The organism is Leptotrichia sp. OH3620_COT-345, from assembly GCF_003932895.1.
Taxonomy (GTDB): Bacteria; Fusobacteriota; Fusobacteriia; order Fusobacteriales; family Leptotrichiaceae; genus Pseudoleptotrichia.
In genome coordinates this window covers 1-53,051 of sequence record NZ_RQYW01000016.1, presented here as the reverse complement: position 1 = coordinate 53,051, position 53,051 = coordinate 1, and the positions used below count along the sequence as shown (strand labels likewise).

The 53,051-nt window shown below is 29.5% G+C and carries 45 protein-coding genes and 1 CRISPR repeat array; of the genes, 4 read left to right on the top strand and 41 right to left on the bottom strand.

Going from position 1 to position 53,051, the window contains the following annotated elements:
- The 24 genes from EII29_RS09260 to EII29_RS09145 all read right to left on the bottom strand — a co-directional run.
- Positions 1–5,576, bottom strand: a 5,576-nt coding sequence (locus tag EII29_RS09260; protein ID WP_125237247.1) for a hemagglutinin repeat-containing protein, incomplete at its 3' end; no start/stop codon positions are given.
- 315 nt (positions 5,577–5,891) lie between these two features.
- Complete coding sequence (locus tag EII29_RS09255; RefSeq protein WP_125237246.1) at positions 5,892–7,691, bottom strand: ShlB/FhaC/HecB family hemolysin secretion/activation protein; 1,800 nt, start codon at positions 7,689–7,691, stop codon at positions 5,892–5,894.
- Positions 7,692–8,163: 472 nt separating this feature from the next.
- Complete coding sequence (trmB, locus tag EII29_RS09250) at positions 8,164–8,892, bottom strand: tRNA (guanosine(46)-N7)-methyltransferase TrmB (RefSeq protein ID WP_125237245.1); 729 nt, start codon at positions 8,890–8,892, stop codon at positions 8,164–8,166.
- Between the two features lie 33 nt (positions 8,893–8,925).
- Positions 8,926–10,140: a 3-deoxy-D-manno-octulosonic acid transferase gene (locus EII29_RS09245; protein WP_233573302.1), complete on the bottom strand. Its 1,215-nt coding sequence runs from the start codon at positions 10,138–10,140 to the stop codon at positions 8,926–8,928.
- A 473-nt stretch (positions 10,141–10,613) separates the two neighbouring features.
- Positions 10,614–10,889, bottom strand: a complete 276-nt coding sequence (locus tag EII29_RS09240; RefSeq protein WP_125237243.1) for an HU family DNA-binding protein — start codon at positions 10,887–10,889, stop codon at positions 10,614–10,616.
- Positions 10,890–11,062: 173 nt separating this feature from the next.
- The gene (gene cmk / locus EII29_RS09235; protein WP_125237242.1) at positions 11,063–11,716 is read right to left on the bottom strand and encodes a (d)CMP kinase; all 654 of its coding nucleotides are present in this window, start codon (positions 11,714–11,716) and stop codon (positions 11,063–11,065) included.
- Entirely contained in the window at positions 11,713–12,648 is a 936-nt protein-coding gene (gene prmA, locus EII29_RS09230; RefSeq protein WP_125237241.1) for a 50S ribosomal protein L11 methyltransferase, read from the bottom strand. The genes cmk and prmA overlap by 4 nt, the downstream gene beginning before the upstream one ends.
- A gap of 1 nt (position 12,649) precedes the next feature.
- Entirely contained in the window at positions 12,650–13,429 is a 780-nt protein-coding gene (locus EII29_RS09225; RefSeq protein ID WP_125237240.1) for a TIGR00282 family metallophosphoesterase, read from the bottom strand.
- 52 nt (positions 13,430–13,481) lie between these two features.
- On the bottom strand, positions 13,482–15,056 hold the full coding sequence (gene rny, locus EII29_RS09220) for a ribonuclease Y (RefSeq protein ID WP_125237239.1): 1,575 nt from the start codon (positions 15,054–15,056) through the stop codon (positions 13,482–13,484).
- Positions 15,057–15,068: 12 nt separating this feature from the next.
- Positions 15,069–15,458: a hypothetical protein gene (locus EII29_RS09215; RefSeq protein ID WP_125237238.1), complete on the bottom strand. Its 390-nt coding sequence runs from the start codon at positions 15,456–15,458 to the stop codon at positions 15,069–15,071.
- 98 nt (positions 15,459–15,556) lie between these two features.
- Complete coding sequence (locus EII29_RS09210; protein WP_125237237.1) at positions 15,557–16,408, bottom strand: lysophospholipid acyltransferase family protein; 852 nt, start codon at positions 16,406–16,408, stop codon at positions 15,557–15,559.
- A 95-nt stretch (positions 16,409–16,503) separates the two neighbouring features.
- On the bottom strand, positions 16,504–16,767 hold the full coding sequence (gene rpsO, locus EII29_RS09205) for a 30S ribosomal protein S15 (protein WP_125237236.1): 264 nt from the start codon (positions 16,765–16,767) through the stop codon (positions 16,504–16,506).
- A gap of 136 nt (positions 16,768–16,903) precedes the next feature.
- The gene (locus EII29_RS09200; protein ID WP_125237235.1) at positions 16,904–17,392 is read right to left on the bottom strand and encodes a TlpA disulfide reductase family protein; all 489 of its coding nucleotides are present in this window, start codon (positions 17,390–17,392) and stop codon (positions 16,904–16,906) included.
- A 72-nt stretch (positions 17,393–17,464) separates the two neighbouring features.
- Positions 17,465–18,862: a tetratricopeptide repeat protein gene (locus tag EII29_RS09195; RefSeq protein ID WP_125237234.1), complete on the bottom strand. Its 1,398-nt coding sequence runs from the start codon at positions 18,860–18,862 to the stop codon at positions 17,465–17,467.
- A gap of 38 nt (positions 18,863–18,900) precedes the next feature.
- Complete coding sequence (gene metG, locus EII29_RS09190; protein WP_125237233.1) at positions 18,901–20,802, bottom strand: methionine--tRNA ligase; 1,902 nt, start codon at positions 20,800–20,802, stop codon at positions 18,901–18,903.
- A 35-nt stretch (positions 20,803–20,837) separates the two neighbouring features.
- On the bottom strand, positions 20,838–21,482 hold the full coding sequence (locus EII29_RS09185; RefSeq protein ID WP_125237232.1) for a lysophospholipid acyltransferase family protein: 645 nt from the start codon (positions 21,480–21,482) through the stop codon (positions 20,838–20,840).
- 42 nt (positions 21,483–21,524) lie between these two features.
- Positions 21,525–22,097: a TetR/AcrR family transcriptional regulator gene (locus EII29_RS09180; protein ID WP_125237231.1), complete on the bottom strand. Its 573-nt coding sequence runs from the start codon at positions 22,095–22,097 to the stop codon at positions 21,525–21,527.
- A 33-nt stretch (positions 22,098–22,130) separates the two neighbouring features.
- Positions 22,131–22,607, bottom strand: a complete 477-nt coding sequence (locus EII29_RS09175) for a dihydrofolate reductase (RefSeq protein WP_125237230.1) — start codon at positions 22,605–22,607, stop codon at positions 22,131–22,133.
- 33 nt (positions 22,608–22,640) lie between these two features.
- Positions 22,641–23,510 carry a thymidylate synthase gene (gene thyA / locus EII29_RS09170; protein WP_125237229.1) on the bottom strand — a complete coding sequence of 290 codons (870 nt, stop codon included), beginning with the start codon at positions 23,508–23,510 and terminating at the stop codon, positions 22,641–22,643.
- Between the two features lie 129 nt (positions 23,511–23,639).
- The gene (locus EII29_RS09165; RefSeq protein WP_125237228.1) at positions 23,640–24,101 is read right to left on the bottom strand and encodes a tRNA (cytidine(34)-2'-O)-methyltransferase; all 462 of its coding nucleotides are present in this window, start codon (positions 24,099–24,101) and stop codon (positions 23,640–23,642) included.
- 30 nt (positions 24,102–24,131) lie between these two features.
- Positions 24,132–24,704, bottom strand: coding sequence for a crossover junction endodeoxyribonuclease RuvC (gene ruvC, locus EII29_RS09160; protein ID WP_125237227.1), 573 nt, complete (start codon positions 24,702–24,704; stop codon positions 24,132–24,134).
- A 710-nt stretch (positions 24,705–25,414) separates the two neighbouring features.
- Positions 25,415–26,389: a tRNA pseudouridine(55) synthase TruB gene (gene truB, locus EII29_RS09155; RefSeq protein ID WP_125237226.1), complete on the bottom strand. Its 975-nt coding sequence runs from the start codon at positions 26,387–26,389 to the stop codon at positions 25,415–25,417.
- A gap of 36 nt (positions 26,390–26,425) precedes the next feature.
- Positions 26,426–27,949 (bottom strand): cardiolipin synthase, encoded by a 1,524-nt coding sequence (cls, locus tag EII29_RS09150; protein WP_125237225.1) that lies wholly within the window; start codon positions 27,947–27,949, stop codon positions 26,426–26,428.
- A 599-nt stretch (positions 27,950–28,548) separates the two neighbouring features.
- On the bottom strand, positions 28,549–28,911 hold the full coding sequence (locus EII29_RS09145; RefSeq protein ID WP_125237224.1) for a Rid family detoxifying hydrolase: 363 nt from the start codon (positions 28,909–28,911) through the stop codon (positions 28,549–28,551).
- Positions 28,912–29,133: 222 nt separating this feature from the next.
- Between EII29_RS09145 and raiA the strand changes: the two genes are divergently transcribed.
- Complete coding sequence (gene raiA, locus EII29_RS09140; RefSeq protein WP_125237223.1) at positions 29,134–29,454, top strand: ribosome-associated translation inhibitor RaiA; 321 nt, start codon at positions 29,134–29,136, stop codon at positions 29,452–29,454.
- Between the two features lie 311 nt (positions 29,455–29,765).
- Here the strand turns inward: raiA and rnmV are convergent, their stop codons facing one another.
- The 14 genes from rnmV to mreC all read right to left on the bottom strand — a co-directional run bounded on the left by rnmV (position 29,766) and on the right by mreC (position 40,632).
- Complete coding sequence (rnmV, locus tag EII29_RS09135; RefSeq protein ID WP_199726070.1) at positions 29,766–30,338, bottom strand: ribonuclease M5; 573 nt, start codon at positions 30,336–30,338, stop codon at positions 29,766–29,768.
- Positions 30,339–30,352: 14 nt separating this feature from the next.
- Complete coding sequence (locus EII29_RS09130) at positions 30,353–31,843, bottom strand: aminoacyl-histidine dipeptidase (protein ID WP_125237222.1); 1,491 nt, start codon at positions 31,841–31,843, stop codon at positions 30,353–30,355.
- A gap of 52 nt (positions 31,844–31,895) precedes the next feature.
- Entirely contained in the window at positions 31,896–32,045 is a 150-nt protein-coding gene (locus EII29_RS12715) for a hypothetical protein (RefSeq protein ID WP_199726069.1), read from the bottom strand.
- Between the two features lie 62 nt (positions 32,046–32,107).
- Positions 32,108–33,181, bottom strand: a complete 1,074-nt coding sequence (gene dinB, locus EII29_RS09125; RefSeq protein ID WP_125237221.1) for a DNA polymerase IV — start codon at positions 33,179–33,181, stop codon at positions 32,108–32,110.
- 20 nt (positions 33,182–33,201) lie between these two features.
- A complete protein-coding gene (locus tag EII29_RS09120; protein ID WP_125237220.1) occupies positions 33,202–33,885 on the bottom strand; it encodes an ABC transporter ATP-binding protein in 684 nt (227 codons plus the stop codon).
- Complete coding sequence (locus EII29_RS09115) at positions 33,878–35,041, bottom strand: ABC transporter permease (RefSeq protein ID WP_125237219.1); 1,164 nt, start codon at positions 35,039–35,041, stop codon at positions 33,878–33,880. The genes EII29_RS09120 and EII29_RS09115 overlap by 8 nt, the downstream gene beginning before the upstream one ends.
- A 9-nt stretch (positions 35,042–35,050) precedes the next feature.
- Positions 35,051–36,481 (bottom strand): serine protease, encoded by a 1,431-nt coding sequence (locus tag EII29_RS09110; protein WP_125237218.1) that lies wholly within the window; start codon positions 36,479–36,481, stop codon positions 35,051–35,053.
- A gap of 21 nt (positions 36,482–36,502) precedes the next feature.
- A complete protein-coding gene (locus EII29_RS09105) occupies positions 36,503–37,003 on the bottom strand; it encodes a hypothetical protein (protein ID WP_125237217.1) in 501 nt (166 codons plus the stop codon).
- A 76-nt stretch (positions 37,004–37,079) separates the two neighbouring features.
- The gene (locus tag EII29_RS09100) at positions 37,080–37,355 is read right to left on the bottom strand and encodes a septum formation initiator family protein (RefSeq protein WP_125237216.1); all 276 of its coding nucleotides are present in this window, start codon (positions 37,353–37,355) and stop codon (positions 37,080–37,082) included.
- A 30-nt stretch (positions 37,356–37,385) separates the two neighbouring features.
- Positions 37,386–37,850, bottom strand: coding sequence for a transcriptional regulator NrdR (nrdR, locus tag EII29_RS09095; protein WP_125237215.1), 465 nt, complete (start codon positions 37,848–37,850; stop codon positions 37,386–37,388).
- A 45-nt stretch (positions 37,851–37,895) separates the two neighbouring features.
- Positions 37,896–38,363, bottom strand: coding sequence for a PTS sugar transporter subunit IIA (locus tag EII29_RS09090; protein WP_125237214.1), 468 nt, complete (start codon positions 38,361–38,363; stop codon positions 37,896–37,898).
- Positions 38,350–39,039 (bottom strand): DNA repair protein RecO, encoded by a 690-nt coding sequence (gene recO, locus EII29_RS09085; protein WP_125237213.1) that lies wholly within the window; start codon positions 39,037–39,039, stop codon positions 38,350–38,352. Before recO ends, EII29_RS09090 begins: the two co-directional genes overlap by 14 nt.
- Positions 39,040–39,061: 22 nt before the next feature.
- Positions 39,062–39,601: a hypothetical protein gene (locus EII29_RS09080; RefSeq protein ID WP_125237212.1), complete on the bottom strand. Its 540-nt coding sequence runs from the start codon at positions 39,599–39,601 to the stop codon at positions 39,062–39,064.
- Positions 39,602–39,702: 101 nt separating this feature from the next.
- Positions 39,703–40,632, bottom strand: coding sequence for a rod shape-determining protein MreC (gene mreC / locus EII29_RS09075; RefSeq protein ID WP_125237211.1), 930 nt, complete (start codon positions 40,630–40,632; stop codon positions 39,703–39,705).
- Positions 40,633–40,946: 314 nt separating this feature from the next.
- Here mreC and EII29_RS09070 point away from each other — a divergent pair, with 314 nt between their 5' ends.
- Positions 40,947–42,935, top strand: coding sequence for a translation factor GTPase family protein (locus EII29_RS09070; RefSeq protein ID WP_125237210.1), 1,989 nt, complete (start codon positions 40,947–40,949; stop codon positions 42,933–42,935).
- 184 nt (positions 42,936–43,119) lie between these two features.
- On the opposite strand, the gene EII29_RS09065 is transcribed toward EII29_RS09070, so the two are convergent.
- On the bottom strand, positions 43,120–45,195 hold the full coding sequence (locus tag EII29_RS09065) for a M13 family metallopeptidase (protein ID WP_125237209.1): 2,076 nt from the start codon (positions 45,193–45,195) through the stop codon (positions 43,120–43,122).
- A gap of 225 nt (positions 45,196–45,420) precedes the next feature.
- Here EII29_RS09065 and EII29_RS09060 point away from each other — a divergent pair, with 225 nt between their 5' ends.
- Together EII29_RS09060 and EII29_RS09055 are read left to right on the top strand one after the other, a co-directional pair.
- The gene (locus EII29_RS09060; RefSeq protein ID WP_125237208.1) at positions 45,421–46,596 is read left to right on the top strand and encodes a hydroxymethylglutaryl-CoA synthase; all 1,176 of its coding nucleotides are present in this window, start codon (positions 45,421–45,423) and stop codon (positions 46,594–46,596) included.
- A gap of 15 nt (positions 46,597–46,611) precedes the next feature.
- Complete coding sequence (locus EII29_RS09055) at positions 46,612–47,916, top strand: hydroxymethylglutaryl-CoA reductase, degradative (RefSeq protein ID WP_125237207.1); 1,305 nt, start codon at positions 46,612–46,614, stop codon at positions 47,914–47,916.
- 80 nt (positions 47,917–47,996) lie between these two features.
- On the opposite strand, the gene EII29_RS09050 is transcribed toward EII29_RS09055, so the two are convergent.
- Both EII29_RS09050 and EII29_RS09045 read right to left on the bottom strand, forming a co-directional pair.
- Positions 47,997–49,301 (bottom strand): hypothetical protein, encoded by a 1,305-nt coding sequence (locus tag EII29_RS09050; RefSeq protein WP_125237206.1) that lies wholly within the window; start codon positions 49,299–49,301, stop codon positions 47,997–47,999.
- Positions 49,302–49,651: 350 nt separating this feature from the next.
- Complete coding sequence (locus EII29_RS09045) at positions 49,652–50,245, bottom strand: DNA-directed RNA polymerase subunit alpha C-terminal domain-containing protein (RefSeq protein ID WP_125237205.1); 594 nt, start codon at positions 50,243–50,245, stop codon at positions 49,652–49,654.
- A gap of 154 nt (positions 50,246–50,399) precedes the next feature.
- Positions 50,400–53,051: direct repeats of the CRISPR family, unit length 29 nt; unit sequence ATTTAAATACATCATATGTTTCTATTCAA.

Sequence of the window (53,051 nt, the reverse complement as noted above, 5' to 3'; positions counted from 1 at the left end):
TTCTGAACTGATACAAGCTCAAGGTTTTTTATGTTTCCTGTTACCGTTCCGCCTTCCTGATTAAAACCTTTTAACTTCATATTCTTTGTATTGTTATGTACTTCATTTACATTTAAGAAGCTTCCGTTATGATGAATAGTTTCTGTTGTATTCATATTGCTTTTATTAAATGATATACTTCCACCATTTCCCGTTGTCTGTAACTTATGTCCATAGCCTACTGTTGCTCCTGCATTTATTCCCGTACTTTTTCCGCTTGAAGAATATCTGTTATTCAGTTCCACTGCTTCTTTATTTATGTTCTCCACATTATTGTATATCATTGTTGTGTCTTCTGCATGTGTTCCTTTATAAGTTATGTTCTTTACATTATTGTATGTTATACTTGAATTTCCGTCAAGTCCCGTTATTGTTGTTACTACTGCATGTTCCGTATGAGAATTTGTTTCGTTTTTTGAAGTATTAATTCCTGCATTTATACCTATATTTGCATAAAAGTTGTTATTGGCAAGGGCAGATTTTACTCCTTCCTTTCCTACACTTCCTCTTGAATCATATCTTCCCTGTCTGTTACCCTGATTTCCTGCAAGTCCCGATATTACTCCTGTCACAATATTACCTATATTTACGGCTCCACCTATATTGTCACCGCTTTTTATCTGATTAGCAGTATCTTTTGCCTGTCTTACTCTGTCAAGAGCGGGACTCTTTACACTTGCACTGACTCCTATCCGGCTGCTCTTACTTGTAGTAGTCACATCTCTTGTGTCTTTTCTTGCTCCGTATACTACATCCCCGTTATTTATTGATATTTGACCATGCGAAAAATTGGTAGCTGTTATTTCCGCTCCCTTATTTAATACACTTCCGTCACCTATCTGTAAATTTGATTTTGCATTTATTACACTTTTTTCATCATAGGTATTTCTGTTCTTGCCATAACCTGCTGTAATACTCCCTTTTCCTATACTTCCGCTAAACCCGCTTTTCTTATCTTCCTGATAATAACTGTTATGTAGCTCCCTTGAATCCGTTGTTACTTTTCCGCCCACATAACTGTCCTGTCCTAACAGTACATTGCTCCCTATTGCCTTGACTGTTCCCGATATATGTGCATTTTTTTCTATTGCAAAAGTTGATGCCGCATTTTCTTCAGTATGGGATTTCATTGTGCTGTTCTTCTTTGTAAATGTGTTGCTGCTCGAAGCTGTTCTGTATTCATCATATTTGTTTACTGCCGATTCCACATTTACATTCTTTACTGAAAGACCCTTTCCGTCTTCCGCTATAAATGCGGAACCTGTTAAATTGATATTATTTACCGTTCCGCTCACTTTTTTTGTTACTATAGCTGAGCCTGCATTTTCTTTCGAGCTGAATGTACTGTAGTTTTTACTGTTTGTTCCAAGCTTATCATTTCCTTCAAGTTCAAGAGAAGAAGCATTTATATCTCCGCTTAGGTTCAATACCAGATTTTCTGTATTTAATATTGCCCCTGTTGAATTATAGTCTTTTCCTGAAAGATAAATTTTCTTTCCGTCTATCTCTCCTATACTCCCTACTTCTTCGTATTTTGTCCTGTCATATGCTCCCGTATTACGAACTGTCGTCACTTTTGTTGTTTCATTTACTATGTCCCCTTTTGCAGATGTTAAACCGACAAAATCTTTTCCGGATATTTTTCCGCCTATATTCCTTATGTCTCCTTCAGATTTTACAATCGTTGTATCTCCTGATATTTCCGACAGTTGATTTGTCAATGTTTCATTTTTTAACGTCTTTACGTCAACTATCGTTGTTCCTTTATTTCCTATTTTCATTCCTTTGTTGACTAAATCTTCTGTTTTGAGACTTGTATATTCACTTCCTCCTATTCTGCTTCTGCTGTCTTCTTCCAGCCCTGCAAGAGTTGTTCTACTCAAATATACTTGAGGAGTGAGTACTTTCTGACCGTTTACTTCAGTATATACATACCATATTATATCTTTTTTCAGATTTTTTACCTGTTCTGCTGTCAGTGCTTCTCCTACTTTCAATCCCTGAGCTTTTGCTTCCGTTTCCGCTCCGTCCATCATGTTCTTTACAAGTTCCTGTCCGGACTTTCCGTTTATGAAACCTGTTCCCAGTTTTTCATTTAACGCTTTGGATATAATCTGGTTTTCATAATAAGCATCTCCAAGTCGCTTTACCCTGCTCCAATCCTCTTTATATGCTACTTTATTTAAAAAATATTCGCTTCCGAGATACCCGTTAAGATTAATGTATCTTCCCCTTGTTTCCATGATATACATTGATGACGGATTTACATTTTTAATAAACAGTGAATTTGAAAATGAAGGATTTACTGATATTGTCCCTGTATTTTTTATATCCGCTATCGTTGCTGTATTACCTACTATATGTATTTTCCCGTTTGTACCTGTTATTCCTCTGTTTACCATTACATTTACAGCTTTCCCGCTTCCTCCTGAAGAAGTCGTTCTTACTTCTCCGTTTGCCTGTGGTATACTCTGAGGAATTATTTTTGTGCTGTCCACTATTACACTTCTTCCTTCAATGACACTCGATTGACCTGATGTATATGCTGTACCTCCTGCTACCAATTCTCTTGCAAATACTGCATTTGCGGATGCTTCTTTGCTTCCTCTCTTAAAACGTAGATATATTCTTTCTCTTCCGTCCTTTAGCTGAACACCATTTCCTGTAGTAACTGTATTTTCTATCCTGTCAGCTTTTATATCCGCCGTATTTCCTGCCGATATGAAACCGTCCTTGTTCACTACATCGCTTGAATTTATCGTAATATTGCCCCCTGCAGTAACTCTTCCATAATTTGTATTCGCCCTGCTTTCAAGTTTACCCTCAAGGGCTTTTACAGGAAATCTTGCCGTATTTGAAGCAAAAGTATAGTCTCCCTGAAGACCTATTACACCGCTTACCGTATCAGGTTCCGATGTCAGTAGATATGACTTATACCCCGTTATTCTTTCTGAATTTAATATATAGTTTTCAAGCCACTGTCTTTGAGGTCCTGTAGCATTATGACTGTGTTTTCCTTTCATAACTCCGGGATCGTCATATCTTTCCCAATTTACAAGTTCTCCCTCTGAAAGTCTTTTTCCGTCCCATGTTTCATAATACAGTTCATAACGATTAATGTCCGTAACTTCCCCTATATTTTCAAATGAAGATGACTTTATATCTATATTTCCCGTCCCCTGTATTGTCCCTACTTCATTCCTCACTTTTGAAGCTTCAAGAGATATGTTTCCTCCGAGTATATCTCCCCTGTTATTAAGTATTTCCTTTCCTTTAAGTATTGAACTCTTCCCTGCATATATTACTTTCCCTGCTGAATTTACTATTTTGTTCTGTACTTCTATTTCAAGATCGCCGTTTACAGCAATAAGGTCATTATTATACAGCTCCTTACCTTTTATCGTTCCTTTTTCTCCGCTTATCATGCTGTTATTTATAACATTGCCTGATGCAGTTACAGTTACACTGTCTGATGACAATTCACTGTTATTTGTAAAATCATTGGATGTTATTGATATTTTCCCGATTCCTGTAGTTTTTCCAATATTTACTATATTATTTCCCTTTATTGTCAGGTTATTTTCTCCGTGTAAAGTTCCCGTAAGATTTATATCATTTACTGTCGTAAGTGTTGTTGTATCACCTTTTATATGACCTGTATTTTCATATTTTGAAACATCCTGCATTTCTATCGTATTCGACAGTATTTCTCCTTTATTACTTATTGAAGAATTATTAAAATTTATTTTACCGTTTGAAGCTATCTTTCCTGTATTTATCAGATTTACATTATTTGACGAAATATCATTTCCCGCCAATATTTCCTTTGTATTTGTTAAATTTTCCGTTACAAAAGCTATATTTTCCGATATATGTATTTCACCTTCATTTTTGGTATCATTCACTGTTGCAAATATATTTTTTCCTTTTATGCTTCCTTTATTTGATAATGATGTTCCTTTTACAGATATATCATTTCCTTCAATTTTTCCGGTATTTATGAATGAACCTTCAACAAAAATATTTTGCTTCGTTGCAAACTCCCCGCCATTTTCAATATTCTTTACTGCAATATTGTCCCCTGCTGCAAGTATTCCCGACGTCTTTGTATTAAGAAGCTGTATCGTTCCGTTTACTAATACTTTTCCTTCATTTGATACATTACCGCTTTTCATTATTCCTGAAACAAGAATATTTCCTTTATTTAAAATATCTTCCGTTGTTAAATTTCCATTTACATTTAATGAACCGTTATTGTCTAATTTTCCTGTAGTTATATTCTTTCCTGAAATAGTACCTGAAGATACTGTATTTTTTACATTTATATTTGAATTTGTTTCTATATTCCCCTTATTATTAAGATTTCCCAATATATTTACATTGTCTAAACTCCTTATATGTCCCGAATTTTTTAAATCCCCGAATATATCCAAGTTTTTACCTGTCTGTATATCGGAACTGTTTTTCAACATTCCCGTAATAAGTGTTCCTTTAGCATACAATGCCGAAGTATTTTCCACATTACCTGTAAGATTTATATTTCCTGTCGACTGTGTTCCTGTTCCTGAAAGCTTTATCGTACCGGCTGATATATTTATATCCCCTTCTGAATAGGAAAGATCCGTCTGTTCATATTCACTTCCTTTTATCTCTATTCCTTTTCCCTGTACTTTTTTTACTTTTACTTTACCGTCCGCCGTAACTTCAAGTTTACTGTTTGCAGATACTATAAAAGCATCGGAATTTACTCCCGCTCCCTTATCCGTGCTTATTATCTTAACCGTATTTGCATACATTCCTCCGAGACTGCTTGCATCTATCGCTACCGAAGAAGGGGTTCCCTTACCGTTCTTTTGTATATTTCCGTCTTTATCCACATTATTTGAGCCTGTTACCGCTTTTATTTCATTTCCTACCACATTTCCTTGAAGTGTTACACTTTTGGATATTAAATCGACAAAATCGGTTCTGCTTGCATCAAAACCGTTAAGACCCACTATTATCTGACCTTTTTCAACATCTATTCCTACAAACTGTCCATCTTTCAGATTTATCTTTCCTGTTGTAGGAATAAAATTTTTAATATTGACTGTTCCTCCTCCATTTATATATATTCCGTTTTCATTTCCCAATATTACATTTACTCTCTGCCTGCTTAAAGCTTCTATATACCCTTCTATTTGAGAACGGTTTGCTCCGTTTACCTGTAATATGATAAGATTGGCAGCCTGATGAGGTCCCAGATTGGGATTGGCATTTATTATACCTCCTAAATGACTCCTTCCCAAATTATCAGCATTATTTAATATCTGACCTTCTTTCCCTACATTGTATTCCAGAAAATTATTTATACTTATCCCGCTGTTATTTGGAGTAGATATATTTATTACAGGTACTCCCGAAGATGACCTGTCTATTTTAGTATTATATGGTGAATTAGGGTCAAGTATTACTCCGTCACTGAATATGTTAAATGACATTATGTACAAAAACATTATCGCTATTATTTTTTTCATACGTTTGTTGACTTCTCTCATTTTTATCTCCTTTTTATTTTTCTTTTCGTGAGTGTTTATTAACTCCTCACACTACCGCTATCGACTACAAAATTTTACAAAAAATTTTGAATATCGGAGCTTTTTACTTTTATTTTATTATTACGATTTAACCATACTTTTATTTAAAAGTATTTCCTTTATTTTAAGTTTCTCTTCAACATTCAAATTTTACTGGGCAAAAAATACGTAAAGTGAGCATTTTTTATTTTTTACAGTAACGGGCTTTTGAGCTATAGTAAAATTTGAGCTGAACTGTTTTTTATTCAAACTTTTTTACAAAAAAGTTCGGAATTCCTAAAAAATTATTTTAAAAGCTCCGCTGAAATACATTTCCTGACTTTCAGGCTTTAAATATTCCGAATGTTTCATCGCTTTTGCATATCCGAAATCAAAGTCAAAAAATTTACTGTTATATCTTACTCCTACTGTAAGTCCGTTCATATACCCTATTCTGTACCTAGAATTATCTTTATTATTTTGAGTTGCTCCGTATCCGTAACTTATATACGGTGTAAAGTATCCCCATTTCTTAAATACAGGAATGTTGTACGATAATTCCGAATTTACTTCTATTGCTCTATCTCCCTGTAATGTCCCCGTTCTATGATAACCTCCTATACTTCCTACACCGCCTATTGTCTGTCTTTCGGAACCGTACATTACATCAGGAGAATACGAGCCTGTTAAATTAAATCTGTATATGAGTTTCTGTGTTACAGGTTTGTAATAATTTATATCTACCGTATATTTTTTAAATCGGGATTTAGGTGTTGTATCAAACTTATCTTTATCCTTTTCAGCATTAAATATTCCAAGTCCTCTTTCATGTCCAAGTGTAATTCCGAGTAATCCCTTAAATATAGATGTAGACATATTCAGACTTATATTTCCTATTGACAACTTTCTATTTGACAACTCGGATTGCTCCAGATAAGTTTCATTATGCTTTCTTTTTATTCCTATTCCCAAACTGACTTTACTTCTCTGGTTTCTCCACATTACTCTTTCCATATTTGCAGACAATGTATGACTTGCGGATTTCATGTCATATACTGTATTATATGGAAAAAAACTGCTTTCACTTATACTTTTGCTTGAATTAAACTTTAAAGTATATTCTCTGAACTTTAATGTATATACAAACGTAAACATGTCGAGCCTTCTTTTATATGGTAAACTTTCCCCTTTTAAAGGATCATAACCGGGAGGTCCTATCGGAAGAATCTCTCCCGCCTCCAGTTCACTTGCTTTCTTTTTCCAACCCCTGTCAGGTATTTTTTTATCTACTGTCAAATATGAAAACAGAAAATTATCACCTATTCCTAAAGGACTGTCTATATTTAAACTTATTCCCGGTCTCCAAAATCCGCTCTGATTATTTTCTCCATGATTATTTCCCGTCAATGAGAGCTTGTATTTATCTTTCATAATGTTCTTTATTTTTATTATAGAATAATTCGGTTTTGTCCCTGCAACTATTTCCATTGTCATATTATTTGAACCGAGTGAATTAAAATTTTCAGTTGCAGTATCTATATCTCTTATATTAAGAACATCTCCCTTATTTATTCCGAACATGAAAAATTCTTTGTATCTATCAAGGATATTACCGCTATTTATTATTATTTCCTGTACTTTTCCTGGAATGATTTCAAGGTTCAATCTTCCCGTTTTCAGGTCATTATCTTTTGAAACTGTTACGGCACTTGTAATATAGCCTTTAGATATTATTTTGTTTGTAAGTTCCGTTAAAAGTTTTTGAATATCCGTACTTCCCATATAAGTGTATTTGTATTTTCTTAAAACAGAAAATTCTTCATTTCCGTTTAAAAGATTTTCATTATCATATAAATTTATTTCAATTATTAAAAATTTAGGTTCTGTATTATCTGTAACAACTTCAGTATTATTTTGAACTGAAGGGCTTAATTTAATATTTTCAAACTCTCTCTGTTTTCTCTCCTGTTCAATACGCCGTCTTTCCTGTTCGAGTCTTTGTTGCTCCTTTTCAAAAATTTTTATCGCCTCATCTTCAGGTGCAGATAAAGAAAACAGTGACGTAAAAAGAAAAAGAAGTGTTAAACTTTTTCTCATTTTCAACTCCTTTCATAAATTTTGTTAAGTTTATTAAAATCATATATTAGATTTTCCTTATTATGAATTATATCTTATTTTGAAAATAAAGACAATAACTTTTAAATATATATTTTTTTTATTTTCACATTTCCTTTAATAATGTTTTAAAATATATTGATGTTTATGTCCTGTTTTCATAAATATTTTCAGTTAATTTTATAAATAAATGAATATATTACAAATGCGACATCTAATAAAGTTTCTTTCGGTCACTCGAATTAGATGTCGCATTTAATTTGACAGTTCGTAGATATTTTATATTTTACAATCAAATCATATTTTCCATATATTAATCTTATTAAAATTTTTTCTTACATTTATATATATATATTTCAAATATAATTTTTTATAATATTTTTATTCCCTTTTTTTAATATTTTGAAACTCTCTTCACACTAATAAAGTTAAATCTTCTCTATAACCCTTTCTCTTATTTTTTAATTATTTCAACATATTTTATATTCATATTATGTTTACTCAAAAACATCTGTTCAAATTCAGTTTTTATATTTTCAGCAGCTTTTTCAGTATTATGTAAATCATCAGTACGGTAACACATTTCATATCCGTCAAGTTCACTCACAAGTTCAAGTACATCTTCATAATATTTCTGATGGTCTGTTTTAAAATAAAGTTTCCCTCCATTTTTTAAAATAATATCCAATTTTTCAAAAAGCTCTTTAGTTATAATTCTTTTTCTTTCTTCTCCTTCCCATGGATCAGGAAAATTGATATATATTCCGGATATTTCATCCTTTCCGATAAAGTCAAGTATTGTTTCTCCTCTTTTTCTTATAAATAGTATATTTTTAAGGTTTCTTTTTTCAGATTTTCGTGCTCCCAGTACAAGTCTTTTAAACCTTAATTCCAATGCAATATAATTTCTGTCTTTAAATTTTTCAGCATTTCCTACTGTAAAATTACCGCTTCCACAACCGATTTCCAAATATATTCCGTTATTATTTCCAAAAAATTCATTCCATTTTCCTTTATTTTTTTTGACTTCTTCATTATCATATATTAAATATTCCGGATATTCTACCATTTCATACATATATTTATTATAATTCTTTTTAGGTCTTTCAAAAAAATATTTCCATACTTCTCCTTTTTTTCTTTCAATTTCATTACTTTCCTCTTTTATTTCATCTTTTTTCATTTTTAATTTTTTTATCCTTTCAATTAATTTGATTTACTTATAAAGTTCTTCCAAAATTCCATCTATTTCATTGTTTTTTCTGAAAAATTCCGAAGTATCAATATTTTGACTCTTTCTTAAATAATCTGTTATTTCATCTTTATCATTGACAATTTTTACAAACCCCATTTTTTCAGCTTCTTTTACTATCTCCTCTATATTTTCATAATAAGAACCTATTATAGGCAATTTACCGTAAAAAAGAGGCTCAAGTATCGAATGTCCGCCTATATTTACAAGAGTTCCTCCTACAAATACAAAATCGGCAATTTGATAAAGTTCTCTTAATATCCCCATTTTATTCACTATTACAATATCACTTTTTTTATTTTCGGAAAACAGTGAACAGCTTTCCTTCCCATATAAAATATTGTCTGTCTCATTTATAATTTCATCAATTCTTTCTATATGTCTCGGTACTATTATTAATTGATATTCTTTCTCACTGTTTATACTTTTAAATACTTCAATCCATATTTTTTCTTCTCCCGAACGAGTACTCCCACATACTATTATTTTCTTATCTTTACTTATAATTGTTTCAAAATATTTATTTTTTCGTTCTTCAGTCAGTGTTTCATATTTTATGGAATACTTTAAATTTTTATAGATCTTCAATTTATTTTTTTCCACTTCAAGTTTTAAATATCTTTCTTTATCTTCTTCACTTTGAACCATTATTTTAGAGGCTTTATTAAGAATTTTTTTACTCAATCTCTTCATTTTCATATATGATTTCATTTTTTTCGCGGTCAACCGTCCATTGACAATATACAGCTCGGATTTTTTCCCTGCTATTGAATATAAATTCGGCCATATTTCCGTTTCTATAATAATCGTTTTCTTTATTTTATACAGTTCAAATATTCTTAACAATAAAATATAGTCATCTAACGGAAAATATATAACTTTTACATTTTGATTATTTCCGTATATTCTTTCAGCTGCTTCTTTTCCGGTATCGGTCATAATCGATATTATTATTTTCTCATTTTTTCGTAATAATCTTTCAATAAGTTCTTTTGATAAATTAAATTCCCCCACTGAAGACATATGTATTAATATTATTTCTGTTTTCCTATCTTCAAAAAGATTATTTTTAAAATTCTGACATAGCCTTTTTTTAAAAAATAAACGCAGTTTTTTATTAAATATTGAAACTCCAGATATTACTAAATATAAAATAAATCTTAATAAATTATATATCATTATTTTTTTCTCCGATAATTTTAAAATTATATTTTTTAAATTATATCATATTAATAAAAAAAATACTTCTATTTTTATGCGGTAAAATTCAAATGTTGAGGGAAATTGAAATATAAAAGGAAACGGTTTTAAAGAAAAGTACAGTTAAGTTGTAACAGCAATAGAAATATATATTTAAATTATAAGTAAAAATTCGACATTCAAATTATTTCAATAAAAAAATACAAAAATGATTGTTCAGAGAAATCACTGTCTGAACATAACAAGTTTCCCGTTTTTTAAGTATAATGAGTATTTTTTGAGTATTGAAAAATTTTGTAGACAATAGCGAGAGTATGAGGACTCATTGCCACTCTCACAAAAAAGATGAAATAATTTAAATTAAAAACTTTTTATCAAAAATTTCAAATAAAAAAACTGTCCTATAATGGTTTATATCCGTTATAAAACAGTTTTTCCGATTTTTAAATATATTACTTAGCTACTTTATCAGCTAATTTTTTTCCGACTTTAAATTTAACTACTTTTTTAGCAGCTATTTTAATTTCTTTTCCTGTTTGAGGATTTCTTCCAGTTCTTGCAGCTCTTTTTTGAACTCCAAATGTTCCCCATCCGACAAACTGCACAGTTTCACCTTTTACTAAAGCTTTTTCAACTGTTCCTAAAAACTCATTTACTAATTCTTCAGCTCTCTTTTTAGTTTCTCCTGTAGCTTTTGCATAAGCCTCAACAAATTCTTTTTTTGACATATTATTAACCTCCGTTATTTTGATATTGTGATTTATTTCATAGATATTATACACTATTTTCTACATTTGTCCAGCTTTTTTTTAGCTTAGATACTCATTTGAAAACTTTTTGTACCTGAAAAACCTAAACAATCAGATATTTCAACTCTAAAATTTGTATTATTTATGCAATTTTAAAGTTTATTCCTATTTCTGCATATTTCTAAGATTTCATTTTTAACTTTTTCAATGCTTTTACCGGTAGTATCTATTTCTATTGCATCCTCCGCTTTCCTTAAAGGAGTGATTTCCCTTGTAGAATCGAGATTATCTCTATTTACTATATTTTCATAAATTTCATCAAAAGATACTTTCTGCCCTTTTTCAATAATTTCCTTATATCTTCTTTCAGCCCTTTCTTTAAGATCCGCTACTAAAAATATTTTTATATCTGCATTTGGAAAAACTACAGTTCCTATATCTCTTCCATCCATTATAACATCCTGTGATTTGGAAAACTTTCTCTGTAAATCAACCATTTTTTCTCTTACTTCTTTAATTGCTGCAACTTTTGAAACATTTTCCGAAATATCAGTTTTTCTTATTTCTTCACTGACATTTTCACCATCCAGATAAAATCTGTCATTTGTAATATCAATATCCAGATTTTCAAGAAATTTATTTATTTTATCTTTATCCGTCAATAAAACTTTTTCTTTTAACAGTTTTAAAGTAAAAAGTCTGTACATCGCTCCCGTGTCAAGATAAGTTATTCCCAGATTTTCAGCTATCAATTTTGAAATAGTACTTTTTCCACTGCCGGCAGGTCCATCAATTGCAATTATCATAATATTTTTTCTCCTTTATATTCAAATACAAGCGATACCCAATTATTTTTTTCATTCCTGTCAATTTTCTTTAATTTATGTTTCTTTGTTTTTATAAGAAATTTTTCTTCCTTTTCTTTCAGTATACCCGAAAAAATAACAATTGAATTTTTTTCAAGAACATTCTCTATATTTTCAAGTAATTCAGTCAAAACATCTACTAATATATTTGAAACTACAATATCGTATTTTTCATTTATATTGTCTACAAGATTGCCGATTACTACCTCAAAATTCTCACATATGTTATTTCTTCTGAAATTTTCAAATACGACTTCTTTAACTTTATCGTCAATATCTATTCCTGAAACTTTTTCTATACCGAATCTCTTGGCAATCAGCATTAATATTCCGGAGCCGCATCCTATATCAAGAAATTTTTTCCTGTCCTGAGAATATTTTTCTAAAAATTCCACACACAAGGCTGTTGTTTCATGCGTTCCTGTTCCGAAAGCCATTCCGGGATCTATTTCTATTACTTTTTCATCTCTTTCAGGTTCGTATTTTTCCCAGCTCGGTTTTATTACTATACTTGGAGTTATCTTCACAGTATGAAAATATTTTTTCCATTCATCTTTCCAGTCATTATCAGAACATTCGGAAGTATACATTTCATATCCGAATTCTTCATTGCTTTCTGAATATTCCTCCAATTTCTCTCTAATTATATTCAGCTTTGAATTTGAAAACCTGTTATTTATTATATAGCCTGTAATACTCCAAATATCATTCACATTTTTAAAATTTACATTATAATCTAAAGAGCTGTCTGAAAAATAATCTGTCATTTCAATCTGTTTTATACCGATTTCTTCAAATATATTCATCACTTTTGCTTTTGCAATTTCTAAATTATCTGAAAAATAATCGGTTTTAACTTTTATCCATTTCATTTTAAACCTCATCATAATGTATATTAATTCTTTTTATAGATTCTGCTTTCCCTGTATTTTCATTTATTTCAACTTCAAGCCCGTTTATTTTTATATTTTCCTCACATACCGAATATCTCGAAGGCATTCCGTCTTTAAATTTCTGTAAACTTTCCTTTCTGTTCATTCCAAGGACTCCGTCATGCCCCCCTGTCATACCTACATCAGTTATGTAAGCAGTTCCTCCCGATAATATCCTTTCATCTGCGGTTTGTACATGAGTATGCGTTCCGTAGACAAGAGATACCTTCCCGTTCAAATTCCAACCCATTGCCAATTTCTCAGATGTTGCTTCTCCATGAAAATCTAAAATTATTATATTAGTTTCTTTTAATATTTCAGGTACTATTTCATCTAATGCCAAAAACGGACATGCAATGGGAGGCATAAATATCTTTGCTTGAGCATTTATTACCGCTATTTTCCTATCTTTTTTCTCAATTATGGTATATCCCCTACCGGGAGCTTCCTTTACATAATTTATAGGTCTGACCATTCTTTTTTCATCATTTATATATGTATATATTTCTTTTTTATCCCAACTGTGATTTCCCAATGTGATAACATCGGCTCCACGGGAAAAAATCTGATCGGCTATCTTCGCTGTTATTCCAAATCCTCCTGCGGAATTTTCACCATTTACTACTATAAAATCGTAATTTTGTTTTCTTTTTTCCAAATATTTAAATAAAATCTTTCTTCCCGGCTCCCCGACCACATCTCCTATTATTAAAAATTTCATTCATTCTCCTTACTATTTTTACAAAAAGTGGGAAGTCCACTTCCCACTCTATTTATTTCGCATATTCTACAGCTCTTGTTTCTCTTATAACAGTTACTTTTATCTGTCCGGGATATTGCATTTTCTCTTCTATTTCTTTTGCTACTTCCCTTGACAGTATAATTGCTTTATCATCATTTATCTGATCAGGGTGAACAATCAGTCTTAACTCACGTCCTGCCTGTATGGCATAAGAACTTTCGATTCCTTCATGACTATTTGCAATTTCTTCAAGCTGCTCAAGTCTTTTCAGATAATTTGATAATGTCTCCCTTCTTGCTCCCGGTCTCGAAGCGGATATGGAGTCTGCCGCCTGAACGAGGACAGCTTCCACACTTAACTGTTCAACTTCATTATGATGGGCTTCCACTGCATTTATAACTGTTTCATTTTCTTTAGAAAATTTTCTGAGAAATTCTCCTCCGTTTATTGCGTGAGAACCTTCCTGCTCATGTGAAAAAGCTTTACCTATATCATGTAACAATCCCGCTCTTTTCGCTATATCAATATTTGCTCCCACTTCTGCCGCAAGAGCTGCGGCAATGTGCGCAACTTCTATTGAGTGCTGAAGTATATTCTGTCCAAATGATGTTCTAAATTTAAGCCTTCCAAACACTTTGAGAACTTCTCTCGGCAATGTAGGAATGCCTACTTCAAGTATTGCCTGTTCTGCAGCGTCCATAACACTTTCTTCAACTTCTTCCTGAGCTTTCTGGACCACTTCCTCTATTTTTGTAGGATGTATTCTTCCGTCGGAGATAAGCTTTTCAAGAGCTATTCTTGCCACTTCTCTCCTCACTCCGTCAAATGATGAAAGAACTACCGCTTCAGGTGTATCATCTATTATGAGATCCACTCCGGTAGCTGCTTCTATTGCTCTTATATTTCTTCCTTCACGACCTATTATTCTACCTTTCATTTCTTCACTTGGTAATTGTATTACAGATATTGTCGAGTCTACCACATAATCTGCTGAAGCTTTTCCTATTGCCGTTGATATTATTCTCTTTGATATTCTGTCTTTCTCTCTATCCAGACTATGCTCAAAATCTCTTATTAAAATGGCTTTATCATGATCAAGCTCATTTTCCAAACGTGTTAAAATTATTTTAGAAGCATCTTCTTTTGTTAATTCGGAAATCCTTTCAAGTTCTTTTTCTTCTTTCTGGATTAATTCACTCAGTTCCGTTTCTTTTCTTGAAATTTTTTCACGCTGCTTCTCAATTTTTAATTCTCTTTCTTCAAGTCTTTCAATTTTTGTCTCAAGAACTTCCTCTTTTTTTGAAAGCCTTTCTTCTTTTGAAAGTATTTCGGACTTCATTTTTTTTATTTCCTCGTCCGCTTTCTTTTTCTCATTTAGCAAAGTTTCCTTAACTTTTAAAGTTTCTTCTTTTTTAAATGATTCTATTTCTCTTTCAACTTCTTTTTTAGATGATTCCAGTCTCCTTTTTGCATCAACTATTCTCAATTCCAGTTCGCTAAGTTCCCCGTATTTCTTTTTAAAAACGGAACTACCGAAAAAATAGGCTATAAAAAAAGCTAAAAAAGAAAAAATAACAATCAGTAATATTGCTATTAGTAATGGCATATTTCTCCTTTCCTATTTTTTCTCATCTACATTTGAAATTTTCCATCGTCCATTTTCATTTGTCATTTTCCATGTTACTATATAATAATTACTCTCCGAGCCATAATTTACTATCATTATACCCTTCACTTTGTTTTTTGAAATGACTTTTACTTCTGAAAATATAAATGTCAATTTCGAAAGATTATATTGTTTGATATTGTTTACAATAATATTATTTTTAAATGTAGGTAAAAAAAATTCTTTTAATTTATCATATTTATTAAAATTTGCAGCTTCTTTTAATTCTTCAATTGTATCTGTGACCTCAGTGTTGATTTTTTCTGTTTCAACACGAGTTAAATTAACAGTAGTGCAATTTATAAAAATCAACAAAATCGGTAGAAATAAATATTTTTTCATATTCCCTCCAAAAATTTCGCTCTTTAATTTTAGCACACTTTTTTTCCTTATTCAAGCCTATATCAAAATTAAATTACCGTTTTTTTAATCTATTACATTTAACTTCTCCATCTTTTATGTTGCCACATATATTGTCCGGGATTTTCTCTTATTATTTCCTCAAATTTATAGAATATCTTTTGCATGTTGTACTTTACAGTTTCCTTAAAATTTTCTTTTTTTTCTATCTCTATAATTTCTTTATTTATAATTTTAATTTTTTCCTCTTCAAATACTGAATATGCAAGAACTAAAGGAACCTTATACTTCAGTCCCAGCAAAATCGGTCCTGATACTGCCGTCGTTTTCTGTCCGAAATACTCTACGGGTATATCATCAGCATGATGATCGGAAGCAAGGGCAATTATCGTTTTACTTTTTAAAGCATTATTTAAAGCTTCGGAATCTCTCAAAGCTATTGAATTAAGTCCTCCTTCTCTTCTCCATTTTGTCATCAAATCATTCAGTTTTCTATTTTTCTGCTTTCTGAAAACTGCATAAAATTCTCTTATATTTTTCATAACACTTCCTGCTTCAAATCCCCCAAAATGAAGTGAAACAATTATAACTGCCTTTTCATTTTCACATGCTTTTATCATTAGTTCCTCATTTTCAACTACCGTATTCCCGTTTGAAGTTATTTCTTTAAGATAAATTGAAGTCATTATCATCTTTCCCATTGTTCTGTAAGATTCTTTTGCTATGTCCATTATTTCCTTTTCATTTTTTTCGGGAAAAGCCCTTTTTATATTTCCTATCGTGAGTTCTCTTCTTTTTTTTATCAGATAAAAAGCCATTATCCCCATATTTTCAAAAAATTTGTATCTTAATTTTAATGGAAACAGTGACAATGTTTTTCTAAAAAATATTGCAATCCATCCTTCAATATTTTCTCCTATTTTATACTTCATATAAAGTCCGTCCTTTTAATGAAAATTCCGTAAATCTTTATTTAGTCAAAAGAGAGCATATTACCTACGCTCTCTTACCGTGAAAATATTATTTATTATTTTCTTATTCCCAATTTTTGAATTAATTCTCTGTAGTTGTCCACATTTTTATTTTTTACATAATTCAGTAATCTTCTTCTTTTACCTACCATTTTTAACAATCCCACTCTTGAGTGAACATCTTTAGGATGTATTCTCAAATGCTCTGTCAAATGATTTATTCTTTCTGTAAGTAAAGCAATCTGAACATCTGCAGATCCCGTATCCTGTGCATTTTTACCGAATGCATTGATTATTTCCTGTTTTGATTTCATTGCCATTATCTTTCCTCCTAATTTATATTATTTAATCCAAGAACATATTGGCAACTTATGTTCATAGAAAAAATTCCTTATTATGTTACCATATTTATTTCATTTTGTAAAGCCTGTAAATACAAATTATACCTAAATATTTTTATTTTAAAAACTCACTTACAATTAAATCATAGTCCAGTTCACCTTTATACACTTCTGCAATTTTATTTCCGTCTATTTTTAGATTAAACGGAAATGCCTGAACTTGGAACGTTCTCAATGTTTCTCCATCCTTGTCGTAGTATACAGGGAAAGTATACTCATTATTTTTTATATAATTTTTTACTTCATCCAAACTCGAATTCACATTTGAATATACAACAACTACGTTTACCTTATCTTTGTATTCATCATAAAATCTCTGTATTTCAGGAGCTTCAGACTTACAGTGCGGACACCACTCGGCAGCCATGACAAATAAAGTTTTTTTCCCGTTATTAATCAACTTTGAACTTTCATACTTTTTTCCCTCAAGATCTTGAAGTTTGAAGTCGGGTATTTTTGCATTAGGCTCAGGTTTAACTGAAACTTCTTTGCTACATCCCAATGCAAATATTATCATCATTAATAAAAATATTATTTTTTTCATTTTACACCTCTTAATTTTAATTTTCAACAAATTCTACTTCACTGTTCTTTTATTTCTTTTTGAATTTTATTTTTAAATACTTATAAATGCTTCGTATTCAGGCTCTAAACGATATCCATATTCTTTCGCAATTTGAAAATATAATTTCGCTTTCTTTTTATTTTTCTTATTGTAATAATAAACTCCTAAATTATGAAAAGCCGTTTCATTAAGTTTTATAGCAGCTCTTAAATTCAATACCTTGACATTTTTGTCCGTTTCAGGATAATAAAGGCTCAAATCTACTGTCGAATAATCATCTCCATTTTCCGACAGTCTTTCAAGGATTTTTTTTGCAGCCTTATTACTTCTCTGAGTTCTGTATTGTTTATTTTTTTTATTTTTGTCATTTTTCCCCTTATCTGATTCTTCAAGAAGATTTGCAAGTCTGTACCCTGCAGAAATCGATCCTGAAGAATAAGCTCTATTATATATATCTTTTGCTTCTTTCTGCTTATTTTTCTCTTCGTACAGTCTCCCTAAATATGACATTATGTCAATATCATTCTTTTGAACTGATTTCAGATAATTTTCTTCAGCTTTATCATATTTTTTCAAATTTTCATAAACAAATCCCTTATATCCTGTGATAAGTGAATCTTCCGAAGATGTATCTTCAAGAACTCTAAGAGCCAAATTATAATTTTTGCTCATATTTACAAGCTTATAAGCCAGTTCAAAAGAAGCTAAATAATATTTGTTTTCTGAAAAAAGATCATTGTATATCCGAACTGCTTCCTCATCTTTATTTTCAGTTTCCAGTTTTTTCGCTTTGGAATATAATGCCGGAGAATATCCCTCAGACAAAAACTCCCTCAATATGTTATATGCTGTGTCATAATTTGAAAATTTTTCCAAAACGAGAGTCCCCAGTTCCTTTTTTTCATCAGGAGTTATTACATTGTTTTTCAACTTTTTATTCAGTTCCTCTATTCTCTTATATACTCCTGTAAGACTTTTATTATACTCATAGGAATATAAAGAATATATCTCTCCATGTTCCTTACCTTTTTTCAAATATTCCTGTGCCTTGGAAAATTCCAACTTATCCTGAAAAATATTTCCTAATACATAATATGCCTTATAATTGCCTTGACTTGCAGCATTTTCAAGCATACCTACCACTTTTTCTTCAGGATCATTTTTTTCTTTCATTATGAGAGCTTTGTAATATTCAGCATTGCCTTTACTTTTATTCAGATATTTGTTAAAAAATTCTTCTCCCGATATTCCCCAATATACATAAGCAAGAGAAAATACATCCATGTTTCCATCTTTTGCAGCCTGCTCAAGATTTGCAGTTATATACTTTTCATCTTTTTTTCTTAAAATTCCCAACAGACCGTTTTCAAGAGCATCATATCCCCTGTCAGTTTTCCCGCATGATAGTATAATCAACGGAAATAAAATCATACATACTATTTTTTTCATAGCTAACTCTCATCATCCTTCATATCCACAAAATTAATTTATTTCACTCCTGTTCCCGTTTTTATTCCATTATCCACTTCTATTAAACGCATTTTCTTTTTTTCAGCTGTTGTCAGCAGCATTCCTTGAGATATTTCCCCTTTCAAGGTAACCGGTTCCAAGTTTAAAACTGCCGTTACCTTTTTTCCTATCAATTCCTTTTCGTCAGGATACCATTTTGCTATTCCTGATATAATTTGTCTTTTTTCGGTTCCCGTATCTACAATAAATTTCAGCAGTTTATCTGCATTTTTCACTTTTTCCGCTTTAACTATTTCCACAACTTTAATTTCGACTTTTGAAAAATCATTAATTGTTATCGGATTTTCTATATGAAGATTTTCATTATATTCCTTTTTTTCCTCTTTTTCAGTTTCAATTCTTGGAAATAAAGGTATTGCTTCATTCAATTTCGTCCCCACAGGATAACTTCCCCATTCTTCCACATCTTTTAATTTCAACAGATTGAAATCTACGTTTAAACCTAACTGCTTTGTTATTTTTTCAGCAGTTTCAGGCATAAAAGGAAAAATTAACATTGCAGTTTTATAAAGGGAATCTACCAGATTGTACATTACAGTGGAAAGTCTGTCTTTATTTTTTTCGTCTTTTGCCAAATTCCACGGTTCACATTCATCAATATATTTATTCATCCTCGATATAAATTTCCATATATCTTTCAATGCTTCGGAAAACTGATATTCGTTCATATGATTATCCAATTCCGTTAAAGTTTTTTTCCACAGTTCCTTTATTTCACTATCATATATATCTTCGATCTTATTCAGTATCACTTCTGAATTAAAATACTTTTTTTGCATACCTATTGTCCTATTCAGCAAATTTCCTAAATCATTTGCCAAATCTGAATTTATTCTCTGAGTCATTGCTTTTTTTGAATAATCCGCATCTTGTCCGAATGTTGCTTCCCTCATTAAATAATATCTGAAAGCGTCTAATCCGTATTTTTTTACTTCTACTTCAGGATTTACCACATTTCCAAGAGATTTTGACATTTTTTCACCTTCTACAGTCCACCAACCGTGGGCTGCTACCGTGTCAGGAAGCTTTATTCCCGCCGACATAAGCATTGCAGGCCATATAATCGCATGAAACCTGAGTATATCTTTTCCTATTACATGAACTACTTTTCCATCATGCCATATCTTTGAAAACCTGTCATCATCTTTTTTAAACTCTGCTCCTGTAAGATAACTGGTCAGTGCATCAAACCATACATATATTATATGACCTTCTTCAAGCTCGAGAGGTATTCCCCAATCAAATGTAGTTCTTGATATGGACAAATCCTGCAATCCCTGTTTTATAAATGCTACAACTTCATTTTTCTTGCTTTCGGGCTTTATAAAGTCAGGATTTTCTTCAATATGTTTTAAAAGGGCATCCTGATATTTGGATAATTTGAAAAAATATGAAACTTCCTTTACATCTATAACTTCTTTTCCCATATATTTTCCATCTACAAGCTGACTTTCAGGTACGAATGTTTCCTCAGAAACACTGTATTTTCCTGTATACTCGCCTCTATATATATCTCCGTTATCATTTACTCTTTTCACTATTTCTCTTACACTGTTTATATGTCTTTCCTGAGTGGTTCTTAAATAATCCGTATTGGATATATTAAGTTTTTCCCACAGATTTGTAAAATTCAGTGACATTTTATCTACCCATTGTATAGGGGTATATCCATTTTTCTCAGCTGCTTCCTGTATTTTCTGACCATGTTCATCCACTCCGGTCATAAATGATACCTCAAATCCTTTAATTCTCTTATATCTGGAAACTACATCACAAATAATCGTTGTATATGCAGTTCCTACATGAGGAGCTGCGTTAGGATAGTATATCGGTGATGTGATGTAAAATGAATTGGACATTTTTATTCCTCCCTGTTACATTTATTATTGATTATTTATTTTTTTACTTTATATTTATCTATATATATTTCATAAGCTTTTCTTCCCGCTTCATGTATTTTTTCTTTGACAATTTTCGTTGCGGCTTCTATGGAAATTTCTCCGGAGATATAAAACGGCTCTCCCACATAATGAATATTTCTTGAAAACGGTTTAGGGATTTCCAGTCTGTCCCATAAATTTTTCAAAACCCATTTTTTACTACAATAAGAACTTACACAAATCATAGGAAGACCCGTTTTCTGGGCGATATAAATTGCTCCCGCTTTAGGCTCAAATATGGGACCTTTAGGCCCGTCTATAGCTATTCCCAATGTATAACCATTTTTAGCATATCTTACAGCTTCTTTCAGGCTTTTTATATTATCTCTGTTTGAAGATCCTCTTATAAGTTCATTTCCTTCTCTTTTTAACACTTCTGAAAGTATCTCTCCGTCATTTGATGCACTCACCATAGAGGCCTTCTTTTTTATTATTCTTGTGGCATTACATACTGTGAATATTTTCCTATGCCAGAATACAACTATATTCTGATTATTCATATATACATTTTCTCCATAATAATACTCTTTTTTTGTAGTAAAACTGAGCATTCTGTAAATCCAATGAAAAATTATTCCCATAAATTTATATTTATTCATATTTTCTCCGAATTTAATGTTTTTTAATACACGAAATCAAATTTAATCCAAGCCATGAAGAGCTTTGAAATGCTTGGCTATATCAAGTATTCTGTCTTCAATAACTTCATTTGTCTGATCCGTAATTGCATTTGTACAAACCAGTGTTCCATATCCGTAAAGAAAATACCATAATCTCATAACTGACATTTTAGCCTCTTCTTCAGGTAGTTGAGGAAAACTTTTCAACAATTCTTCTTTACTCAAAAGTCTTGTAATAGTTTCATCAAACAATGCTTTGAAACCTTTTGAGCCATCCAGAAATATTGCTCTGTACAGTTCTTTTTCTTCCCTTGCAAATACTATAAAACCTATTGCATTATTCAATATTTTCCTTTCGGAATTCCCTTTTTCCGAATAAACTTTACTTAAATATTCGTTTAATTTGTCTTCAGCAAGTTTTACAATTTCTTCTTTTAATTCTTCTATTGTAGAAAAATTAGCGTAAATCGGTGCTGTCGATCCTTTAAATTTCCCTGCTATTTTTCTTGCACTTATATTTTTTATTCCCTCATACTTCATTATTTCATATGTAGCTTTAATTATGTCTTTTTTTGTAAATTTTACTTTTGGCATAACTTTTCTCCCGTTTCTCCTGATTATATATTTTTATAATTTTTTATATATACAAAACTTCCAGTTGTCAAACTGTTTTTCCTCACTTAATCTCCATTCATTATAATTAACTTCCGGAAAATATGCATCCGCTTCTTTGTCGGAAAATTCTACATGACTTATATACAACTTATCCGTATATTTCAAAGCTGCTTTATATATTTCCGCTCCTCCTATTATGAATACTTCTTCTTTTACATTCTTAAAATCTCTTATTACATTTTGAAAATCATTATATATGTTTATTTGAAAAATATCTTCGTCTTTTCTAGTCAAAGTTCTTGATATAACTATATTTTTTCTTCCCGGTAATGCCTTTCCTATACTTTCGAAAGTCTTACGACCCATTACTACGGTTTTTCCCATAGTTATTTCTTTAAAATTTTTCAAATCTTCAGGAATATGCCATAAAAGTCTATTTCCTTTTCCTATTTCTCTATTTTTACCCATTGCAACTATTATACTAAACATTTCAATCCTTTTTATAAATATATTTTAATAATCTTATACCGCAACTTCAAATTTTATTACAGGATGACTTTCATAATTTTCCAGTTTTATATCTTCAAACTTGAGTTCATTAAAAGGCTTATCGGCAATTGTAATTTTTGAAAGTTTTAACGGTTCTCTTTTAAGCTGTTCTTTCAATCCTTCAATATGATTTTCATAAATATGTGCATCAATTATAGTATGTGAAAACTCTCCCGCTTGATAACCGCACTCTTTTGCAATCATCATTGTAAGCAGCGAATAACATGCTAAATTAAATGGTATCCCCAAAGCTATATCTCCACTTCTTTGAGTAAGATGACAATTCAGTTTATTACCAAGCACATTAAATGCAAATGTATAATGACAAGGAGGTAATTTGCTTATTGAAGCATTTCCCGGATTCCATGCCAACACAATAAGTCTTCTTCCATTTTTATGATTAGGATTTGTTTTCATTTCTTTTAATGTGTCTATTATATACTGTATCTGATCAAAAACAAGCTGACCGTTCTTTTCTCGTGTGGTCCACCTGTTATTTTCATCTGTAAAAACTTCTCCATCCAAAGAAATCTCAGGTACAGGGTATCTTCTCCAAAATCTTCCATATGCTGTTTCAAGTCTGCCTTCTTCATCTGCCCAAGCATCCCATATTTTAGTTTTTGTTCTTAAATTTTTTATATGCTCTTCCCCTGTTAAATACCAGAACAGCTCATGCAACATTGAATTGAAGTACATTTTTTTTGTTGTAAGTAAAGGAAACCCTTTGCTCAAATCAACTTTATATGTGTAAGCAAAAGCGGAAATGGTGTCCACTCCTGTTCTATTTTCTTTTTTTACTCCATTTTTTATAACATAATTTACAAGTTCCAGATACTCTTTCATTTTCTTAATTTACCGTTTTTAATCTCTAACAGAAATTATTTAAAAAACAGAAAACAATTTCTATTTTTAAAATGACTCCTGCACTAAGATTACAGTAAACTTACCTCCTTCTTTCTTATAGTTTATATATTAATATTCAAAATTGTTCTGTCTTAATGCTTCGTACAAAATAATTGCCACAGAATTTGACAAATTAATAGAACGACCTAAAGGAAGCATAGGAATCGTAATATTATTTTCTTTATATCTATTCAGTATTTCTTCTGGTATACCTTTTGATTCAGGACCGAACATGATATAATCATTCTTTTCATATTTAATATCTGAATATTTTTTTTCTGTTTTAGTCGTTGCAAAATATAAATTTGCATTTTTATTTTCTATATTTTCTTTTAAAAAATGTTCAAAATCCTCCCAGATGTATAACTGTACATCTTTCCAATAATCAAGTCCTGATCTTTTTACAGCTTTTTCGTCTAAGGAAAATCCCAAAGGCTTTATTAAATGTAATCCTGTATTTGTCAGAACACATGTTCTTCCTATGTTTCCGGTATTATATGGAATTTCAGGATTTAGCAGAACAATATTCATCAAATCACCTTTCTAAGTTAAATTTTTTGTTTATCCGTCCATAAGTTTTTTATAGTCTGAAAGTTTTATTTTATCCGTATTCAATTTTTCAAGTTTTTTGGTAATGTTATCCCCTCTTGTAAATCCTCCAAAACTGTTTTTAGAGTTAACATGAGTTATTGCAATGGCAAGAGCATCGGCAGCATCATCCGGTTTAGGTACTTCGTCCATTCTAAGTATAACTTTTACCATTTCCTGTATCTGTTTTTTATCGGCCCTTCCATATCCGGCTATTCCCATTTTCACCTGCAACGGTGTATAACTGAATAAATTCATCCCGTTTTTCTGACCTACAAGAGTTATCACTCCTCTTGCCTGACCTACTTTTACTATAGTTTTCTGATTTTTAAAAAAATACAACTCTTCTATGGCCATATCAATAGGTTTCCATAATTTTATAATTGTATTCAGACCGTCATAAATTTTTTCAAGTCTTGCAGGCATATCTTCATCTTTATCCGTATAAATACAACCGTAATCAAGAACTTCATATTTGCCTTTTTCAAAGTCAACTATTGAGTATCCTACTATGGCCGTTCCCGGATCGATACCTAAAATTCTCATATTTCTCCTAAGGTTCCAGTTAAATTTATTTGGGTTTTATTATAACATACAAATGTTATTTTTTCAATCTGAAAATCTGAACAAATGTTCATTGTTTGATAGGTATTTAAAAATATTTTTCATATAATTTAAAATAAATTTTTTCAGTATAATTATGTTTTTTAACAGTTAATTTTTTTCATGAGTACTCATTGCTTACCCTACACCTTCTGACGGTTACAATTTTTTATCCTTCATAAACACTCATTATGTTTTGAAAATGTCAAACTTACTACACTCAAACAGCTGCTTTCCTTATCGATATATCTTCATATTTCTTCAAAAAATCCTGAATGTCGGAAATTTTACTTTTACTTCAATTATATACTTTTGTTATTACTGTTACAATATTTTTGCTATACTTCCATTTAAAATATTTTCTTTAGATTTCAATTCTTCTTCAACATTCAAATTTTGTAATGTAAAAAATTCTTAAATAAACAACATAAAAATATCCTTTTTGGTTTTTACAACAAACGGATATTTTTGAATAATCACAAAATTTTGATTTTAATTTTTTTAATAAAGTCTTTTTTACAAGAAAAGTCTCAAATATTCTTCCAATCTTTTTAAAAAGTATAAAAAATACCGAAAACTTTCTAGAAATTATTAATTTTTTTAAAAAATATATAAATAAATTTAAGAATTATAACAAATTCTTGCTAAAAAAATTATAAAAAATATTTTTCTCTTTTTATATAAACAGAATTTAATCCTTTTTTTACAATCCCTGCAACTCCCTTAAATTCTTTCTGTCCTGTCATTTTATTTTCCATATACACTTTATATTTTGTATTTTCATTCAGTTTATCTATTTCTTTAAACTTATTAGTTTTAAATAAAACTGTCATTCCATTTTTTAATTTTCTGTATTTTTCCTCATTTACGGTCATTTTATCATAATCAAAAATACATTCAACATTTTTTAATTTAGTTATATTTTCAATTTCCAAAACAGTTAAACTTTCGTTTATCTTTTCTATATTTTTCATACTCACGGCTTCTTCAAGAGCAAAGTTTCCTATCCTTGTCCTTACAAGCTTTGTCATTGTTGCGTAAACTCCAAGTCTGTCACCTATATCCTTGACCAAGGTTCTTATATATGTACCGCTGCTTACATCTGCATAAAAAAATATTTTAAAAGATTTTCCTCTTTCTATTTTTATCTTCTTAATAGAATTTATTTTTACTTTTCTCGGTTTCCTTTCTACTTCAATGCCTTTCCTTGCAAGCTCGTATAATTTCTTTCCACCCATTTTTATAGCTGAATACATTGGGGGAAATTGCTCTATACTTCCTAAAAAACTTTTTATTACTTCGATTATTTTTTCATTACTTATTTCAATTTCCTCTTCATATTTATGAATTATCATTCCTTCAGTATCGTAAGTATCTGTCTGATATCCCAATTCCATTTCTATGTAATATTCTTTATCTTTTTTCATTAGACTATCAGAAAACTTTGTTGCTCTGTTCAACATTATTATCAAAAGGCCTTCAGCCATAGGATCAAGAGTCCCTGCATGACCGCTTTTATCAGCATTTAAAAGCTTTTTAAGTCTATTGACCGCTCCGAAAGAGCTTATCCCTTTTTCTTTATTCAGCAAAATAATTCCATCTGTTAAAAATTTATTATTCTTTTTCATTTCTCTTCCTTTAATTTCATATAACTTATAATATTATTACATTATCGGCGATACTACTTTAAACAGTGAGTTTCTTATTTTTCTCCAAAATACCATTTTTTTAAGATTTCCTACTTCAATTTTTTCACATTTTTCTAAATCTTTATAAAATTGCTCTTTCATATCTTGACTGATTTCCTCATTATAAAAAACTGTATTTACTTCATAATTTATTTCAAAACTTCTCATATCAAAATTACATGTTCCCATTGTAGAAAATTTACCATCTGTAACAATATTTTTACAATGCAAAAAGCCTGCATTATATCTGTAAATTTCTACTCCTGCCGAAAGAAGTTCTTCAAAATATGTTTCTGCAATCCAATACGGTATTTTTTTATCAGGAACTCCTGTTATCATAATTTTTATTTTTATCCCTGAAAGAGAGGCTATCTGTAATTGGGATATAAGGGACATATCAGGAATAAAATAAGGGCTCTGTATTAAAACTTCTTCTTTAGCTACGGCTATCATCTTTGAATACATATACTTCAATGAAGCCCAGACAGTATCAGGACCGCTTGAAGATACCTGCATTAAATATGAATTATCTCCTGCAACTCTATTTTCCTTTATTATTCTATCTATCTTTTCTTTTTCAAAATCTTCTTTTCCTCCACTATTTAGCCAATCTGCCGCAAATATTGCTAAATAGTGAATTACGAGTTCTCCTTCTATTCTTATATTAGTATCCCTCCAGCTTTTAAATCTTTTCCCTCCTGTTATATATTCTTCTCCAAGGTTCATTCCACCGGTATGTAATATTTTATGATCAATTATAGTCATTTTTCTATGATTTCTGTAATTCAGTTTTGATATTTTATATTTTATATCCAGAAAATATCTGAATTCCACCCCTACTTCAGACAACTCTCTCCTATATTTTCTTGAAATAGTCCCCATAGAACCCATACCATCAAACAGAAGTTTTATTTTTACTCCTTGCTTGGCTTTTTTTATAAGAAGATTTTTTATTTTTTCACCAAGTTCATCTGAACGCCATATAAAATATTCCATATAAATGACTTCTTTTGCATTTTCAATATCTCTAATAATCGATGCAAAAGCTTCTCTTCCGTCATAAAACATCTTATATGAACTGTTATTTGTCAAATAGGTTCTTTCAGTTTCATATAGCAATTTCACAATTTCCTTTTCTTCTTCTCCAAGAATAAAATTTTTCATTATTTCTTCTAAATTTTTAACTCTTAGTTCTTTTGAATCAAAAAATTGCTCAGGATCATATTTCATAAAATTTCCTGAAAAACTGTTTAAAATACTTGTCCTTCTTTTTTTATTTCCATTCCCGGTTATTCTGTTTTTTCTCCAATTCACTCCAAATACAATATATAGTATAAAACCGAAAATAGGAAATACAGTAATTGTAAATATCCATGCTACCATACTTTCAGGTGATTTTTCCGAAACAAGTATCCCAATAAGGAAAATAATATATAATGCAAGATGAATATGCTCTATTGAAACGATCCATACTAATAAGTTCCCCAAATCATTAAACATACAGATTTCCTCCATTCATTTTATTTTTATCCCTGATTAACTAAAAATTCCTGTTTTATTATACATAGTATCATTTTTAAAAAATATTTTCAAACTTGCATTTTTTCTTGCTATGCTTTTTGAAAAAAATTTTAAACTCAAATTATTTTATATTTACAAACTCCATTTGCTAAAAATCACAGACTTGCTCCATTTAAATACTGATTTTTCTTTATTTTCATTCACACATTTTTTTGTTGAAATATTTTGAATACTGATTTTTATCTTTTTTGGAAAGCACTAAAAAATATAATTTTATTCTTAATTCCATATCATCTTACATTTCTCAAATATTAGTTTTTTTCTTCCAGACATTCAGAATTTTTCAAAAAAATATGAAATTATCCTATTTAGGAAAACAACTGACTAAAACATTAAAATTTTCTTATTTTCCAAGCATAACAAGTATTTTTGAAATTTAAAAAATTTTACAATCGGTAGCAAAAATATGTAAAAACCACAATGAATCTTCATAAAAAAATCAAAAAAATAACTTTTTAAAAGTATTATTTTCCTTTTAAAAAGTTATTCTCAAATAAATATTTTTATTTTACAGTTTTTTATTTAATATAAGCTATAGCTTCTATTTCAACAAGAGCTCCTTTAGGTAATTTAGCTACTTCAAAAGCTGATCTCGCAGGATAAGGTGCTTCGAAATATTCTGCATATATGTTGTTTACAGGGACAAAATCAGATATTTTGTCAAGCAGTACAGTTGTTTTTATTACATTTGCCATTGTAAATCCGTTATTTTCCAATATTGCTTTCATATTTTCCAGAGCTTGTTTTGCCTGCCCTTCAACTGTATCCGAATCAATATTTTGAGTTTCAGGATTTATTCCCAACTGCCCGGATATATACATAAAATCTCCTACAATTCTGAATGCTGAATAAGGTCCTACCGCTTCAGGTATTTTTTTCATTTTCATTACCTCCGTAAATATTTAGATTTTTCTTCTAATATATTCTAGCATATTTTTTTTATATAACAAATATTTTTTTATAATTTTTTTTAAATTTAAGAAAAAAATATTATCTTGTGCTTTCAAAAGCTAAAACTAAGACTTAAATAATGAAGATATATTGACATTTTTTTATTATGAGTTATAATATTAATGACAATTAAGAGAGGATGTGGTTTTATTATGAAAATCATTATTAGCGGAAAACAGTTGAAAATTACGGATGCAATTAAAAGCTATACTGAGGAAAAAATTAATAAAATTTCGAAGTATACTGATGCTATAACTGAAGTCGATGTTGTCTTAACAGTTGAAAAAAAGAAAACTGAGGGGGATGTCCATAAAGCTGACGGTTTAGTTTATGCGAGCGGAACAAAAATAAAAATAGAAGCAAGAAATAGTGATTTATATGCCGCTATTGATGAACTATCCGAAAGATTGGAAAGACAGGTAAGAAAATATAAAGAAAAACAGAAAGATCATAATAAAAAAGGAAGTCATTAATAATAAATGAAAATTTAAAATAAAATTACTTTTCCAATAAATAAAAAAGCCGTTTCAGATTTAAGTATAAATATACTTTTATCGAAGCGGACTTTTATTTTAATATTGTAGATGTTATGATAAAAAAATCTTGTTCCGACGTTCAAAATTTCAAAAAAATATGAAATTATATCAAAAAGGGGGAATAAGCTGTCCAAATCCATTAAATCTCATATTCTCTAAACATAATTTATGTTTTTGAGAACTAAAAAAATTTTTTAACCAGTAACGGGAATATAAGGACAACAATAAAATTTCATGGAAAAAATAATTTAATCACTTTTTATCTTTCTAACCGCTTTTTGAAATTTTTCTTTAGAAATATTAAAAGAATTTAATGCAGCCAACAACTGTTTTGAATTATAATAACCTATTTTCAATATATCTCCCAACTTAATCCTGTTCCGTCTCGAATCTGTTCCAAAACACAGTCCGTTTACCATCAAATCTCGAATTGTAAAAATATATTTTTGATTGTTGCCAATTTTCTCCCTATACTTTATCACATTTGAAAGAGCTTCAATTATAACTTCATCTGAAGCATTTTCTACACCTACGTTATTTCCTTTTATTGCATTTTTTCTTTCTATAAACACATGTTTGATATTAGGAATTTTTTCTTTAAGCACATTTCTTATTTTCTTCCCTGCATGATCAGGATCAGTCAATAGTATAATATCATTATATTTTGACAGTTGGAAAAGCCGAGTAACAGATTTTTTCGTAATCCCTGAAAATCCGTTTAAAGCTATAATATGACCATCTACCACTCTTTTCAAAGCAGTTATATCATCTCGACCTTCTACAACAATAATTTCACTAATTTTCATTTTTTTCTTTTTCATTAAATTTCCTTAAATTACTTTATATTATAATCTTCAAGAATTTTTAAAAGTAAATCCCATGTATCTCCCACAGACTTTATATCCATCTTTTCCTGAGGCGAATGTGCACCATATATATTAGGACCTATTGAAACTACATCAAGTTCATTTATTCCGTCTGCAAAATAACCGCATTCCAATCCTGCATGAATTGCTTTTATTTCAGCGTCCTTCCCTGTAACTTCCTTAAAAGATTTTACTATCAACTCTCTTATTCTGGAATCTTTTTTATATTCCCAAGACGGATAAACAGTATCTACTCTTAAATTTGCCCCGTGTTTTCTTGCAGAATCAGTAATTTCAGTAAGCACATTTTGTAATGAACTGTTTACGGAACTTCTTGATAGTGCTCTAAAAATAATTTGAACATTTTCTCCTACTCTTTCGGTTTTTATTACCCCTAAGTTAGTGGAAGTTTCTACAAGTCCTTCAATTTCCTTGCTCATATCTCTTACACCGTTATGAAATTCATGTAAATAAGTAATTATATTTGCCGTATCCGACTGAGAAATTTCAGCCGCTTTTTTACCAAGTTCTTCTATTTTAATTTCTTTTACTTCCAAAATAGGAGATTCATCAATTACTTTAAAATCTTTTAAAATATTTTCAAAAGCGAGACTTGCAGCTTTTCTGAATTCATTTAAAGAGCTTCCATCAAGGTTTACATTAAGTTTTACCGAGGCTTCTCTCGGGATGACATTTACTTTTTCTCCTCCATCTATGTGAATCAACCTTATGGAATAACCTTTACTCAAATGATATAGCAGCTCACCCAAAATTTTGTTTGAATTACCTAAATTTTTATGTATTTCTGCTCCTGAATGTCCTCCTGAAAGTCCTTTCACTTCTATTGAAATTAAAACTGAATTTTCAGTTTTAATTTTTTTAGGAGAAAATATGAATTGGGTAGTCGTTCTACCGCCTCCTGCACTGCTCACATAAATCTCTCCATATTCTTCCGTATCCAGATTAATAAGTGTCTTTCCCTGAAAAATCGAATAGTCAAGATTACTTGCACCTGTCATTCCGTCTTCTTCATCGGTTGTTATTAAAATTTCAAGTGCAGGATGTTTTATGTCATCACTGTCTAATATTGCTAAAACATAAGCTACTGCAATTCCATCATCTGCACCGAGTGTAGTTCCGTCAGCTTTCAGAAATCCATCTTCCACTACAAGTTTTATTCCCTGAGTTTCAAAATCAAATTTCGTATCTTTATTTTTCTCCCATACCATATCCATATGCCCTTGTAAAATCAGCGGAGAAAAATCTTCATACCCTTTTGTCGCTTTCTTTTTAATAATAACATTCAAAAATTCATCCTGAATTACTTCAAGTTTTCTATCTTTAGCAAACTTTACTAACCAATCACTAATTTTTTTTTCTTTTTTCGACCCTCTCGGTATTTTTGAAATTTCACTGAAATAATAAAAAACTTTTTCAGGGTATAACTCTGCAACATTCATATTTTCTACACCTTCCTTTTCAATATTTAATTATTTTATTTTCAATAACTTATTAAATAATCGAATCAAAAAGTTCTTCAAGTAAAACCATTTCTTTTTGAGTCAAATCATGCCCCGATTTTAATTTCTGTAAAAGAGGATTATCTTCTGCCAGACTGCTTCTTTCCAAAATTTTTATCACTAATCTTTTGTAAAACTCCATTTCTGTTAAAGCTATGTAAAATATAGCTTTCTCCTTTCATAAATAATTATAATTTTTCTTTGTTATTTTTTCAATTCATTAAAAGAGAGTTGAATTATATTACTTTTTGTAATTGAACTTAAATGTATCCCTATTAATTTCACTTCATCTTTTTTCTTTAAAAGTCTGAAATTTTCCATTGCTGAATTAAATATATATTCAGTATCATCAACGGCAAATTTTAATGTCTTTGCTTTAGTGTAAGTTACAAAATTTGAATATCTTATTTTCAATGTTACAGTTTTAGCAAATTCCTTATTTTCTTTAAGTCTTTTACTTAATTTCTCCGCCTGAATCTTTAATTCATCCTGCAATTCAAGAATATCATTCATAGACTGATTAAAAGTAATTTCATGACCGTATGATTGTCTTTTACGGTTATTATCAATATCCGAATACTGTATACCTCTGATTACATTATACAGATATTCACCCCTACTTTCACCAAATTTTTTTATAAGTTCCCTTTTTTCTACTTTATAGAGTTCAGAAACTGTAAAAATATTAAAAAGCTTAAGTTGTTCTCTTGTTTTTTTTCCTATTCCCGGAATAAGAGACAAGTTTTTGTCCTTTATATATTCCAGAAATTGCTCTCTATTGTAAAAAATGAAATAATTATCAGGTTTATTAATATCACTGGCAATTTTTGCACTTACTTTACTGAACCCTATACCGACAGAACATGTCAAACCTACATTTTTAAAAATATATTTTTTAAATTTGATAATAAATTTCTCAATATTATCGGTTTTCACAAACTCGGTAATATCTATATAACCCTCATCTATAGAAGTAAATTCATATTTATTTGTAAACTTTTTTATTAAACCTTGAATTTCTTTACCTATATTTGAATAATAATTTTTTCTCACAGGAAGAAGTTTCAAATTAGGACACAGTTTTTTTGCAGTAACTGTAGGCATAGCTGATTTTACTCCAAATTTCCTTGCTTCATAATTTGCAGTAGTCACTACTCCGAATCCCACTGCAATGGGTATTCCCTTTAACTGAGGATTATCTCTCTGCTCCACTGAAGCAAAAAAAGCATCCATATCATAATGTAGGAAAATTTTTTCAGATGAATAACTTCTCTCCATTTTCAGTTTCCTTCCATTTTTTATACAGTATTGAATTTTCCTCTTTCTATTTTATACTTGTATTTCGCCAAATTTGCAAGCTCCGTACTATGAGTCACGATAATAATGGATTGTTCTTTTTCTTCATTAATTTTTTTGAAAAGGTTGTTTATAACACTGCTCGTTTCAGTATCCAAATTTCCTGTAGGTTCATCAGCCAAAATAATTTCAGGATTATTTATCATTGATCTTGCTATCGCCACTCTCTGTTTCTCTCCTCCTGACAGCTCTAACGGTTTATGAGTCACTCTTTCTTCCAAACCTACAAGTTGCAACAGCTCCTTAGCCTTTTCTCTTATTTCCTTTTTATCCCTCTGTTTATTAATGAGAGCCGGGATCATAACATTTTCAAGAGCGGTAAATTCATTTAGTAAATAGTGAAACTGAAACACAAATCCTATTTTTTCATTTCTTATTATATTTTTTGTCTTTTCATTTTTATAATTTACAGGCTTTCCATCTATTTTCATTTCTCCGTCTGTAGGTATGTCAAGAAGTCCCAATATGTTTAAAAGTGTTGTTTTCCCACTTCCCGATTTTCCCTGTATGGAAACAAAATCTCCTCTTCCAAAAGATAAATTTACACCTTTCAGTATGTGTATTTCTTCCACTTTAGTTTTATATATCTTATTTACATTTTTTAGTTCCATTATTGTATTATTCATGTTTCAATGCCTCCACAGGTTTCATTCTGGATGCTCTTACAGCGGGATAAATCGTAGAAATAAATACTACTATAAAAGTCACCGCATACACTATTGTAATCTCATTTACGGATATATACAAAGGCAGTTCTTCCAGATAGTAATAGGAGTTTTTCATATATATTTTGAATAATTTTTTCAATATGATGAGTACTACAGGAGATATTACACTTGCCAGCAACATTCCCGATATACCTATTATCAGACCTTCTATAGTAAATATTCTCCGTATATTTGCATTTGTATAGCCGATAGACTTCAATATCCCTATATCTTTTATCTTTTCCCTTACAATCATATTTAGTATTACTGATACGGCAAAGCAGGCTATTATAAGTAACAGACTTAAAATAGCCACTAAAACAAATTTTTCAAACTGAACCGCATTAAGGAGATTCTGGTTTATATGTTTCCAGCTTAATACTCTGTACTCATTTTCAGGTAAATTTGAAAGTACACCGAGCAGCGGACTTTCTACTTTTTGAGGATTTTCTACTTTTATTCCGACTTCTGTTGCTACTTCTCCTCTTTCAGTAAGAATTTGCATTGTTTTAAGAGGAACTATAACTAAATTTGAATCGTAATCAAGAAATCCGGTTTTAAAGATTCCCCTTACTATAAGTTTTATTTCTTTATTATCTGCTGATACAAGACTTAATTCATCTCCCGGAGCTATTTCCATTTCCTTTGAAAGCTCTTCTCCTATAAGAATTGAATTAAGTTCATTTATATTATTATTTCCTTTAAGTATTTTCAAATTCAAATCATTTTTTACATTTTCCGCTTCAATACCGTCTGCAAGAACACCTTTGGCAAAACCTTCAAATTTTATTATTGACTGACTTCTTATTTGAGGGATAATGGCTTTCACTCCTTTTATTCCCTTAGTTTTTTCCAATATCTCCTGATAACTTTCAAAATACGTATCCTTGGCATTTTTTATTAAAATATGAGGACTTAATGTAAGAAGCGAAGTAATCATATTTTTTTCAAGACCGTTTGACACGGTGAGAGAAACTACAAAAACTGTTACTGCTATTGCTACTCCCAAAACTGAAAATATACTTTGAAATTTTCTTTCAACTATATGTCTAAACGCTATAAATAATTCTACCATTTTTCTCCCTTATTTGACATCATCGGACATATCCGATGTTATATTATAATTTCTCATAAGTTCCGCTTTCTGAGCCTCTACTTCCTTTACATCAAGAACTATTTCTTCTCCTCTATCATTTTCAAATATTATAAACTCAGATTTCACATTTTTTACTTTATGGACAAAATCTTTGAAATCCTTATATTTTTGTCCATTTACTTTTGTAATTATAGTATTACCTTCTTCTGCATATCCTAAGTTTACATCAAAAGCTAAAACTCTCACTAATACCACAAGTTCAGAATAATCTTTAAATGCCTCCTCTTTTTCATAAACGGAAGAAAGAGCTCCTTGTACTATATTCATATAGTTATTAGTTAAAGGTTCAAATAACAGTCCTCCATAAACAAGATATGACGGCGGTGTTTCCAATGTAACTTCCTTTACTACACTGTAATTTATATCTCTCTTATCAAGTTTTACCTGACCGGTCTGTCTTTTTTTATCTCTTATTATTTCATATGTTATTGTATCACCGTATTTTTTCTGTTGATTTACATATGAAAAATCGGTTTTTTCATTTTTTCTGAATTCTACAGTCCCGTCATATTCAATAGGGCTGTTATCCAATTTTAATAATACATCATTTCTTTTCAATACATTTTCAAAAGGTGAATTTTTAAACACTTTTTTTATAAGAACACCCCGAGAGTTATTTTCAAGTCCCAACATTTTTCTGTGAGAAGGACTTTCCAATTTAGAATATTGTAAACCTAACCCAGGTGCTCCATCATAATTTCCATCTTTTATATCATCCAAAAAATGTTCAAGTATATTCACAGGTATAAAATATCCTATATTATCCGCTGAACTTATTCCTGCAAAAGCCACTCCAACAATTTTATTTTTACTTGTAACAGGGCCTCCGCTATTTCCCCTGTTTATTGCAGCATCAGTCTGACCTATGAGAAATCTCTTATTTGTCAATGTATATGCGCTATGCTCCATTCTCGATACAATTCCCTGTGTCGTGCTTAATTTGTCTCCGCCTAAAGGATAGCCATATACAGTGACATTTTCCCTTATTTGAGGCAATGTTCCCAATTTTAAAGAAACCGTTCCGTTAAAAAATGATTTATCCTCTACTTCTATAAGTGCCAAATCATATTCTTCAGAAACAAACTTAACCGCCGCCTTATATTTTTTTGAATCTCCTTCTTTTCTTATCTGAAGGAACTTCGAGTTTAAAACTGCATGAGCGTTTGTTATAATTTTATTTCCCTCTGTTATAAATCCTGTTGCAGTAGAATTAAAACTCTGTCCATATTGCCAAGGTGCTGTATAATCAAACAGTTGATGCGAAGTATATACTTTAATCAGTGCCTTTTTTATTACTGCATCATTTGCAGACACTAACATACTCAATATTAAATATATCATTACTAATATTTTTTTCATTTTTCCTCCTGAATAATTGTTTTATTTTTGTACAATCAATTTATCTCCTGTATATTTTTGTACAAGCTTTACAAACAGTAAATCATTTTCCATATTCAGCCTGTACTTTATTCTCTTTTTATCTTCCGTAATAATTTCAAGACATTTATCAAATTTTTTTACGCTTATCCTATCAATCTTTACAGTAGCTTCTTTTATTTTATTCATATTTATTTGAGTTTTATCTGAAATAATCATGTTTTCCTTAATAATAATCTTATATTTGAAAATTATCCATATTGAAAATAAAGTATAAACAATCAATACTCCTATTAAAATCAATTTAAAAAAAGTAAGCCTTTCTATTCCTCTTAAACCTTTATACAATGAATAGAATGCCACAAATAAAAGCATTACAAAAAAAATAGATGATGAAATGATGTATCTTTTATTTACTCTGAAAATATACATGTTTTTTTCATCTTCTATTTTATATTCCTCAAGTTTTTTCTTATAGATTTCCATATTATACAAGTTCAACATTTTTCCCCTTCTTTATCTAAATATAAAATTCATCTAAAAATAAACATTTTTTCAAATGCATACATTATTCATTTTATTATTCTATGATTTTATAAGTAATTTCTCCTTCTTTTTTTAAGTTTAACCTATCACGGGCAACTCTTTCTATTTTTTCCTCTTCACTGAAATTCTTTATATTGCTTTCAAGTTTTTTCTTTTTTTCAGCATATTCCTGCACTTCTTTTTCAGTATTTTTTATTTCCCTGTTTACTTCCTTTTTTATTAAATAAGTTTCAAATGTCTGATAAAAAATTACACCTATCATAACAAAGAAAAATAAATTAAAAACAAAAAATATTCTTTTTCTTGCCATTTTTTCTCCTAATTTTTCCAATTTTCACTTTTACATATTTACTTTTTCATTTCTTATTTTCTCTATTTCCTTGATAAAACTGTCCAGACTGTCAAATTCTTTATATACTGACGCAAATCTTACATATGCTATTTCATCTAAATCGAGCAGATAAGAAATTATAATATTCCCTAATTCACTGGACTTTATTTCACCCGAATATTCAGTTAAAATAACTCTTTCAATTTTATCAACAACTTCTTCAACTTTTTCAGAATCTACATTCCGTTTTTCCAATGCACGTATAATTCCGTTATAAACTTTTTTCCTTGAATAAGGCTGTTTTTCTCCGTTTTTCTTTATTACATACAGTGCCAAGTCTACTACTTTTTCATGAGTAGTAAATCTTTTTCCACAATTTTCACAGACTCTCCGTCTTTTGATGGAATTTCCATCCGAATAAGCTCTGCTATCAATTACTTTTGTATTTTCACTGCCGCAAAATGGACATTTCATAATTTCCCCTTACTTTAAAATAAATAAAATTCAATATATTCTAATTTAATTTTCTTCATTTTTTATTATTCCTATTATTTCTTCACTTGTCTTTGCTTTCATCAGACTTTCTCTGAATTTATCCTCTCTTATAAGTCTTGATATCCTTGCCAAGACCCTTAAATACTCCTGTGACTGATTTTTAGGACATAAAAACATAAAAAATATATTCACATTTTCCTCATCAATGGCTCCATATTCTATCCCATTTCTTGAAATTCCCAATGTCACAGTAAGTTCATTTACAGCATCAGTTTTTGCATGGGGAACGGCTACGTTTTTTCCTATTCCCGTACTTCCCATATCTTCTCTCGCATATAAATCATTTAGTGCAATTTCTTCATTTTTAACATATCCGCTTTTCTTTATATTTTCAAAAAGCTCTTTAATGACCGCATTTTTAGTTTTAGACTTTAAGTCAAGTTCTATTGTTTTCACATTAATATAATCTGCAACTTTTTTATCGAGCAACATATAACTCCTCCATTAAAAATTTTTTCATTTCCATTTTCACTTGTAAATTCTCATTTATATATTTTTCAAAAAATATTATTATTTTTTTTAAATATTCGGAGTTTTCTTCAAACTCTCTTTCAATATCTGTATAATCGGAACTTTTCTTATTTATCAAACATATTTTTTTATATTTTGACATAAGTTGAGAACCGAGCAAATTTTCCAATTCATTAATATCATAAATCCCCTGTTCCAACATTATTCTTCTCAAAAAGGATAAAAGAAGATAATATTTATAACCTTTCTTTATATTCCTCCTTGTATTTATGAATTCAAGTATTTCAATTAACCTGTCAAAAAAAACTTTATCTTCATAATTAATATCATAAATTTTATTTACACTGTCTAAAATATACAATGAAATTTCCAATTTTTCAATATCTTTTATAATATTTTTGAAAATTTTTACCAATTCCGCTTCACTTATCATATAATACCCATTTTTTTCCTGTATTGTTATATATGTAATATTCAGGGGATTTAAGGCAACAGGATTTCTTCTTTTTGATTTTCTTATACCGTACGACACGACTTTCATTTTTCCATATTCCCTGCTAAAAACCGTTGCCATTAAATCTGCTTCATTTATTTCTTCTTTTTTTAATACAAGACATTTTGTTTTTAAAGTTTTCATATTCTTCTTTCATTGTTTAATACTATTTAAAATTTGATAATCTGTAAATTATCTGGGAATTACCATCCGTTACTGATATTTTAGAAGGATAAGTATATTCTCCTGATTTCACATAATCACTGAAATTTACTTTATATCCTTTACTTATTATAGATGTCAGCCATGAATTTTCAAATGTAAATGTATCTCCGTTTGTTGTCTGAGTTTTCTTAGATGTAATTTTATTAAGCTTATTAAACACACTTAGTATATTCGCTTCATCTTCATGCAGCTTCTGAGTAACTGTTTGATTTAATGACGGATAATATATAGTTTTATTATTTCCGGTAAATGTATAAATTTCACCTTTATTTACAGCCGGATAAGTCATTTGTAGCTTCAATGTTCCTCCACTATATGTCATAACATATCTTTTTGTTTTTACAGATTTATTCATTTTCAAACTTTCTGTAACATTTACCGTAAATCTGCTTTTTTCCCAGAAATCTTTAGAAAAAGAAAATACTGATATTAACACAAAAAGAAAAATTACTCTGCTTACTGTTGCTTTATTTTTTATCATTTCCTCACCTCTTAGTAATACTTATAAATATCGGAGATAGTTTTATTTCATTATTTTATTTTCATAATGCTTCCGACTCATATATATTAATGTAAGTTCCTTTAGTTTGTCTGTGTAGTTCCTTTATTTTTTTTGAATTCCTGTTCTATTTCCTCATTAATTTGATTTTGAATTTCTTTATTAACAGCATCATCCGTGCTCCATTTATATACAAGGACACTTTGAATATCGTAAACTTCATAAGACGGTCTGAACCTTAATTCTTTTGTCTGCTTAAAAGAATTAAGATCCTTTATATAAAATGAACCTATTATGAGACCTCTTGGAAAAATGTCACTCGTTCCTGAAGTTTCTATATTAAATATAGATTTTTCAGTTACATTTTCGTTATAATTAAAAATTGAAAATGTTCCGTTTCCGTTTCCACGTAAAATTTGCATATCCGTATCGTTTATTACTGTACTGATTCTCGAATTTTTACTCGTCAATAACGTAACTTCAGAATAATCAGCTCCTACTTTGGAAACTTTTCCTATAAGAAAACCGTTATACATCACAGGCAAATTTAATATTATCCCATGATTTCTCCCTTTATCTATAAATATTCTTTCTGAAGAATTTAGATTTTCCACAAGTGCCACATCTGCCGCAATATATTCTGAAGGATTTTTACTTCTCATTTCAAGCATTGTTCTTAATTTTTTATTTTCTTCGGCAATATTTGCAAGCTCCATATTTTGAACTTTATTTTTCTGCAACTCAAAATCTCTTTCTTTATTATTTTTAATATACGTATCCACATAATTTATATCCTGTATTCTTGATTTGAATTTCAATGTTTGCTTGTAAATAATACTTTTTACATTTACAAGTTTAAAATTTATAATCTGAGCTGCCTCGTCAAGAATTTTAAATGAACTTACCACTCTGTCTTTAAATATAAATAAAACTGTTGCTACAACTACTATAATCAGAATATTTCTGCCCGTATTTTTTCTCTTTTCAGCATTTTTCGATTTTTTTGTTGCCATCTGCAGGCTCCTTTTTAGTGATGATTTTTATTTTAAAATTATACTATATTTTTCTGACTTTGTAAATGTTTGAGAATATTAAATATTTTTCATCTTTTCCCTGTTGCTTTTTGAATTTTTCCAGTTATAATATATTGTATGAAATTAAATTATTTAATATATTATTTTAACAAAGAAACCTTCTTAGATAATAGAACTTCTTTAAATTATCTATATGTTCCATTTTTTAAAAGTTTTATAATTCCGGAAATGCTGTCAATAATATTTGAAAAATAAGCCGGACTTTTATTAAGAAGGTTTTGAAAGGAGAAAATATGAGAATCTATGAGAGTGACAGTATCAGAAATGTAGCTATTTTAGGACATAGCGGTGCAGGAAAAAGTAACATGACTGAAGCACTGGAATTTACTGCAGGACTCACAACAAGAATTTCAAATCCCAATGACAATCTAAAAATAAGCAGTTCCACATCTTTACATACGATTGAATACCAATCTCTGAAATTTAACTTTCTCGATATTCCGGGATATGCCGATTTTTTTGGAGAACTGGAATCAGGTCTTGCCGCAGCTGACGGTGCTATTATAATTGTTGACGGAACTACTGACTTATCTGTGGGAACTGAAACTTCTCTTGAACTGACCAACAGCAGAAATATTCCGAGATTTATTTTTGTCAATAAAATTGATAGTGAAAAAGCTGATTATGAAAAGATTCTTTCACAATTAAGAGAAAAATACGGAAAAAGAATTGCTCCTTTTCATGTTCCATGGGGAAAAGCCGATTCATTCAAAGGACATATAAATGTAGTTGATATGTATGCCAGAGAGTACAATGGAAAAGAATGCCGGAATGCTTCCATTCCTGATGATATGGATGGGCAAATCCAACCTGTGAGAGATATGCTTCTCGAAGCAGTTGCCGAAACAAACGAAGAGCTTATGGAGAAATATTTTAACGGAACGGAATTTACTACTGCGGAAATTCATAAAGGACTTAGAGAAGGTGTACTCAATGGAAATATTATTCCCGTTATATGTGGATCTACATTTAAAAATATAGGTCTTCATACAACTTTCGATATGGTAAGAGATTATCTGCCTGCACCCCGTGACAATAAAAAAGTCAAACCTGAAAAAAAAGAATTTGTATGTCAGATATTTAAAACTGTCATAGATTCATTTTTGGGAAGAGTTTCTTATGCAAAAGTTCTTTCAGGAGAATTAAAGCCTGAAAGTGAAATATATAATATCAACAAAAGAATTAAAGAAAGAGTTGGGAAAATATCCGCTATGGTGATGGATAAACTCATAGATATTCCTAAAGCAGTATATGGAGATATCGTCATATTTACAAAATTTTCAAATACTCAAACTTCAGATACTTTGGCAAGCAATGAAAAAGAGCCTTCAGTTCCCAATATATCTTTCCCGAAAGCTCAAATGCTCATTGCAGTGGAACCTTTAAATAAAGCCGATGATGAAAAAATATCTACAGGACTTCAGAAGCTCATGGAAGAAGATGCTTCTTTCATATGGAGCAGAAATATGGAAACAAGTCAGACAGTACTCGGAGTACAAGGAGACTTACATATTGTCACATTAATTGAAAAGTTGAAAAATAAATTTGGAGTGGAAGTAAAAACTGAAGAATTAAAAGTTCCGTATAGAGAAACTATAACAGGACAGTCCGATGTACAGGGAAAATATAAGAAACAGTCAGGAGGGCACGGGCAGTATGGAGATGTTAAAATTAAATTTATGCCTGCTGATGAAAGTTTTACATTTGAAGAAACTGTAGTAGGAGGCAGCGTTCCTAAATCATATATTCCTGCTGTAGAAAAAGGACTTAAAGAGTCACTTTCACATGGTGTTTTGGCAGGATATCCTGTTACAAATATAAAAGCCGTTCTTTATGACGGTTCCTATCACGATGTGGATTCTTCGGAAATGTCTTTCAAAATTGCCGCAAATCTGGCATTTAAAAAAGGAATGCTGGAAGCCAAACCTGTACTTCTTGAGCCGATTATGGAACTGTCGATAATTGTTCCTGAAGAATATATAGGAGATATTATGGGAGATATAAACAAAAAACGCGGAAAAGTAATGGGAATGGAATCTCACAAAGGGACAAAACAGAAAATAATCGCTGAAGCTCCTATGTCTGAAACTTTTAAATATGCAAATGACTTAAAAGCGATGACCCAAGGACGGGGATATTTTGAAATGAAACTTTTAAAATATGAAGAAGTTCCTTATGAATTGGCTAAAAAAATAATTGACGAAAGTCTTACAGAAAAATAATCTATGATTTTTATATTTTCTTTTTGTGAGGATAACTATAAATCCTCACTCTTTTATTTATATCTTTTTGTATGTATATTTCCATTATATCTTAATATCATTGAAATCTTTTTCAAAAACTATGTAATCAATATTAAAATTATGAGGACTTCAACCGGTCCTCATAAAAAACTTCTATTATTATCTACCATATTTTTATTCTATCTTTAGATTCTTTATAAAGTTTATTACCTTTTTCAGTTTTAAAAATATTATGGAAAGCATCCACATTAGGAAAAATTCCATTTACACGGTAATAATTCGGTGAATGAGGATCGGATTTAACAAGATTTTTTAAATACTCTTCTGTAGCTTTCTGTCTCCATATTCTCGCGTGATTCATAAAAAACAGTTCATTTTGTGTATATCCGTTTATCTTTATATCTTTTTCAGGATGATCTTTCAGATACATCTGTAAGGCGTCAAAAGCTATGTTTACACCACCGAGATCAGCTATATTTTCAGTTAATGTAAATTTACCGTTTATATTCACATTAGGAGATATCGAATATTTTGAAAATTCTTCAGCCAATTTTTCAGTTACAGCATCAAATTCTTTTTTATCTTCCTTTGTCCACCAATCTTTCACATTTCCATCTCCATCAAAAGAAGCTCCCGAAACATCAAAACCGTGTGTCATTTCATGACCTATAACTGCTCCTATACCTCCAAAATTACTCCCCGGTCCAAGTTTCCGGTAGTCATAAAAAGGAAATTGCAATATCCCCGCAGGGAACACTATCTCATTGCCTGTAGGAGAATAATAGGCATTTACCTGATTGGCATTCATGTACCATTCAGACTTATCAACGGGTTTTCCTACTTTTTTAAGTTCTTTCTTATACTCCCATTTACTTATGCTTTTCATCTGTTCATATAAGCTGTCTTTTTCATTTATAATCAGTTCGTCAAAATTTCTCCATTTATCAGGATATCCGATTTTCACTGTTACTTTTCCTAATTTTTCAAGAGCTTTCTTTTTTGTTATATCACTCATCCAAGTAACTCTTTCAATCCTATTATGAAATGCCTTTAAAATGTAATCTACCATTTCTTTGGCATTTTTTTTGGCTTCAGGAGAAAAATTCTTTTCTACATAAATTTTCCCAACTATTTCTCCTAATGTACCATCTACAAAATACAGAGCTCTTTTTTCAAACTTTTCCCTTTCCTTTTGACCGTTTATATATTTTCCATAAAATTCAAATTTTCTTTCTCCTAGTTTATCTGTGAGAATTCCCGAAGCTCCTGAAATAAGATGAAATTTCAAATAATCTTTAATCACATCTATATTTGAATTATTTAATATTTTGTCAAGATTTTCATAATATTTTATCTGACCTATAATAACTTTATCCGTATTTACTCCCGACTGTTTCAGATAATTTTTCAAATCAACATTTTTGACTATTTTATCTAATTCATTTACTTTTCTCGGATTATTTATTTTTTTTACATCATGACTTTCTTCATTTGTAAGAAGCAGTTTTGCTATCTGTTTTTCAAATTCAACTAATTTTTTAGCTTTTTCTACGGTATTTTTTTCTCCGAGATAAGTAAGCATATCACTTACATATTTAGTATATTCTTTTAAAATTTCAGCATTTTCAGAAGTTTCTTTCTGATAATAATCTTTTGAAAGCCCCAATCCCGCCGAACCTAAGTAAACCGCATTATCCTTTGACGAATTTAAATCCGTTCCTACTCCCCAGCCATATAGCGTTCCCCCTCCTTCTTTTGTAACTTTTATAGTATATTTTTCAAAATCTTTTATGTTTTTTAATAAATTTATTTCTTCCAAGTCTTTTTTTATAGGTTCTATTCCTGCTTCATTTCTTGTTTTAATATTCAAATAGGAATAATAAAGAGTTATTATTTTTTTCTCATCGGCATTTTTAATATTTTTTTTCTTTTTTAATTCTTCTACTAAATTTTTTAAAAAATCCTGATTTTTTTCAGAAAGCTCTGTAAAAGAACCCCACGCAGGTTTTGTTGATGGAATTTGTGTTCTTTTTTCCCAATTTTCATTCACAAATCTGTAAAAATCATCTTGAGGCTTTACAGTTTTACTTAAATCCTTTGTCAATTCTTCGTCACCAGTATTTGAAATATTTACAGACATATTTACTTCTTCCGCCTTTCCCGATTTAATTTTCTGACCGGCTCCATAAGTTGTTCCCAGACAGATTAAAAATAATGAAATTATTAATAATTTCTTCATAAGTTTAAATCTCCCTTCATAATATCTTATTTTTTTAAGTATAACATACATAATTTTATTTTAACTTATAAATATAGAATAAATATAAAATATATTATTTTCTTAATTTTTTTCAATTATTTGTTTGATATTTTGATGCTTTTGTAGTAAAATAAATCACATAGAAATTACAAAGCGGAACAGTTATAAAAAGTTATTTTAAAATTTATAAGAGAGGCAGAATATATGAAAATAGGAATTGATAAAATAGGATTTGCAATGCCTAAATATTATCTCGATATAGAAGATCTAGCAATCGGTAGAAATGCCAATCCCAACAAATTTAAAAAAGGGCTTATGCAGCTTGAAATGAGTGTTTCCCCTGTCAGTCAGGACATAGTCACATTAGGATCTGCCGCTGCTTACGAAATTTTGGATAGTTCCGACAGGGAAAAAATAGATATGATTATAATGTGCACTGAAACAGGAATCGATCATAGTAAAGCTGCTTCAGTATTTATACATAATCTTTTAAAAATACAGCCTTTTACTCGTTCAGTAGAAATTAAAGAAGCCTGTTACGGAGCAACAGCCGGTCTCAATTTTGCTAAAAATCACATTGAAAAAAATCCTGATTCTTACGTTCTTGTCATTGCAAGTGATATAGCAAAATATGGTATAAATTCACAGGGAGAATCCACACAGGGTGCAGGCAGCTGTGCAATGCTCCTAAAAAAGAATCCGAAACTTCTTATTTTAAATGATGATAATGTTTTCCATACCCGTGATATTATGGATTTCTGGCGTCCAAATTATTCAAAATACCCCTGTGTTAATGGGCATTTTTCCGCAAAACAGTATCTTGATTGTTTGACAGTCATATGGAATGAATATTTAAAAAGAAACAGTAAAACTCTGGAAGACTTTGAAGCTGTTTGTTTTCATCTTCCATATCCGAAATTGGGACTTAAAGGTCTACAGTCACTTTTCCCAGAATCTTTCACCAAAGAAATGAAAGATAAATTTCTGAAAAATTTTGAATCCTCCATAGTATATAATCAAAAAATTGGAAACATCTACACAGGCTCTCTTTATTTGAGTCTGCTTTCTTTACTGGAAAATTCAAATAATTTAAAATCAGGTGACAGTATTGCCATGTACAGTTACGGAAGTGGTGCAGTAGGTGAGATTTTCAGTGTAACATTAGCAGAAAATTTCAAAAAATCTCTCCGTATAGATAGAAAAACCGAATTTTCCAAACGTCATAGACTATCCGTAAATGAGTATGAAAAAATATTTTTTGAAGAGATTACTGTTAATGAAGAAGGAAATTTTGACCTTAATAACTCTGATGACAGTATTTTTTCTCTTGAAAAAATAGAAAATCATAAAAGAATTTATAAAAGCAACATAAAAAAATAAAGGAACGAATTTATAATGAAAACTAAAAAAAATATATGGCTGGGCTTTCATAATAAAAGTAGAAGTGAACGTATAAAAATATTAAAAGAAAACAGTTTTCTGAATGATGAATTTTCAGAAAATCTTTTGAACAATGTTACTTTGCCCTGTGACATAGCTGAAAAAATATCCGAAAACAACATCGGAACTTTAGCATTACCTTTAGGTATCGCACCAAATTTTCTAATTAACGGTGAAAAATATACAGTTCCTATGGTTATTGAAGAGCCTTCAGTTATTGCAGCCTGTAGCTATGCCGCAAAAATGATTTCCTCTTCAGGAGGATTCTATGCGGAAATTTTAAACCGTAAAATGACGGGACAGGTGATTTTATATAATATTGAAAATATCGAAAAAGCCTTTGAAAATGTCCTTAATTATAAAGAGATAATTTTAAATACTGCTAATGAAGCATATCCTTCCATTGTTAAGAGAGGAGGAGGAGCTGAAGATATAAGAGCGGAAATTTTTTATGATGACAATACTTCTTTTCTTTCAGTCTATCTGACTGTCGATGTAAAAGAAGCAATGGGGGCAAATATTATAAACAGTATGCTTGAAGGGATAAAATCTCTTCTTGAAAAAATAACCGGAGGAATCTGCCTCATGACAATTTTGTCCAATTATGCCGACAAGTCTCTTGTGACTTCATCATGTGAAATAGATATTAAGTTTTTAAGTAATGATATAAACGTTGCCGTTAATATAGCAAAAAAAATCGAGTTGGCAAGTAAATTTGCCAAAATTGATATCTATCGTGCCGCAACTCACAATAAAGGTATTTTTAACGGAATTGATGCTGTCGTTATTGCGGTAGGAAATGACTGGCGAGCAATAGAAGCCGGAGGACATGCTTATGCAGCTTCAAGTGGAAAATATAAAGGACTTACAACTTGGACTTTTGATGAAAAAAACTTAAAACTCAAAGGCATGCTGACTCTTCCAATGCCCATTGCTTCTGTGGGTGGTTCTATCGGACTTAATCCCTCTGTAAAAGCTGCTTTTAATATTTTAAAAAATCCTGATGCAAAAACTTTAGCTTGTATTATTGTTTCTGTAGGACTTGCTCAAAATCTCGCTGCTCTCAAAGCTCTCGTCACTAAAGGTATACAGAAAGGACATATGAAATTACAAGCTAAATCACTGGCTCTTTCAGTAGGCGCTATTGGAAGTGAAGTGGAAATTTTAGCTCAAAAACTCACAGAAGCCAAACATATAAATTTAGAAAATGCAAAAAAACTTCTGAAAGAAATTAGAAAAAAATTAAGAAAAATTGAATAATTAACCAAAAGAGCTTGTTTACCATATTTCAAGCTCTTTCTTCGACTTTCAATTATTACATTTACCATCTTAAAATGAATTTAATTTATTTCCAAGTATTTGTTATAGTCAATATATGTCGTTTCCATTATCTGATCATAATATAAATTTTTTTCTTTTATATTTTCTATTAATTTATATTTTTCAATTTTTATCTCATAATATTGAAATAAATAATCCTGTAATTTATAAATATTAATGCCCGTATTACTTACTACAACATACTTAACAAAATCTCCTACAGTAACTTTTTCTTTTCCGAATAATATTGTGTTATTTGTTTTTCTGAACTTAAATCTGGAATCTGAACTTAATACGGAAGCATAAAACCATTCTTCAAACCCTAAATCTTCAATTTTATCTTTAAATCCCCATTTTTTCAAAGATTTTATGGTAAAAAGCTCTTCTGTATTGAAATTATGTACATTTTCAATATATTCTTTTAAATCATTTAATTCAATTCCATAAATATTCAACTTTTGTAAAGATATTATCTTATTTGGAAGATATTCAAATATTTGAAATTCGTTTTTTAAAATATTAAATACTCGATAAAAACTTGATGTATGCCTTCCTTTAATATATTCGGAATTCAAATCTATAGTATCTTTACTTTTTAAAACTTTTTTATAATACTGCTCTAAATTGCTGTATTTATTAGATAAAACCATATTGTAATAAATTTTATATCCTAATTTTTTTAAATTATAAGAATTTATAATTGAGCTGTCTTTATTTGGAAATCTATCCAAATAGATCTCTTTTATTTCATCAATATAATAAATATCTTCCATTAATTTCCTTCTCAGATACTGCTGTTCTTCCCATGTTAAATCTTTATACTCTATTGAATACATGCCATTTTGAAGATATTCTGAAATACAATTTATATAATTTGCTAAAATTGTTTCCTTTTTTACTCCATATTTTTCTTCATATGCAGAAACCAGCTCATCTAAACTTACAGGTGCTAATTCTATTAACAAATCCAACATTTGCATTTCCCTGTTTGGATTTCCGAATTTTAATGTCGGCATCTTCCCGAAATTTAAATCTATTTTTTCACAATTTTTCAAAATTTTTTTTAGAAAATTATGTAATTCATATTCATCTCTAATGTCCCACTCTAACATTTTTTCAGGATAATCAGTAAATAATTTTAAAGTAGAAATTTCTAAATTTTTAAATTTATTAAAATCCAACTCTCTTATGATATTTTCGGGAGTTTGTTCTATTTTTCCATAATATCTGATTTTTCTTCCTTTTTTATAAAGAACTGTACTTTTTTCTGCGACTCTATTTTCAAGATATCGTTCTGAAAATCTAAATTTTTCCTGATTTATCATATTGTGACTTTCTAAAAAACTTTTATATATTTCATCCAATTTTTCTATTTTTGTATCACTTTCACAATATGTTCTTAATAAATAGTCTAATATTGAATTTCTATCTTTTTTTATCCTTATCCCTTTTTCATTTATAAAATCTTTATATATTATTTTTTCTGCTTTATTTCTTAGTTCTTCAGAAATTTCACTATCAAATAATATATTTTCTAGATTTTCTTTTCCTTTTTTATATTTTACTTTTAAAAAATTATAAATTATTTCCGAAGTGTTAAAAATATGTGTAAATTCTTCCCGATGCCAATAATATTTTTCAAATATTTCCTTATAATCATCTTCTCTTACTTTTCCTATTTTTTCATATAATTTTTTTCAATTTGTCTTATTCTTTCTTTGGTAACTCCCATACTTTTTCCTATTTCTTCTAAAGTCTTTCCTTTTAATCTATTTAAAAAAATCATTTTTTTATTTTTACTTAAACTATTTATATAATCTTCTAATTTAGGTAAATAAATTCTATATTTATTTTCAATTTTTTCTATTTTATTTTCCGTTATTAAACTGTCCAATATAATTTGAAAAATTTTTGTTTCTTGTAAACGTTCAAATATCTTATCATTAATTTGTAGATTTGAAATTAACCCTTTATTTTTTAATATTATATCCAGTACAATTTCTTTCAAATTTTTAAATTCCTGATGAAAGTCATCTAAATATTTATCTTTTATTTCATTATTTTCAATAAAACCCGTTTCTTTCTGAAATCCAAAATCTATATATTTTTTTCTTACTACTAAAATTTCATTTAACGTCTTCACCCCTAAATTTTTAAATTCTATCAGTTCTTTTTCAGAAATCTCCATAAGTTCCTGCATCGTATAAATCCCATTTTCTATCAAACAATTATACGCTCTTGTTGATAACCCTAATTTTTCAATTTTCATAAACTACCTCTTTTTATACCTTTTATTCTTTATCATTAACATATATATAGATAATAAAAATTGTTATGATACTACACAATTTCATATTTTAATATCTAAATTGTATATTTAAATATGTTTAAAGATTCTATCCTTATTATTTACCTACACACTTATTTAAATACATCATATGTTTCTATTCAATCTTCTCCTATATCCTCTTCTAGGAGCTTAATACTCTATTTAAATACATCATATGTTTCTATTCAATAAACTGTAGCACGGACACACGGTTACAAAGGGAGTAATTTAAATACATCATATGTTTCTATTCAATGAGTCTTGGAATATCTATTATAATATACTTAAGGAATTTAAATACATCATATGTTTCTATTCAATCCCAAAAAGATTTTTTTGCTGTCAAAAATTTTTTAATTTAAATACATCATATGTTTCTATTCAATGGGAAAAGATTTTTTAGGGAAGGAATGCGTTTAAAATTTAAATACATCATATGTTTCTATTCAATGTTATAAATAAAACCTTACTAAAATCTCCTATTAAAATTTAAATACATCATATGTTTCTATTCAATAAAAGAGAAACTTTTGATTTGATAACTAATATTGTATTTAAATACATCATATGTTTCTATTCAATGAAATATTTTTTGAAGCCATTTATATTTTTATCAAATTTAAATACATCATATGTTTCTATTCAATAATTAAATAAAAAAAAACAGGAGGAAACAAAAAAAATTTAAATACATCATATGTTTCTATTCAATGTAACAGGAATAAATTTATAGTATCAGATTTCTCCGATTTAAATACATCATATGTTTCTATTCAATAAACATATAAAAGCGGGGGAAACGATCTGTAATGGATTTAAATACATCATATGTTTCTATTCAATTTTTTCACCTCCTTGCATAGCCCTCTCACTATACGGATTTAAATACATCATATGTTTCTATTCAATTCACCAAATAAAATATAATCTTTGATGTTTCGTCTTATTTAAATACATCATATGTTTCTATTCAATAAAAGAGGTGGAAAGGTATGGTTAATGAACAGCTCTATTTAAATACATCATATGTTTCTATTCAATTAAACGTAGAAAATGTAAACGGCGTACTTTGTACAAATTTAAATACATCATATGTTTCTATTCAATATCTATCAGGTCACTATCAAAGCTGAAATCTCTGTATTTAAATACATCATATGTTTCTATTCAATGCTCCATTTCTAATTTTTCCATAAGTTTATTGAAAATTTAAATACATCATATGTTTCTATTCAATAAACAGCTTGTAATCTTCTATTGTTTAGTTTGACAAATTTAAATACATCATATGTTTCTATTCAATTAAAATATTTTGGATTTCATTAATATTTTGTGGAATATTTAAATACATCATATGTTTCTATTCAATAAAACTTACAGATTTAAAGAGTTTGATTTAGCATTATTTAAATACATCATATGTTTCTATTCAATAAGAACTCCCGCAGTTTGAATATTAAAACTGACATATTTAAATACATCATATGTTTCTATTCAATAATTATATAGAGTATCAATTTTGTAAATCGTTTTTAATTTAAATACATCATATGTTTCTATTCAATTCTCAAGACATACGACGAAAGATATAATTACAACATATTTAAATACATCATATGTTTCTATTCAATATTTTTGCAGCTCCACAAATGAAATGTAAATGTTTTATTTAAATACATCATATGTTTCTATTCAATACCATTTTGACAACAACATCAAAATGGTACAAACGTATTTAAATACATCATATGTTTCTATTCAATTTAATGTTTCTTGCTGTTGTATGTGAATTAGAAAAATTTAAATACATCATATGTTTCTATTCAATTAAACCTCCATTTGGGACTTGCGGGTCTTAGTTTCAATTTAAATACATCATATGTTTCTATTCAATTATATGCCTGAAACATGTGAAACATGAGGGAATAGATTTAAATACATCATATGTTTCTATTCAATTTTCTTTGTCAACTTCATATCCCAGAAACACAGGGAATTTAAATACATCATATGTTTCTATTCAATATGTTGTTGTCAAAATGGTCGTTATTTAACCAAATAATTTAAATACATCATATGTTTCTATTCAATACTAAAAAAAATAGTCAAGGTAATTAAGTTTTTTGAATTTAAATACATCATATGTTTCTATTCAATCCTCTTGTTCTCTAAAAACTTTAAATTCAACATCTATTTAAATACATCATATGTTTCTATTCAATTTTCTTCAAAATTTATATCTTCTTTAGCTGTTAAAATTTAAATACATCATATGTTTCTATTCAATGTAGAGTTGGGAGAAAGTTTTTTCCAACTAGATTTATTTAAATACATCATATGTTTCTATTCAATCAACATATGCACCATTACAAATGTAATTAGCTTGCATTTAAATACATCATATGTTTCTATTCAATAGGAGATCTTCATATCTCAGGCTCTGGATATGCGCATTTAAATACATCATATGTTTCTATTCAATCTATGAGTCTGTAAGAGCTAAGAGGTCAAAAGAGGGATTTAAATACATCATATGTTTCTATTCAATAATTTTATAAGAGCATGATTAGCCAGCTTCAAGACTATTTAAATACATCATATGTTTCTATTCAATATTAAGAGAGAGGCAACTATGAAGTCTAAGAAAGACAATTTAAATACATCATATGTTTCTATTCAATCTATACATTGTACACAAAGGAAAATTGTGTATACTGATTTAAATACATCATATGTTTCTATTCAA

Bases quoted from the DNA above. Each gene is read 5' to 3' on its own strand.
- EII29_RS09255 (WP_125237246.1), bottom strand. From the start codon at position 7,691: ATGAGAAAAAGTTTAACACTTCTTTTTCTTTTTACGTCACTGTTTTCT.
- trmB (WP_125237245.1), bottom strand. From the start codon at position 8,892: ATGAAAAAAGATGAAATAAAAGAGGAAAGTAATGAAATTGAAAGAAAA.
- EII29_RS09245 (WP_233573302.1), bottom strand. From the start codon at position 10,140: ATGATATATAATTTATTAAGATTTATTTTATATTTAGTAATATCTGGA.
- EII29_RS09240 (WP_125237243.1), bottom strand. From the start codon at position 10,889: ATGTCAAAAAAAGAATTTGTTGAGGCTTATGCAAAAGCTACAGGAGAA.
- cmk (WP_125237242.1), bottom strand. From the start codon at position 11,716: ATGATAATTGCAATTGATGGACCTGCCGGCAGTGGAAAAAGTACTATT.
- prmA (WP_125237241.1), bottom strand. From the start codon at position 12,648: ATGAAATGGATAAAAGTTAAAACCGATTATTTTTCAGATAATTTAGAA.
- EII29_RS09225 (WP_125237240.1), bottom strand. From the start codon at position 13,429: ATGAAATTTTTAATAATAGGAGATGTGGTCGGGGAGCCGGGAAGAAAG.
- rny (WP_125237239.1), bottom strand. From the start codon at position 15,056: ATGCCATTACTAATAGCAATATTACTGATTGTTATTTTTTCTTTTTTA.
- EII29_RS09215 (WP_125237238.1), bottom strand. From the start codon at position 15,458: ATGAAAAAATATTTATTTCTACCGATTTTGTTGATTTTTATAAATTGC.
- EII29_RS09210 (WP_125237237.1), bottom strand. From the start codon at position 16,408: ATGAAGTATAAAATAGGAGAAAATATTGAAGGATGGATTGCAATATTT.
- rpsO (WP_125237236.1), bottom strand. From the start codon at position 16,767: ATGGCAATGAAATCAAAACAGGAAATAATCAATGCATTCGGTAAAAAT.
- EII29_RS09200 (WP_125237235.1), bottom strand. From the start codon at position 17,392: ATGAAAAAAATAATATTTTTATTAATGATGATAATATTTGCATTGGGA.
- EII29_RS09195 (WP_125237234.1), bottom strand. From the start codon at position 18,862: ATGAAAAAAATAGTATGTATGATTTTATTTCCGTTGATTATACTATCA.
- metG (WP_125237233.1), bottom strand. From the start codon at position 20,802: ATGTCCAATTCATTTTACATCACATCACCGATATACTATCCTAACGCA.
- EII29_RS09185 (WP_125237232.1), bottom strand. From the start codon at position 21,482: ATGAATAAATATAAATTTATGGGAATAATTTTTCATTGGATTTACAGA.
- EII29_RS09180 (WP_125237231.1), bottom strand. From the start codon at position 22,097: ATGCCAAAAGTAAAATTTACAAAAAAAGACATAATTAAAGCTACATAT.
- EII29_RS09175 (WP_125237230.1), bottom strand. From the start codon at position 22,607: ATGTTTAGTATAATAGTTGCAATGGGTAAAAATAGAGAAATAGGAAAA.
- thyA (WP_125237229.1), bottom strand. From the start codon at position 23,510: ATGAAAGAGTATCTGGAACTTGTAAATTATGTTATAAAAAATGGAGTA.
- EII29_RS09165 (WP_125237228.1), bottom strand. From the start codon at position 24,101: ATGAATATTGTTCTGCTAAATCCTGAAATTCCATATAATACCGGAAAC.
- ruvC (WP_125237227.1), bottom strand. From the start codon at position 24,704: ATGAGAATTTTAGGTATCGATCCGGGAACGGCCATAGTAGGATACTCA.
- truB (WP_125237226.1), bottom strand. From the start codon at position 26,389: ATGAAAAAGAATAATAAATTTTTAACAGATGGAATTATTTTGCTGAAT.
- cls (WP_125237225.1), bottom strand. From the start codon at position 27,949: ATGTTTAATGATTTGGGGAACTTATTAGTATGGATCGTTTCAATAGAG.
- EII29_RS09145 (WP_125237224.1), bottom strand. From the start codon at position 28,911: ATGAAAAAAATACCTGAAGCGGTAGGACCTTATTCAGCATTCAGAATT.
- raiA (WP_125237223.1), top strand. From the start codon at position 29,134: ATGAAAATCATTATTAGCGGAAAACAGTTGAAAATTACGGATGCAATT.
- rnmV (WP_199726070.1), bottom strand. From the start codon at position 30,338: ATGAAAAAGAAAAAAATGAAAATTAGTGAAATTATTGTTGTAGAAGGT.
- EII29_RS09130 (WP_125237222.1), bottom strand. From the start codon at position 31,843: ATGAATGTTGCAGAGTTATACCCTGAAAAAGTTTTTTATTATTTCAGT.
- EII29_RS12715 (WP_199726069.1), bottom strand. From the start codon at position 32,045: ATGGAGTTTTACAAAAGATTAGTGATAAAAATTTTGGAAAGAAGCAGT.
- dinB (WP_125237221.1), bottom strand. From the start codon at position 33,181: ATGGAGAGAAGTTATTCATCTGAAAAAATTTTCCTACATTATGATATG.
- EII29_RS09120 (WP_125237220.1), bottom strand. From the start codon at position 33,885: ATGAATAATACAATAATGGAACTAAAAAATGTAAATAAGATATATAAA.
- EII29_RS09115 (WP_125237219.1), bottom strand. From the start codon at position 35,041: ATGGTAGAATTATTTATAGCGTTTAGACATATAGTTGAAAGAAAATTT.
- EII29_RS09110 (WP_125237218.1), bottom strand. From the start codon at position 36,481: ATGAAAAAAATATTAGTAATGATATATTTAATATTGAGTATGTTAGTG.
- EII29_RS09105 (WP_125237217.1), bottom strand. From the start codon at position 37,003: ATGTTGAACTTGTATAATATGGAAATCTATAAGAAAAAACTTGAGGAA.
- EII29_RS09100 (WP_125237216.1), bottom strand. From the start codon at position 37,355: ATGGCAAGAAAAAGAATATTTTTTGTTTTTAATTTATTTTTCTTTGTT.
- nrdR (WP_125237215.1), bottom strand. From the start codon at position 37,850: ATGAAATGTCCATTTTGCGGCAGTGAAAATACAAAAGTAATTGATAGC.
- EII29_RS09090 (WP_125237214.1), bottom strand. From the start codon at position 38,363: ATGTTGCTCGATAAAAAAGTTGCAGATTATATTAATGTGAAAACAATA.
- recO (WP_125237213.1), bottom strand. From the start codon at position 39,039: ATGAAAACTTTAAAAACAAAATGTCTTGTATTAAAAAAAGAAGAAATA.
- EII29_RS09080 (WP_125237212.1), bottom strand. From the start codon at position 39,601: ATGATAAAAAATAAAGCAACAGTAAGCAGAGTAATTTTTCTTTTTGTG.
- mreC (WP_125237211.1), bottom strand. From the start codon at position 40,632: ATGGCAACAAAAAAATCGAAAAATGCTGAAAAGAGAAAAAATACGGGC.
- EII29_RS09070 (WP_125237210.1), top strand. From the start codon at position 40,947: ATGAGAATCTATGAGAGTGACAGTATCAGAAATGTAGCTATTTTAGGA.
- EII29_RS09065 (WP_125237209.1), bottom strand. From the start codon at position 45,195: ATGAAGAAATTATTAATAATTTCATTATTTTTAATCTGTCTGGGAACA.
- EII29_RS09060 (WP_125237208.1), top strand. From the start codon at position 45,421: ATGAAAATAGGAATTGATAAAATAGGATTTGCAATGCCTAAATATTAT.
- EII29_RS09055 (WP_125237207.1), top strand. From the start codon at position 46,612: ATGAAAACTAAAAAAAATATATGGCTGGGCTTTCATAATAAAAGTAGA.
- EII29_RS09050 (WP_125237206.1), bottom strand. From the start codon at position 49,301: ATGATAAATCAGGAAAAATTTAGATTTTCAGAACGATATCTTGAAAAT.
- EII29_RS09045 (WP_125237205.1), bottom strand. From the start codon at position 50,245: ATGAAAATTGAAAAATTAGGGTTATCAACAAGAGCGTATAATTGTTTG.